The organism is SAR324 cluster bacterium, from assembly GCA_029245725.1.
In the GTDB taxonomy this organism is placed as follows: domain Bacteria; phylum SAR324; class SAR324; order SAR324; family NAC60-12; genus JCVI-SCAAA005.
Map to the genome: position 1 here is coordinate 57,672 of JAQWOT010000148.1, position 57,671 is coordinate 115,342.

Here is a 57,671-nt window from a genome sequence, read left to right on the forward strand (position 1 = left end):
GCAGCTTGATGAGTTTAATTTTTTGATTTCTCAAGCAATCAAGGTTTGGTCACCACGTTAGTTGACTGCCTTAGCAGGCTGTTGGATTGTCGCTCACTTGGCTTTATTACAGAAGCAGAATTTCGAAGGGTTTTGGGGAATCGTTTGGTCTACTATATAGACCACAAAAATGGCTTGGTGAGTGTCCAAAGATGTAAAAGAACTGCAATAAAATTGGGTAACATACTTATTGATTTACAAGAACAAAATCCTCAAAAGCCTATTCCATAAAATTACAGTTGACTTGAGCAGAATTCGGGACCCAATTACAACTCTCAGAGATGACATTAATTGGATTGCACGCTGTAAGCTGAAGGCTAACGCTGCCAAAGTAGTCCCAGTTATCAACATTGAGGATAGTTTCCACGTAACCACTTTGATTAACCGTTGCATTGATCAAAACTGGTTTGATGGATTCTTGAAGTTCTTGTGGGGGATTGATGGCCCAGTATGTACTCAACGAGGCAATATCATCATCAGAGACCGTACCCCTCACAGCAATCGTATTTTCACTGGTTGGTACCAGTGAAATAGACAGGATAATCGGATCGAATTGCACTGAGACACCATCAGAAAACTCACACAAAATATTTTGGACAGCGTTAAAGGCTTGTTGGTTTAATTCGTCGAATTCAGAAAGCAGGGCTTCTTCAACAACCTGATCATTATTTGGAAGTAATTCCACAAGACCGGCTGTTAAACCAGTTAGCTGTAAATTCAGAGCAAGCTTGCTTTCCTCAGTCAAAATTCTAGAGATTTCGGGATTACTGAGAGTTTCATCCACAGCTTGACCGACCAGTGAAGGGAGATCTTCCGAGATAGATCTTTCCCCACCTTGAGCTAATTTATTTGCAAGGATTGACAATGCGCTGAATTGTTGTTGAGTGCTCTGTATGATTGGGTTTGAGCCACCTACCAACAACATCCAATAGGCCTCTGTCACCTTGGCAAGTTTCAAAAGTGCTCCTGGAATTCCTTGCGGAGAAGCAATATCTGCACGCCAGTCTCCACTCTGCGCAAAGATGCTTTCTAGAGCAGGATCTGCTGTAACCAGAGTAGTCAGTGGAGTGATATGCACTTCTATTTGTCTATCCTCAGGTAGCGTGGCCAACATGGGGGCAGCTGGAATATAAACACCTGAAGCTCCGAGTCTGACCCCCCCTACTGTAGTAAGGACATAGTCAAGATAGTCTGGTGCTAAATCGTATTCGCCAACTGGACCAGAAATAGTAAAATTTTCATCTTCATCCAACTTCTGATTTATGCTTCCATCTGGCTCAATCCGATCTGCCCAGACATTTGCTCCCATCACATAGTTTTGGGCTAGCCTTCCAGACAATTGACGGGCCAATTGAATAGAAAGTATTGAGGATCTCTCGCCATTGATTATCAAGGTGCTTTCCGTATTAGAAACAGAGAAAACCTCACTTTTACCGAAATCAATTGGATTTAAGAGTGGTGATTGCCCAAGCAGCCACTGCTCCAGTTCAAAGGACGTGTGATTTTCCTGGAAACGGTAGATGAATAGGTAGAGTTTTTCATTGGTTGGGAGGAGCAGTGAAACCGTGTTGTCAAGAGTCTTGACCCTATTCCAATCTAGGACATCACTCAAGTCAGGGCCGTGTTCAGAAAATTCTGTCCTGGTCCGCACAACGACTGCCAATTCCGAACCTCTGGTTTCCGTTCCACTTCGGCTTAATTTTGAAGGGGCACTGGATTGAAGACTCAGGTGAAGTTTCACCCAACTATTTTCTATTTCTTTTGGAAGTTCACCACAGGAGTATAGGAGGAATGCAAGTGTCCAAGTTAGCAAATACAAGATCACTCTGTCGAGTGATCTTAAGACTTGAGGGACCATGAAGGTGGGTCATTTAGCAAGTGACAGAAATTCAAACAAATTCCATGGATCCATTATTGAAATCATTCGCTGAGAAATTTACAAATTGTCAGATTTATTCATGTTATTACAAGTGCAGTATTCTTGATATACTCTCATCTGCTAAGATAATCACAAATCGTCGGATTACTCCCGTTATCCCAGGTGCAGTATTCAGTGACACTAGTCTCTCTGTCATCTGTAACTCGCCAAATGACTGTGAGACTGGAGTTATCGAAGTTTCCCAAGCGGGAGTTTGCTGAAAAGCGATCAACCAAATTTAACGCAGGACTTGTATCCCAACGATATGAAAGTGTGCTGGGTCGTTCATCTGAAGCTTCTCCTGAGATATATAAAGTACCGTCTGTCAATTGAAGAGTAATTTTGGAAATTATTGGATCAAATTCAAGGCCGAATCCACCAATTGAAATTGTTACCTGCTGATCAAGTTCATTCTCAATCGCTGCCTTGATCTCCGTTCGTTTTTTTTCAATCTCACTCACCACTTCACTTTCAACCACTTGTCCTGATTCAGGAATTGCATTTGTGATTGAAGTCACCAGGGAATTCATTGAATCTCTAATTTCATTTTTTACATTTCCGCCCAAAGGGTTCACCAGAGTTTGATCTTCCAGAATTAGATCAAGAGCGGTTGTGCTTGCCTGGACCAGCGAGTCTGTGGATGTCAGCTCTTCTGAAGGCAAAGTGGACAATTGACTTGCGAAAATCTCTATGGAACGAAGCTGAGCTGATTGATTCAATGCAATCGAACCCTCCCCTTGCCCCAGCATTCCCGCAAGCCCCTCTACAGTCTTTGCAATGCGGAGAAGAGGTGCTGATGTCCCTGTAGATGCCGCTATGTCACTGTTCCAGTCTCCTAAAGACTGCAGAGTCTCCTTCAACTCAGGTTCATAAGCCACTAGAGTGGTTAGAGGTGTGATGTTGGTCACTGCTTGTCCTTCGCTTGGTAGAGGAGCGAGCATCGGCGCTGCCTCTACCTTTTGGCCTGCTGCGTCCAAATAAGTACCTCCAATAGACATCAGGACTCCTTCACCGGCACCGACCGTTAAGGTATAAGATCCATCATTCCCTGATGTTGTATCTGGCTCACCAGGGTCACGCTGAAAATTTCCAGTACCGTCTGCTGAGAAACGGTCAAACCAGACTTGGGCGCCTCCCACATAGCCTTGTGCCAACTTACCTTGGACTTTAACAGAGGTAGCTGAGTTTGACTCATTTTCCTCTGCTTTACTGCTTGAACCACCACCACCTCCGCCACCACATCCAAGGGAACTCAGCAGACAAATTAGAGAGGCTCCAAGTATTATGTTATTGAGCTGCCGTTTCATCATAGTAACTGAATATGTAGAATACTCCTACACCACCAGTGACATAGGCGAAATAATAATCATTAGGTTCAGTGAGTGCTGGAAGCCCAGTGTAGTACTTGACGGTTGTGTTGTAATTCTCATCTTCACGCGCAGTGGTTTTGACACCACTATTAGTGGGATGAATTATTGTATTGATGTCAGAAGATTTCCTCAGCGTAAAATTGATATTAGGATCAGTCGAAGTGGTTTCAACTGTAATTGAATCAGGAGCTGTGACATTCAATCTAAACGAGTCAGCATCTTCCTCATAGAGATAGGACGCTCTACTCTTTCCACTAGGTAAGGGGAGAACAAATTCTCTATTATCATCAGCAACAAATGCTAATCCTGTTGTTAGGTCACAAATTATATTGCCGTAGGTTGGAAGTATTGTGTTTAAATCACAGGCAACATTGGAAAAGGTTGTTCCACTCGCTTTATCAAACCAAGTAGTACTGAGATCTGCACCAGTCATTGAAATATTGGCTAAACTTGTTGAAACAAAACTCGTCCCAATCAAATTTGTATCAGCAAAAGAGCCCCCTGAAATAGTGCTTTCGACAACATCATTATTTTGAAACTGACCTGTAGCAGTCATTCCATTAAAAGTTGAGTGATAAATTAGGTTTTCGTTCATCTGAAGGTTTATGAACATGGAGTTTTGTATATCAAGCTTGGCCGTTAAACCTGTCAGGGTCAAATTTGAACCTTCTGTCCCTAAAAAAGCTAAATTTGTGTATGGTAAGTTCTGGGTAGTGGGCGAGTAATCCTCAGGTGAAAATACTGCATCATTGACTGTTGAATCTCTGAAAGTTGTGTTGTAGATCAAAGAATTGATGAATTGTGATCCATCAAAAACAGAGTTACTAATTTCAACATTTCTCAGGTTAGCACCCTGAAAATTTACATTTGTGAAACTGACATCATCCAAAAAGCTATTTTCAAGCGTAGCATATTTTAAGTAGCCTCCTTGAAGAATTGCTTTTGTGCCAGGATCTCCAATGCTCCAAGTACCACGATCAAAATATTTTGATTGGAATCCAAGAGCACCGTCTCCATCATAGTCACTCCAAGTATGATAATGGCGCCAAACAACTGGTTCGTTTGGATTAGCTATGTTTTGCAAGTCACAATGGTTACAAATACCATCCACTAACAATGTTCGCCAATTATCCCACGGCAGACTGTTTTTTGGCTTACCGTAAGCTGGCAAAGGATATTCTGAAGCATAAACAAATCCAGTGGATCTATGTACAAAATTTAATCTCAGATTAGCCGAATAGAGGTCATTCTTATCTATTAGCCCAGAAACTGTTTTCTCAGTTCTTCCATCATCAGTATTTGTAATTTTCAGATAAGGAGCAGGGAACCCAAGTGGTGTAACTTCCTGGTAATCTAAGTTTGCATAAATCTCTATTTCACTAGACAAGCCCTGAATCTCAAAATCGTAGTATAAATCTGCGCTATCTGGTGTCATTTCGTATATTAAAGAGATATTATTCAAAGTTGGCATAAAAACTATTTGACTACTTTGGTCAATTGTATCGCCGAAGATATCAAAGGTGATTTGATTACTTAAACCCAGAGCTTCTGATTTTGTCGAATCTCTTTGGCTAAGTGTGATACTTACACTGAGCTGTACGGGTGGATTTGCAGGTAGTTGAAATGTCCCTGCAGTGTAATTTTGGACAATCTTACCAGTATTAGAGACACACCAATTTGGATCAGCATCTTTTTCTGCTTGCGAAAGAACAGGGCAAACTCTTATCAGATCATTTTCGCCTTTTTCTGCAAATGTAATCGTACCAAATACGTCTTCACACATCCCTTGGTCTCTCGCCTCTGTTGTACAAGTTCCTGTGACTGTTCCATTGAGTTCGATCAGGTACCCTTGGGGTCCTTTAAACTCAACAATGAAGTTTAGGTTTTGACTTGCTGAATACCTATCGGGTCGATCAATTTTGGAGATATATGGTATGGCACCAAATCTTGCTTCAGGCTTTAGAATCGGCATCATACGTAGCTGCAAGGGATTCGTGCCGGCTTGAATTTGAAAAGTATCAACAGATCCCTCAAAAAGATTTACTGTGAAGTATGTGTTGTCTCCATCGTTATAAGGGGCACTTCCCTCAGCTTTGGGTTCATAGTCGTAGTATGACCGCCAGCAGCTCCAGAATAGAGTTTCTTGAAATGGAGCTGTAACATCAATTTGCTCCCGACAATCTGATATTTCTGCTTCAGTTGGTGCATCATACGCGACAGCAGCAAAATCGTAATTTGCTCCAGGAATCACTTTCTCCAACGTACCCACCCAAGCTGAAGTAGGAGTTAAGTCTGCACCAAAGCCGGTAGTCACCAACTGTAGTTCAATTGTGTCAGTCACCCCCAGTCCATCACTTCTACCATAGGTTAAACTGACCCCAGTCACCTCAAGATAAGTGCCAATATAGCGGCCAGTTTTGGTCGGCAGTTCCCCAAGAATCACAGTCACGGCTTGTGACTCAGGTTGTTGCTCAACAGATCCTTCCTGCTGGTTGCCATGATCCACACAACTACTCAACAGGAGCGTCAGCAGAAAAACGATCGGCCCGATCAGTGTGCGGTGCTTCTTGTTAACTGATTGCATCTCACATCTCTTTTCAAGGGGTTTTTTCTCATTTATAAGAAACAATAAAATTCAACTAGATGATTGGTTTGCTTACAACAATATCCTTGCCAAAGCAATTTATTTCACTCCTTATTGAAAAATATTGGGATTTGATCTGTTACTCCACCAACCTGCGTTCAATTCGGCTCTTGGATACCAGACAAAGCATGTAGAGGATGATTCCGTAAAAAAGCGTGATGAGTGAAATTGCGACAGCTGGGAAGAGGGTGTCCTGGCTGAGAACACTCTCCATCTCACGGAGTATCAGGATTGCTCCCAAAAAGGTTCCCAGAATTCCCCAGATCAAGGAAAGGTTCCAAAGATCTCGCAGACACAACCTCGTGGGCTCCAATTGGCTTTTATCGATGTTCTTGACACTGCCCAGCAGAGCTTTCTAGCTATTGCCGTAGCTCTTCCAGCCATGCACAGAGATCGTGTAGTAGATGGTGGGCAAGACAACAATGATCAGTGAAGGAATATCGAGGACATACTGGATTTTTTCTGGCATCAGCGCCAAACGCATGAAATCAAACGTACAGGCAATGAAGATCAGCGCGAACCCAAGCAAATGAGCGATTACCATCATCTTTCCCCCTTGATTAAATAGTTTTGGGGGCTGCTTATTGCTCCTGCACTACTGGACCCGAGATGGGGTCCGTTACTCCAAGTTCAGGGCTGATCTCCTCCAGCATGTGCCGGACACTATCCAGAAAGCCGACCATCGCAGGACGTGCATTGATCAGGGACTCCTGGTTGTCCCACTCGCCGACAGAACAATAGGTGAGCTCTCCTGTTTGGATCAGCCTACCCATCTGGTATCCAGACGGTCTTTCGAATTCAGCAAATTTACTGACGATCACGTCTTTAAATTCTGGTTTCACACGAAACCGGACGACGTTCATATATTTCGACAACGTTGTCTCCTAAATGCAGGGACGTCAAAGCCCATTGACATATTCTGTAAATCCAGCTCCCATCGCACCAAACATTTCCTTATCCCACCCGAAAAAGCTTAATATTTGATTAAACGATAAAATCATTTAGTGGGCGCCTGATATCCACTAGACACATCACGCGCCATCGTACAGGCCTTAACCCAGTCTTCAACCGAGAGCAACTGGATCGTATTGATTCTTGAGCATCCACCAGATGACGCAACTTGAGCCGCAATTGCTGCAGCTGCAACATCATCTGGAAGTTCACAAATTACAATCGCGTCATCTTCCCCAAAAGCCATCAGGAAGTGAAGCATCTTTCCACCAAAGGTTTCACAGGCCTTGGCGATCATTCCAGATCGGTCAGTTGGATTCTCAACCATCGCTTTGATAGAAGCCGACGTGTACGTCGCTTTGTACATGTAGAGTGACATCATTCTCCCTGTTTATGTTGATAGACGGAAACCAATCGACACTACAGTCGATTGGTTTATCCATTATTTATTCGGTGCCTGGTACGCAGAAACCACTTTATTAGCAGTTTCCATCGCGGAAGTCATCGATTTGGAATCAATGACTTCAATCCCTTCAAATCTGGTAAAAGTTCCTGTAGACATCGTTACCATTTCCTCAGCTGTCATACTTTCTGTGTTGCTTTCTGCAATCACTACAATCTCTGCAGTACTCACACTAAAATAGACACTTTGCATATCGACTCCAACTGCGGCAAAGAGTTTACGAGCAGCAGCTTCTCGGTCTTGTGGGCTATCCACCATTCCTTTAAATGCTACATTGCTGTACTTTCCTCTGACAAGATATAAAGATATCTTTTACTCCAAATTAGTAATGATTAGTTATCTATTTTATAGCAATCGTAAGAAACCTTTCCTGGAGACAACTTACCTTTTGCTACACAAAACAGATTATTTAAGTACTTATACTTTTCTGAAGAAGTTTGCATTCTTGGATTAGTGAATGCGTAATGATCACCATATTCTGTAGAAATCTCTCCGGCAAGTGCTTTTTGGGTTTTTTCATTAATTACCCAACGACCTGTATACTCTAAATAGATAAGAGCCCCATCATCAGTTTCTAATGTTAGTCTGACATCTAAAACTAGGCATCCAGAATCATTAATTGTGCCCCACTCTCCACCCATAGAATTTCGCACTATACCTTGAATACTCGGACCTTTGAATGTTCCACCTGCAGTTTCAATAAACATTCTGTGACCAGTAGGTAAATCTCCCATATCATATGAATGCGGTAGATTAACTGTCATCTCAAAAAGTTTTTCAAAATTCATCTTAAGATACTCCTTTTTATACCAATTTAGGACTCTTTGCCGGGGGCTTTATAAACTCCAGAAAACTTGTTCATTGTGCCAATAATTGTGTCCAAATCCACAACTGGATAGAACATGATCTCTTCGAACACACCAGACATCTGAATCACCTGCTTCAGTCCCAGAGCTGTTGACCAATCAGGCACTTCCATCGTCACACAGACATCCAAGTCTCCTCCCAGAAAATCACAATCAATCAGCTTGGAATCAATTTGAGAGGCCATCCCCTCAATTTGCTTTACACGGGCTACGTAGCTTGAATCTTTCATTCCTTTGACAGCATCTTCTGAATAGACTCCCAAAATCTTTATTTTCATATTTCTCCTTTGCGGATGATGAAGCTCTCACTAGCAAGAAAATTAGTGAGAGCTGGTTAATCTGTTATTGTGAGGACTTCTTTATTAGTCTTAAGCCCAGTGCCAAATCTCCCACTTGGCATTTCCGCTTGGATCTACATCCCACTCGTAAATCATTGCTTTGCCATTGAGGCTCATGAGTGAAGGAGCAGTGGTTTCGAAGTAGCAGGCACCGCGGAATTTAGAGCCACCATCTTCCGTCATTCCACCTGATCCAGTCGCTCGGAAAGTAGCCACTCCGTCAGCAGCCATCACAATACCTGAATTTGGCAATTCTCCGTACATACTGCCATCTGCCCGCATTTCCGCATAGTAGGTCGACATTGTTTGAACCTGGACACCTGCCAATGTTCCGCTCCCTTGAACAGCCACCTCAAACTTGGGTAAGGTGCCCTGGGTGGGGAGGACTTTGTTTGCTGCAGTACAGGTCATCGATCCCATCTTTTCACCTAACATAAGAATCTCCTTGGTTTGTATGAATCAATCGTTTTCAAGCACATATTAGATAGTGCTCTCAGGCAATCTAGTCTGCCATACTCCCAACCACTTCTCCATGCATGATCATTCCCACGGAATAGTTTGCAATCACCTTTTCCAACATGACTCCAATGTCTTGCCAACCTGCTGAACTTTCCATGTGTGCCTGGCTTCCTTCTAGACCACGGTAGACCTCAGTCAATGCCATCATTGTATGACCAGTTGTACCTTCAGAAGGGTCCAAAGGATTTTTCAATTCCGAGGCTTTTGAGATCGTGTAGACCAAAGGGCTAGGCTCAGCCGGCCCCTGGTGGGTTGCCCGCATCCACTTCTCATGACTGGTAGCCAGAATGGCTTCCACTTCTGGCACTTCGGCGTCGGGTACACGAAACATGAAATTAAAGGTCCGACAACTTTTATTGATCATTTGTTTCTCCAGTTTGAGATGAAAATAGGAGTGATTATGGCTTCAAAGTCTCTGAGAGCGTTGCAGCTGCATCGGCATCCGTACCGACAGGAGTCACTTCCAGGTGACAGGTGCGGTTCCATTGTTGGCAATATTTCATGACTGCCTGGTAATCATCCGTCTCCACTACCATGAAGCCTGTGCTGGATGGCTCATGCCAGCGACCGATCAGCTTCATGCCGTACCATTTTTCCTCTCCACCGGCGAACTGAGTCTGAGTGACATGAATCAGTTCTTCCTTGATGGAATAAGAGATCTTGAACAACATTTTTCATCCTTTGCATTGAGAGTGTGAATGAGGTCAACATTCCCAATTGAGGGAATGCACTGAAAATCGACGCTTCGTTTTAGCCTTTGGCGTAAGTGGCTGCCGTAGAACCCTCGAATTCGTAGGCGATCACTTCCTCATCCCCAACAACCCAACCATCGTGACCAGGACCAAAAACATAGAAATCACCTGCCTTCACATCCAACTCGGAACCATCATCTGAAATTACATGGAGTTGACCTTGTTGAATGAAACCAACATGTGATTTCTGACAAGACTCAGTTCCAGCCAGTGGTTTGATACACTCAGACCACTTCCAACCTGGTTGCAGGCGGAGCTGAGAGGCCATTTGGCCATTCAACTCAACCACTGCCATCCGAGTCTTGTCTGGAGTACGAACGTCTTGAGAGTCCGCAAAATTGGCTTTCATCAAACTACTCATTTGTTTCTCCTGTAATGAGGAAGGGGAGGGCCCCTGGCATAGAAGGGGGAGGACTATGCCAAGGGCGGAGTGCCTGCAACCACAAAGAGCAGCAGGCAGACACAGCCAAAAGATTGATGTGAAATCAACTTCCTGGTTTAGAATAGGTAGAAGCTTCCTGCAACGCCTTTGCTCGTTCGAAGAGCGGCACTGCATCTGCAGCTCGCAATGCTGGAAGAGTGGTGATTGATTCAATAGCGCCTGATCCTCGAACCAACAAAGCATCAATCAAACTGAGTTCGTTGACATTTTGATCATCAGGAAACTCACTGACGATAATGAAATCGATCCCACCATTGAGCAAAAAATAGTAGTCAATCAACTTACCACCCAAAGCATCTACCATTTTTCCGAGCGCTTCTGCACGGTTTTCTGGTTTTGCAGTCAGCCCATTGAGGCCCTCTTTGCTCATCTTGCCATAGGTCACATAGATCATTGTACTCTCCGCAGTTGGTTGGTTTTGTATCAATCTGCTAGGGGAACCATTACGGTCGATTCAACAATGTGTCCTGCTTTTTCAATAGTGGCGGCGTTCTCTGGACTCTGCATGAAGGCCTGCATTGTGGCCATGTCTGCCACTTCAAACATCAAATGGACTTTCTGCAGATTAGCAGCCTCGACACCTACGAAAACGTCTTTGATATTGGCAGCGTCTCTGGCGGCTTTGTGTTCATCAAAGACTGCTTTCCACTCAGCATAACTTTTGGAGATTTCAAAATTGATCAAGAGTCTCATCACTCACTCAGTAGAAAAGTTTGGTTTATAGAAAATTAAGATTTGGTTAGGAATAAGGTGCAATGAGTTCAACAAATATCTTTGAAAGAAATAGAACTTGGCTAGAAAAAATGAAAATATCTGTTTTTATTCAATTTCTGCCTCTTGATATTTCATGTCTATACGGTGTGAAAAATTGCGATACGTTTTTTTATCAGGCTTTTTGTACCGACTGAGAGATAGACAGTCAATCAAAAATCTAGAAGTATTTCAAAAGAACCAATCGGGAAGCTTTTCTGTGGAATGTGGAATGGGCATCATGAGAGGATCGTCCGATTGGTTGAACCAATCGGACTGCAAAATAAGCTTTTTGGCGGAGCCAAAAGTTCTGGGGGTTTCAGGCGCTAGGAGAACCCTGAAGATTTGCGACAACTTGGTTCATTGTGCGCTGGTAGAAATCCAACCCCTGTCCCTGTGCGTAGAGAATCGCACCCTTCATGGAGGACAGGACAAGGTTTGCTTGATCCTTGGTTTCACCTACAAAGAACAATTCCTCGCTGGATCGGCCATCTTCGAGAATCGAGGTCAGCATAGATATCTCAGTCTCTTCAATCTTGGTCAGCACTCCCTTCATTTCTTCGTTAATGTTCCAACGATCTGCTTGGAATGAACTCACAGGACAGATTTTTTTCTCTTCAATCGATTTGACTCCCAGATCCAAAAAAGCCTGAAGCTTCTGGAGGGAATTCATTCTGGAATTCCTTAATTGATTTTCAATATCTTTAGCGAGCTCGAATCGATACTTCAAGTAAGCCAAACCCAGTTCCTGCTTTTTCGGGAAATGGTGGTGGATACTGGCCTTACGGATCCCCAGCCGCAAGGATAAATCATTATAGCTGAAGCTGTCATAGCCTTTGGTCTGAATCATTTCCCCAGCTAGCATGAGAATTTCTGACTGCCTCTCTCTCATATTTCTCCGTTTACTTCCAATGTGTGTTGAATGATATTGATTAGTTTGAAATCAATTATCCTAACTACTAAGTAGTAGTTTTCTCTCATACTAACAGAAAAATTGTGATATTTGAATATGTTTTTATATCTCTCCCTTAATTTATTATAATAAATATTAAGCTCTCTTTCATTATACTCATAATATCAAGTAACATTAAAAACACCTCCCATTCCTGAGATATGGTGCTCCAACATATGGCAGTGGAAGAGCCAAAGCCCAGGATTGTCTGCCACGAAAAAGAGGTGGGCCTGCTCTCCCGGATCCATCAAATAAGTGTCTCTTTTTTGTGGCAAAATGGTTCCTTTTCCCTCAATCCAAAAGTGATGTCCATGTAAGTGTATCGCATGTGGCCAAGCCGTATCATTCCAGAGTTCCAAAGCCACCCATTCTCCCAGCTCAAGGTCCGCAATGCGGCTGGTCGCCTGCATCATTTGACCGTTGAAAGCCCAAACTTTCTGGTGTTGTCGCACGGCTTCCTGAAGCGGAATGGTTTCTCCCTGGTATGTTACCTCACGCAAATTGCCCATTGCTCCCCCCTGCATATGAATGGGAATACGCCGGGCCTGCTGCAACTCCAACTTCGGTAGTGGCACCGATGGCAAGCGCAGTGCCGGCCTTGGGAAGGAAAATCGAGTGGTTACATCCGGAACAAAAGAGGCAGCAGTCAGAGTTTGGCTCGTGCTGACTTCCTGTAACTTAAATACATCAGGTCCTGCATCCACCAAAACATCCATCCGTTGAGCGGTCGCCAACTCTAACCCACGCTCATCAAGGGGAAAGGGCTCACAGGGGTAACCATCCAGCGCAATCACTGTTCCCTGAGAACCTTCCAGCTTTAGCCGAAGAACTCGAGCATTGGCAGCGTTGATCAGGCGCAAGCGTAAGCGGCTCCCACCAGAGATAGGAAATTGAGGTTGTAGCCGCCCGTTGATCGTGAACCAACTTCCCAATCTGCCGTTGTGAGACCAGTCGTGCATATTGCGGAAGGACGCTTCATCAATCTGCGCATTCTCATCTAGCCGCCAATCGTCCATGATCAGCACCAACTCCTGGTCAACTTCGATATCATCGTTACCCTGGACAATCAACGGACCATACAACCCACGAGCAACCTGCTCCCAGGCCATCGTATGAGCGTGATACCAGTAGGTCCCGGCATCTTTCAACGGTACGGTGTAAGTGAATTCACCACCGGGCGGCACTGGATCCTGTGTCAAACCGGCGACTCCGTCCATCGCGTTGACATTCCGGATCCCATGCCAGTGAATGGTGCTGGGAACAGATAGCTGGTTCCGAAAGCGTACTTGCAACAGGTCACCCTGGTGGGCTTTCAGGAAAGGGCCACCCAGCCGATCATTGTAGAGCCAGAGACGAGTATCCGGATTATCTGGGCCAGCCAAGTTCTGCACACTCTCCTTGGCGGTGAGATCAAATTCTACGATTCGTTGTGATGCCTCAGCTCGAACAGAAGTGTGTTTTAGGAAGGGAGTCGTGGCGAGTAGACCAGACCACTTTAAAAGATCTCTGCGTTTCAATGGCTTTCTCAATTGTCCTGTTGTGTTTCAGATGAAAATTGAACTTGAAATTAGAATAGCAGTTCATCATTGTAAGACGCAACAATATACCCTATACGGGTATAGGGTTCATGAATGATGATCTAGAAGCTTTGCACTAAAAAAGTATTTTCAATTCGAATACACAAACCCCACAACGAAATAGCTCATGGCAAGCCTCACTAAAAAATGGTCCAATTTTCAGCTCCTAGTCACAAGTATCCTAGTGCTTTTTTGGGCTGGGTTGGGCTGGGCTCACTCCAAGCAGGAATCCACAGTTCCAGCTAACAATGCGGTTCTAATGGAAGCTCCAGCAGAGTTGGTTCTGAATTTCGACAAACCCATGCGGATCACCAAGCTAGCGTTATCTGATCAATCTGGCAAAGACTACGAAGTTCAACGCACCGATCAGATGAAGCATGTTCTGAAGCTAGTTGCTCAATTGGATCCTGTGCCCAATGGTGAATACAAGGTAGATTGGAGGGGACTTTCAGAAGATGGGCATCCAATGAAAGGAACCTTCTCTTTCACCCTGAAGTGATTCTGCAAGAGATCTGGTTGGCCTTGGAGGCTCTCGATGAATTTTCTCTCAGTACTATCGCTGCTAAGACGCTGGCCTACTGGACCACTCTAGTGGCTGCTGGCTCAGCGCTGAATTTGCTCTGGCTCCATGAAACGGCTCCTCAAGTGATCCCGCTGCTTCGTTGGTTTGGCCTAATCTGCGCTGTCCTTGCGTTGCTTCTCAACTTCTCACTGATACCCTTACAAGCAAGCTACTTGATGGGAGAATGGTACGCCTTTCAAGACCCGATGATGCTCCAGGTTGCCTGGGAAAGTCCCCTTGGTGACAGCCTCCTTTTACGGGGGATTGGGCTCCTATTACTGCTTTTCATCATTCGTCCAAGCACGTTGACTCGGGGTATCTCTGTTCTTGGATGTGGTCTGATTGCCCTCTCCTTTGCCTTTCAAGGACACTCTCTCTCTGAACCACGCTGGCTACTAGTGAGCTTGATCACTCTTCATCTGCTTGGTTTGAGTTTCTGGATTGGGGGATTTGCTCCCTTGGCAAAACTGGCCAAACTACAAGAATCCGTGACAGGAGCAGCTGCTCAACAATTTGGAAAGATTTCCGTTTGGAATGTACTTTTGCTAGCGCTGGCAGGATCTGCATTACTCTGGTTTTTGACGGAGGGCAATTGGAATGTCCTGTGGACCGCTTACGGTCAACTTTTTGTTCTCAAGCTTCTTGGATTTCTGGGGTTGCTTGGACTGGCTGCATTGAACAAACTGGCTCTGACTCCAGCTTTGCTGCGAAATGATCCAAAAGCCTACGGTAGACTTCGTCTGTCCATCTCCATTGAGATGTTTTTTGCTCTATTAATTCTGGTGATTACGGCAACGCTAACCACCGTAGGAATAGAATAAAATAAATAGTTACAATCAAAACAACTGCTTTGTTGAAGAGATCTTTGTCGAATTTTAACAATACAGTGGTGCGGGATTATTATTTTTCACTGCCTTTAATTCATTTTCCATATTCATCGTGAATATCACTTCTACTACTTATTTTCGCCTGTTAGTGGTGCTGCTAGTTTTCAATGCAAACTGCATTGCACCGCCCATCTCAAAAGGATCTTTCTCGGCATATCAGGATCTGACTGTGGCAGCTAGCAGCATGCATCACAATTCAGAGAGCGAACACGATTCTAGTCCTAACAGTCACTCAGCTCAGCAACACAATCATTCTGTATCTTGCGCAGATTGCCCACTGATTGAAGCCATTCAACCAGTCCAAATTATCTTCCAGAAGATTCTAATAATTTGGGGGATCAAGCCATCCCTAATTTCCATACCTTACGAAAACATCACACCTCCCCCTGAAAGACTCCGTTTCTAATTGTGTGCGGCACTTGCCGTTAATCCTATTCTGAACACGGAGCTATCTATGTCGATTCTGGATTTTCGTGTGGGTCCACGAGGCCTGCGCATGACTGCAGTACTGTGTGTACTGTTGCTCTTCAAAGTCCAAACTGTTTCTGCACAATCTACCTGGCAAGATGCCAACCGCCTTGTAGATGCCCTGGGCGGTTGGCGCACTTACCTCCAGGAGCGTGCAACTGCACCTGAAAATTATCCTAAAATTCCAAGCACTGAGGAGATGATACGTCTCAAAGAGGTGCTTGAATTCCCTAACTCTACTGTTGAGCGAGTTGCCCAGCGTCGGCTGGAAAGTGAGCGGGCAAGAATTCGTTCTGCTCCCCTCTCTCCACCAACATTGAGTTATGCAGTCACTGAAAGTGAGGATGAACGCAGTCAGGAGTGGGGCATTCATCTTCCTATTGGGGCGTGGTTTGAACGCTCCAGCAGCCTAGCTTCTGATGATCGTAGCTGGGGAACTGCATTATCAGAAGCATTGCGGTTGGAAAGTCTTCACAGTCGTTCGCTGTCCTACGCTGAGGCTGTAGCTGCCAAAGCAGAACTGATTCAGACACTCGACCGACTGGAAATCAGCAGAATTTTGGAAGAATTCCTGAAACGTCAACGCTCAATTCAAGCAATTCCTGAAGGTGAGCTCCTAGCGATCCGAATGGAACTGGTTGATGCAGAAGCCCAGGCAGATCTAGCGAACGCTCGACTGCTACGAACGCTCGAAGAACTTGCTTATCAGCTTGGACTCTCTGTCGAAGAGACAGACTCCCTTGTAGACAGACTCCCCCTTGAACCCGAAGTGATCCCCGAGTTGCACACTGTTCCAAAGGTAAGACTGGATCTTCAACAAAGCAGAGATCTGATTGCCTTGCGTGAATCGGAACAGGGGCGAGCAACCGTTAGTCAATGGATGGGAGGTTTGGAACTCGGCTGGATGCAGGAACAAAGTGACGCAGGTCATGAATCACGGACGGTTGAAATTAGCTGGCGGCTGCCCTTTGGTGGAGAAGGGAGCAAGCGCTCCCAGATCAGTCAGTTTCAATTGGAAGAGGCTCAGGCCGAACTAGAATTGCGACATTTGCAGATCAAGCAAGAGCAGCGGGAAGTTGAGCGCCAAAAAGAGATTGCAAACAACCATCTGATTCGCGCCAAAGCAGGCCAGGAAGATGCCGAACTTTGGATGGAGGAACAACTCTACCGCTACAACGGAATGCTGATTGGTCCTCATGAACTGCTCCAAGCCGCCAGTCGACTGCGTAGTGCACGGAGTCGACTGATTCAAGCACAGCAAGGCCAATTTATCGCCCAGATCCAGGCTCATTTTAGCCAAGCCATTGCAATCAATCTACAACCTAATGCCACTGCTGCTCCAATGGAGTCTGCAGCCAGCGGTGGCCACTAATTCAGGAAATCAAATGAACACACGAAGACAATTCTTGGGAGGCCTAGCTTTGACCGGTGGCCTCGCTGCATTGAGTCACAAGGCTTTGGCAAACATTCCTGAAATTCAGACACGCAATGAACCAACGACTGCCCAACCTGTGGTAGATGAAAGTTGTGAGGTAAATTACTTACCTGTAACTACCTTAAACGGTTGGACTCTGGAGCCACGATGCCGTGATGGATTTAAGGAGTACCACTTGGTCGCCGAACCAGTTTTGCGGGAATTGGCGCCAGGAACTGTGGCTCACCTATGGGGATATAATGGTTCTAGCCCTGGCCCTACAATCGAGGTGATCGAAGGGGACCGAGTTCGGATCTATGTGACTAATCGTCTACCGGAACACACCAGTATTCATTGGCATGGTCAACGACTACCCAATGGAATGGATGGTGTGGTTGGTCTGAACCAAGAAGGTATTCCACCAGGAAAAACTTTTCTCTATGAGTTCGAAGCCAAACGACCTGGCACCTTCATGTACCACCCTCATGCCGATGAAATGACGCAGATGGCAATGGGTATGATGGGATTTTGGGTGACTCATCCTCGACAACCACATCCTTGGATTGAAGAGGTAGATCGAGATTATTGTTTCCTCCTCGGTGCATACGACATTGAACCAGGAGCTGCCGTGCCCAAGGTAAACACGATGCTCGAGTTCAATCTCTGGACCTGGAACAGTCGGATATTCCCCGGCCTTGATCCATTGGTGGCTGGACTGAACGAACGTGTCAGGATTCGCATCGGCAATCTGACAATGACAAACCATCCAATCCATCTTCACGGACATGAATTTGAGGTGACCGGAACAGATGGAGGACCAACAAGACCCGAATCACGCTGGCAAGAGGTGACCACTGACATTGCAGTCGGTCAGATGCGGCAGCTTGAATTCATTGCTTCTGAGGAAGGTGACTGGGCCTTTCATTGCCACAAGAGCCATCACACGATGAATGCCATGGGGCATGCTGTTCCTACACTCATTGGTGTGGACCATCGAGGTATAGCCGGCCGGATTGCCAGAATGGTTCCGGGCTACATGGCCATGGGAGAACGTGGTATGGCGGATATGACAGAAATGGAGATGGCAATCCCTGAAAACACGGCGCCAATGATGACTGGAGAAGGTCCATTCGGCAGCGTCGAAATGGGAGGCATGTTCAATGTGGTCAAGGTTCGCAGTGACTTGCCCAAAGGAGTCTATAGCGACCCAGGTTGGTATGCTCAGGGACCGAGGGCAGATTTGGTATCTGTTAGTCCAAAGATTGAACGGTCAAGCCAAAGAAACCAATCCAGTGTTGTTAATGAGTATTTTGCAAGAAAACCAATGTTTAATTCGAAAGGATGATCATGAAAAAAAGAAGTTTGCTTCTCGGGCTTAGTCTACTGACGGCTGTCTCCCCTGTTTCACTTATTGCCGGACCAGGGCATGGAAATGAAGAGCATTCCGAAGGGTTTTTTACCCGACTCAAAAATGCAGTTTTTGAAAGTTATGGTGAACAACTTCCCTTCGGTAGGGTTGGAAAGAGCAGTGAAGTCAGTAAGAAAGTCGCAATTGAGTTGAACGATCAGTTTCGATTTTCCCCTGAGGTGATCCCGGTGGCTGTTGGAGAAACGCTTCAACTGGATTTTAAGAATACTGGCCAAATACGACACGAATGGGTCATTGGAACTCCATTTGAAATTTCGGAACATCTAGAATTGATGCGCCGTTTCCCGGATATGGAGCATGATGAACCGCACAATGTTCACGTCGATCCTGGCCAGTCACACACACTGGTCTGGCAGTTTAATCGTCAGGGTCGTTTTGAATATGCTTGCTTGCTGTCAGGCCATTATGAAGCAGGCATGCGTGGATTTGCGGAGGTAAAATGAAGGCAGTTAAATCACTATTGCTACTAGGAATTTTCCTGCTTCCACAATTATTGTGGGCTCAGGAATGGGTGGATGGGACCATCCGCAGAATTGACACTTCTGGTCAAAAAATGACCATTAAACATGAGGAAATCAAGGAATTATTGATGCCTCCCATGACAATGGTCTTTCGGCTCAAAGACCCAATGTGGACTGTTCAGTTCAAGGTAGGAGATCCTATTCGATTCCGAGTGATAGACTTGGGGAATGGACGGCTACAGGTCATCGAACTAGAGAGAAAACAATGACCATTTAATTTTTCTATGAATGAGGCTGGTGCAGTTTAGCTTCGAAATCAGCCTCATTCGAATGAACTGCTTATGTGTCACAGTGACTTAGATAATTTACTTATCAATCGGGCGGATTACAGCAATTCTGTCCACCAAAGGACTAGAACAAGTGCTCCCGTTTCATCGCCCTGGCCATTGAGGATGTAAATCGTCAATCACATAGGGATGAACATGCACTTTTTTACCCGACAGATGTGGATGGTTGCTACTCAGGTCATCATGGCGATGCTCCAGATCCATGGGGTCGATTTTGGGCCAGGCTCTCCAGGCTAGCAAGCAGCCCAATAGACATCCCAAAGCGAGAATTCCAAAAGTCAGGGACAACTCCAAGTTTTCACACAGCCAACCTACGGTCGGATAAGCAATCAACCAACAAGCATGTGATAACGAGAAATGGGCAGCAAATAGTGCTGGGCGATCCTTTGTGTGAGCGGAACGTGTCAACAAACGCCCCATTGGAACATGAATCATTGAGTACCCAAAGCCCATTATCATCCAGATGGGCAAAAGCTCGCTCCATTTCTCAATGCTTGTTGCCATCCCAAGGCTGATCACCAGCATCAAAGAGCCAAGCAACATCACATTTCGCTCTGAATACCTCTCCAGTAACTTGGGAGACACCAGCGCAACAAGCATCGAACCAATCCCAAAGACTGTGAGGGTCAGTGCCGTGTCTTGCTCATTCAGTCCAAAATGCCCCTGTACTAGCACAACCGTGTTGACAAAGACCATTGCTCCAGCGGCAGCCACTACACCGTGAAGGATCAGTCCCCCCTGCAGACGAGGTGTTGCAAGATAGATTTGCATTCCACGGGTCACCCGTTTCAGGAAGGGTAACTGAGTTTTTTTGGAAAAAGGTAGACTGACCGTGCAGACCAGGGCAGCTGAAGCCAGGAATCCGCAGAATGTGCCTGCATATAGTCCCTGCCAAGTGACTACTGCTAGGAGTAACGATGCGAGGACAGGACTCAGTAAGGTTTCCAAATCGTAGGCCAGCCGAGATAGGGAGAGAGCCTTGGTATAGTCCTCCTCATTCTTCAGCAGATCAGGAATCGTAGCTTGGAACAGAGGGGTGAAGCCTGCAGAAGCAGCCTGTAGCAGAAAGATCAGTAAATAGATCTGCCAGATTTCAGTAACCCAGGGAAGTACCAACACAAAACCAGCTCGGACTAGGTCCAGCAGAACCAGCACTGTACGCCGAGGAAGATTCCCCAACAGCGCTTCGGCCACTGGCGCAATGGTCACATAGGCGATGATCTTGATGGCTAAAACAGTGCCCAAGATCACCCCAGCATTAGCTCCTCCCAATTCAAAGACGAGTAGTCCCAAGGCGACAGAAGCGAGACCCGTTCCCAACAGACTAACAGCCTGTGCAGCAAATAAACGTCGATATGCTGGGTGCTGGAGAACTCCTAACAAGGAAGCGTTGCCAAGCATGACCAAACTAGATCAATGGGTTGGGGTCCTTAAATTAGGCTTGATGAAAATAGACATCAGTCGAAGAGTTTTGAGTACAATCAACAATGACAATCAGAAGGGCAATTGTTCAGAGGAGAAAGGGCAGCGCCCTCTCAAATCAAAAAGTTTCAAGGTTTAGACCTGACTTGCTGAGGATGTCAAATCAAACGGATTGAATAAAGAATCGAATTGGTATTGTAGTCAAATTCTCATCTGAGCCTTAGCCCAAGAGGCCATTTGCCAATACCTTCCCGTCCTTATCGAACAGGTGAAGACTCGAGCGCTCGAGGTTCAGATGCAAGGGTTCTCCCCGTTTGACAGGGATCTGTCCAGCTTGGTGGACATTGAATGCACCAAGATCCTCAGAACGACAATAGATATAGGTCTCGCCACCGAGTTGCTCAGTCAATTCCACAACGACAGAAGCATCTGCTTCCTCTGCATTCGCTAATTTGATGTGCTCTGGTCGAATTCCAAAAGAGCAGCTTTCTCCCTCAACCAAGTTTGGTAGGGACTTGATCCGGATTTCAGTTTGCCCAGATTTCAAAATCCACTGCTCTCCTTCGCATGCGAGCTGGGCCTGAACAATATTCATTCTTGGGGAGCCAATAAATCCAGCAACAAATAGATTTTGTGGAGTGTTATAAAGTTCCAGCGGGGGTCCAGCTTGTTCTACTCGTCCTTGATTCAGGACCACGATTTGATCGGCAAGCGTCATTGCCTCGGTTTGATCATGTGTCACATAGATCATAGTGCCACCAATATTGGCATGAAGCGCAGCAAGTTCCTTGCGCATGGTGACACGCAACTCGGCATCCAAATTGGAGAGGGGTTCGTCAAACAGAAAAGCTTTTGGTTCCCGAACAATAGCACGACCGATCGCAACTCGCTGCCGCTGACCACCTGATAGTGCCTTGGGGCGACGCTTCAAATAATCTGTGATTTGGAGCATCTCTGCGGCCTTGGAAACCCGTTGGTTGATCTCATCTCTGGGCATCCGAGAGTTCTCCAAGCCAAAGGCCATGTTTTGATAAACCGTCATGTGTGGGTACAGAGCGTAGGACTGAAAGACCATGGCCAATCCGCGCTCAGAGGCGGCAACGTTGTTGACAACCTCGCCATTGATTTCCACGGCACCAGATGTCACATCCTCCAATCCAGCAACAATTCGCAGCAGTGTGCTTTTTCCACAACCCGAAGGACCAACAAAAACAACAAACTGACCGCTTTGCACCTGAAGATCAATACCATGCAACACTTCCACAGAGTCAAAGGCTTTGTAGACGTTTTTCAGCGCAATTTCTGTCATTTCATTCTCTTAGATTCAGCGACTACGCATTTTTGCAGCCAGGGTTGGTTCTGCACGCTGCATTCGCAAAGGTGGCAACCCTTTGAGGATCTGTGCAATGTCATCCAGCATCATCTCTTGAATCCGAGCGTAGGAAGCTCGTATACCCCCTGCTAAGTGCGAGGAAAACAAAATGTGAGGTGTTTTTCGAACAGGATCATCCTTGGAGACTGGCTCTTCTGGGAATACATCAATCGCTGCCCTGAATCGTCCCTGACCCGCCAACTCAACAAATGCTTCAAAATCCACAATCTCTGCACGACTCGCCAAGACTACTGTCGCGTCTGCCGGAATGGATTCCAGCAGTGCTCTTCCCAGAAAACCTTCATTCTCTTTAGTGACCCCAGCCAGCAAGAAGAGAAACTTTGATTTCGCCAGGATCTCGTCCAATGAAACAGGGATTAGCCCTTCTTTGCTGAGATATCCGCTAGAAAGCCACGGGTCATGCACGAGAATTTCAGGTTGGAACGGTCTCAACAGCGGCACCAGAGACTTGCCTAGATTACCGTAACCCACCATCCCCACCGTTGAATCGTAAAGACTGTAGGCTTTGGCATTGCCCCCGATTCCATAAGCTTCCTGAGTCTCTCGAAAAAGAGGATCTGCATGCCGAAGTCCTCTTGCCAGAGTGATCACCTGACCTAGGCAAAACTCCGCTACAGCAGGGGCCATCGCAGGTGCTGCAGAAAGGACGTGAATGCCCCGAGCATGTGCTTCCACGTAATCGATATTGGGTTCCCAGTTTGCCTTCACGTTGAGAATGGCACGCAGCTTTGGGGCTTGGTCCAATCTTTCTCTGGGCATTGCTGTTTGACCAATAATCACTTGAACTTCAGGAAGGATTTTCTCGACCAACTCATCTGGTGCCCGAGATCCAAAGTGGATCACCAGGTGTCCCAGATCCCTCAATATCTTCTCTGTTGCTTCAGAAAAAACCATTTCCTGATTCCGTGGGTAAGGATCCAGAAACAATAGCGGTTTCTCACTCATTTCATACCTGAACTGGCAATGCCTGTTGTGATGAACTTTTGTAGAAAGGCAAAGACCACCACCACCGGAATCAGGGTGACAACGGTCATCGCCAAAATGTAGTGCCACTGCACGTCCAGCTCACCTTGAAAGGCATTCAAGCCAACCTGAAGAGTATAGACCTCGGATCGATTAAGTACGATCAGCGGCCAAAGGAATTCATTCCAGCGCCACATGATTGAAAAGATTGCAAGGACAGCTACCGCTGGCATCGCTAAGGGCAGAACAACTCTCCAGTAGACCTGCCACTCCGTGGCTTTATCCATCCGCGAGGCCTCAATCAGGTCCTTGGGAATCGTCAGCATGTATTGTCGTAACAGGAAAACCCCAGTTGGAGTTGCCGCTCCTGGCAAAATCACAGCCCAGAGTGAATTGACCATTCCCAGTTCGGTCACCACCAGATATACCGGAACCAGAATCACTGTGATCGGAATCATTAGGGTGCCAATAACCAGCAGCATTACTGCATTGCGACCTTTGAACTCATAGATCGAGAGCCCGAAAGCAGCCATGGAATTAATCAGCAAAGTGATCAGGGTAGCCAGCGTCGTGACAATGACCGAATTTGTGAGGTAACTCAAAAAGTTGAAGCGCTCCAAAGGATCGAGGTAATTCTCCCAAGCCATGCGGAATTCACGAATGGGCTCTCGCTGCTTGATGGGAATCTTGTACTTGGTACTTGGCTCTGCCGGATCAACCATCTGGCTAATGATCCCAATCCGGCGAATTTGAGCCAGATCCTTGGTAGAACCATCTTCCATTGTCACACGATACATGGGGAGTGGTTTTTCATATCCTTCAACTGCTACCACAACTTGGCCCAATGGAGCCCAGGTTGGCGGAAATTCGAGCAATCCAGCTGAAGTCTTGAACGAAGACAAAACCAACCAGACAACTGGACCGAACATCAAGAAAATTCCCAAGCCCAGGTAACCATATGTGAAAAGATCGGTCCAATGCCAGCGCTTGCCACCTCGTCGGAGGGTAAGGAACTGCCAGATGCGGGCAGGAAGAGAAGCAGGCTCAACCATTGTCTTTCCATCTAGTGGCTGCTAACTGCAACATGGTGAGACCAAACAAAACTACTCCCAAAATGACGGAGGCTGCTGCAGCCAAACCAAAGTTTTGGATCTGATTCGTAAAGCCAGTATTGTAGATGTATTGAACAATGAATTGAGTGGCTGTGCCCGGACCACCTCCGGTTAGAACGTAGACCTCATCAAACGTCTGCACTCCCTTGATCAAGGCTAGCACAATCACCACCAGTAGATTGGGCCAAAGTAGGGGAAGAGTAATCCGCCAAAAAATCCGCTCTTGCTTTGTTCCGTCCATCTCCGCTGCTTCGTAAAGATCCGGAGGGATTGCCTGAAGCCCTGCAAGGATGATTAAAGTGTAGAAGCCCATGTGAGCCCAGATGGAAATGAAGATCGCCCAAAACATTGCCCATGCTGGACTAACAAAGAAAAGGATCTTGTCAAAACCCAACTCTACAAGCCAGGCGTTGAGAATGCCATCACGGAGTAAGATCCACTTCCAAATCAGCGCAACTACGACCGGGGAGAGTAAAACTGGGAAAAAATAAACTGATCGAAAGAATCCACGTGCCTGGATTTTTTTATTCAACACCAGAGCCGTGATCAACGAGAATAGAACCAGAAAGGTAAGCTGAAGGGTAATGAAGGTTGCCGTGTTGAAGAGACCTTTCCAGAAACGATCTTCACGGCAACTCAATGGGTCGGCGTAATTTCCACAGTCCAACAAAAAAGCATACTGTTCTGTACCTGTGAAAGTGCGGTCATCTAGATAAAGGTTTGTTCCCCCTGTCAGTGAAAAGGCGAAGTTCACAAACAAAGGCAGAACAACAAAAAGCCCAAAGAAACATAGATTGGGTAACAGAAAAACGTAAGGCATTGGGCCAAGCCCAAGCAAACTCTGGAGACGTTTCATCGGCCACTCAATGAAACGAAACAATAGGAAAAGCGGCCAAGTGATCAGAATTTTGAGGTGGAGCTGACCCGTCTCCGCATCCTTGAACTGAGAATGTTGAGCAAGTTCTGAATTCATTTTGAAGCTGGGAGACTCTTTAGAGGGAAGGATCCGCCAAACCATAGGAGCAGTTGGCGGAATCAACGATAAAAAATGGAGAGTGCACGAATCCACACGGTCTGCAAATTCGTGTTTTGGTCAGCAGAATCAGCTGCCTCGCTTCTTCTCAGCGATTTGTTGCTGAATATCCTGCTCCATCCGCTCATAGGCCTGGTCCAGAGTCAGTTCACCCATGATAGCTTCATTCAGACGCGAGATCAGTGCGTTGAACATCACGCGGTTGTAAACATATCCCTGCAGGTCAAAAGCGGTTGGAGAAATGCCAGGTACTGCTCCAGCGAAGGTCTCCAAAGCATGCTTCGCACGGGGATCGTCTGTATCAAAATCAACACCCTTCTCTGCCAACCCAAGATGTCCTGGAATAAACAGTGTTCGACCGTAGAACTCTGCTAGATTTTCTTCCTGAGCCAACCAGTCCATTAGTTTAGCCACCTCTTCAGGATGCTTAGTATCTTTAATGGCTACCAAGGCTGCTCCACCGGGCATGCCGGTACAAGCTGCTGGACCACAAGGGGCAGGAACCGCCCACCAATCAAAAGCATCACCAATGTTCTTGGCAAACTGGGGAATTTGCCAAGAGCCACTCATATACATCACAACCTGGGCGTTGGTAAAATCCTCATTTGCACCTAAATATGCTGATCCAGAAACAGAGCCCCAGAGTTCCTTGGCCATGATTCCCTGCTGATGCCAGTCATAGAGGCGCTGTGTCATACGCTTCAAACCCTCATCAACCAGAGCTGGTTCGCCACTGCCATCAAACATTTTGGCACCCATGGCGATTGCAGGTCCTGAAACACGGTGACCAGAGCGGTCCCAGGCCATTGGAATAGGAATTTCCAATTTATCGGCAACCTGCTTGGAGGCCTTAGCCCAATCATCCCAGGTAGCTCCTTTGCCAGGCATTGGCACTTCTGCTTGCTCAAACAAGGTCTTATTGACATAGGGCCCTGTGACCGTCAACTGAGTCATGAATCCAGAAATGGCTGAGGTGTCTCCTGGTTGGCGTAACCACTTGAGAAAGGGACCAAAGCTCTTCTCCCAATAACCCGCATCATTCAGATACGGTCGGAGATCCATGTAGTATTTTGAGAGACCACCAAGATCAGTGACACGGGCGAGGTCAGGTCCATCTCCAGCAGCAAGCTGTACTGGCAAACTTTCCATGATTGATTTATATGGCACCACGTCCAAGTTGACTTTTATATCTGAGTTCTGGGCTTCAAAACGATCTAATAATGATCGCATGACTTCCCCTTCGATCCCGTCGTTATACCAAGTCATTCTCAGTTCGGTCTCGGCAAACAGGGGGGTAGCCCAAACCGCCATTGCGACTGAACCCACCGTCAAGATTCTTCTGAGTTTGTTTAGCATTCTCACTTCCTACCTTAGGGTTGGAGATAACAGGTTGCTTTACCTTTGATAGGTTATTCAGCCACCTGATGAAATCGCAAATGATCAACACCTAGCAAATCCACAAACATGTTGATCATTTTACGAAATATTTGTTGGAAAGTTTTAATTTAACTCACCAATTTTTTTCAAAAATAAATCTTTAAATCAATGCTTTGTATGAATACATTACCTTCTAAATTCAAAAAATGTGACTCTTTATTTGCATTTGCTACTGGCTTGAATTGCAATCATCTTAAATCAGGAAATGTTGCCGATTTAAATAAAGATTAGAAAGATTGTCAAACAAAAACGCTCTTATGTCCTGTTTCCTTACTCTTCGGTAGGTAGTTCTTGAAATTCACTAAAGTTGACTCTTAGGAAGCCGTAATTGTCAATCTCTCACTAGCCCAGTTGAACAGCCTTTTCCTGTGCTTCCAGCGCTAGCCAGCAGACTGTGAAGCAGTGCTCATGGGTCATCGTGAATTCTGTACGGTTCTGAACATCTTTTAGGAATTGTTCAAAGTAAGTGATCGGAACATCACTACAGTCGATCCGTTCATAGCGGTCTTGATTGACCAGCATCAGGTGGTTTTGCCCCTCTTCACCCAGAATATCGATGTACTTCCGTAACTCCAGGTAGCCCTCTGTTCCCTGGATAAAGAGCCGACCATCTCCCCAGGTGGGCAGAGCATCCGGTGTGTGCCAGTCCACTCGAATAAAGCCATTGGCGGTTGGGCTACGGAGGACAATTTCGCCATAGTCTTCAAACTCAGGCCAGGTCGGATTGGCGTAGTTTCCTACAGAGCTTGCGGCTATTTCTGCGTCCCTGGACCCCGTTAACCAAAGAAACTGATCAATTTGGTGGGAAGCAATGTCAATCAGGATACCCCCATACTGAGCCTTTTCATAGAACCAAGGTCGACGCAGATGGGAATTATGACGATGGGGTCCGAGTCCTACTGTTTGAACTACCTTCCCAATTGCACCTTGCTCAATCAACTCCTTGGCCTTCAGTGTTGCTGGGACTTCAAAGTGTTCAGAAAAATCTATGCTGTAACGAGCGCCAGTCTCTTCCCGAACCTGAATGACGGCCCTTAGTTGCTCCTTAGTAATCACACCTGGTTTATCGACCATCACATCCTTGCCGTAGCACATAGCCTGGATACAGATTTCCGCACGCTCTGCAGGAATACCTGCGCACACTATCAGCTGAATGTCCTCACGCTGATAGAGAAGTTCCGGTGACTCAAAACGAGGTACATCAGGAAATCGGTGAATGAAGCCTTCCAAGGGCTGTGCTGCATCTCGAGTGTAGTAACCAGCGCACTTAGCACCAGCAGCCAGCAGGCCCTCAGTCATTCCATAGATGTGGCGATGGTCCAAGCCCACGCAGGCAAACTGAATCATAAGGTCAACCTTTCAATAAGATTTGTTCATATCAGCAGCATCAACAGCAACGGTGGTTGTTTCTTTCCGATAGCTGCTGTTGGCGATTCTCTGTTCCAGATGGACCCAGTACTGATCACCATCTAGAGGCATCGGGACGCTCTGATTTTCGAAGGTGGAGAGCAGCATCGCATTGGCCAATTCTACGCTATGAATACCCTCAATTGCGGGAGCTAGTAGAGGAGTTTGATCCAATACGTTATCCACAAAATTCTGCAAAATCTCACGATGTTGACCACCTTTCCCATCGAGCGGGATCTTCACTTCTTCGACGTCTGGCTTGCCAAAGGGTTGGTCTGTGTTGTGGCAAAATTCTGAGATTGGAACGCTATTCTTGAGTAGGCGTAATCCGCTTTCATCCACAATGACAGTTCCGTTTTCTGCAACAATTTCCAAGCGATTGGTCCCCGGAGTTTCACCGGTGGTCGTGATGAAGCTACACGTGGCTCCATTTTCATAAGTCAGCAAGGCATTCACATCATCTTCGACTTCAATGTCGTGCCATTGACCGAATCGACACTGAGCCCAAACTTGAGTTGGAGTCCCAAAAAGCCACCAGAGCAGATCCAGTTGGTGTGGGCACTGGTTTAACAGCACTCCTCCTCCTTCTCCTCGCCAAGTCGCTCGCCACCCACCACTACGATAGTAGATGTCCGGCCGGAACCAGTCAGTAATGATCCAACTCATTCGCCGCAACTCTCCCAGTTCTCCATCTCGGATCATCTGACGAACACGTTGGTAGCGAGGGTCCGTCCGTTGATTGAACATGGCACAGAAGACCTGTTCTTTTACGGGACGCTGCTCATAGGCATTGATCAACTGCTGGCAGGCGCTCTTGTGCACAGCAATCGGTTTCTCCACCAACAGGTGTAGGCCACTCTTCAGTGCTGCTTCGCCAATCGTGGAATGATCATAATGAGGGGTAGCAATGACCAGGGCCTCAATCAATCCAGATTCGATCATCTCCAAGCTGTCAGAGAAGCGAGGTATCTCTGGAGAAACTTTGCTGAGCCGATCTGGATCCAAATCACAAACCGCAGCAACTTCCGCCCTTTGAACAAATTGCTGAGTGATGGATTGATAGTGTTGGGTCCCCATATTGCCGAGACCGACTATCCCAAGTTTGAGTGGATTCATTGGTGTCTTTTATCAGGAGAGATTTTGGGGATCAGGACTGATGTGTACGGTGAATTCTTCAAGTCGTGAACAACTGTGGGTAGCTGATTTCTGGCTCAGCGATGTTTTTTGTATATCCGTTCATATAGCAGACACTGAGTGCTCTGCGAGGTGAGGAGGTTCGGTTCTTGTCGGAGGCATGCAGCAGGTGGTTGTGCAACACGACCAAATCTCCAGGTTTCACAAGAATCGGGACAATATCCTTCGCTGGTGCATGTTCGATGGCCTGGACCTCTGTTAAGAATCCTGAGGAATGCTCTGGATTGATCAAGCCCTTGCGGTGGGATCTACGAATGATCTGAACACACCCATTTTCAAGGGTCGCCTCATCCAATGGAATCCAAACGGTCAGCAGTGGATCTTGATCCAGAAAATTCCAGCGGTCTTGGTGCCAGGGTAACCACGTCCCTTTGCCAGCAGCCTTGTTCATGAACATTGTCCGAAAGGAAGTAATCGGTAGGTTTAATCCATAAACTCGCTCACAGAGTTGAACAAAAAAAGAGGACGTTATGAAATCAAGGAAGCGTTGATCCGCTTCCAAACCCTGAATCTTACGATAATCCAGAGTAGCTCCCTGAAAGCCGTTGCCTCCCCAACTCAGATCTTCGTACTTCCCGGAATCAGTATCGAGTTGCATCCAGATCTGCTCGTAGTCAACATCCACATTGCCTAGCATGATTTGATCGATACGTTCCTGCAGGCCTGCGATTTCTGCTCTCTGAAAAAACTGCGGAAGAATGAAATAGCCTTCTTCTTCGAAGAGTTGAAAACATTGGTCCAGATCGCTTGGGTGAATCATCATTCAATGAGCATATCAAGTGGGTTAGTAAATTGTTCGGGCTTTAAAAAGTTAAACCAAAGCCTGACCAATCAAGCTTGCTGTAATCCTGACAGAAACGAAAGCACCTGCTGGTGCGAATACTCAGTTTCAAAGTGTCCGGTTTCAGTAATCAAAAGCTGCCAACTCTCAGGATGACCAGCAGCGTCCACCTGAGAACGCATACTTTGATCAAGGCTTTGTACACCTTCAATCGGGGTGAGGCCATCATGACGCCCTACCACGCATAGTCGAGGCCGAGGAAGCGTCAAGTGATTCACTTCCTCCGCAGAGAAGTGCTTTAACAGGGCTGGTACATAGTAATAGATCCCATGCCTATCCAAGTTCTGTTGGGCTATCAAAGACTCATACTCAGCGAGACTATAGAGATCAATACAAGCACGAATTCTTGGTTCCAGAGCAGTACTCCAAAGAGCCATCGTACCCCCCATTGAAATTCCCATGCTGACGATCGAGTCAGCCAGTACATCTTCCCTGACAGCCAGGTAATCAAAAGCTTTGAGGGTGTCAAAAACCATCATTCCCCAGAGAACTTTTCCCCTCCAGAGCAACTCTTTAAACACTGCTGACTCGGTACGTCCCTGCCGCTCCCCAAAACACCAGGCATCAATCGAGAGCACGGCGTAACCACGTTTTGTCAACTCTGCACCATAGGCATGACGCAAAGCATCTCGACCTTCCAATAACTCTGTCTTGCCCAAGGTATAATCACCACCATGTGCGTGATTATAGAGTACAGCCGGAAAGGGGCCTTTTGCCTGAAGAGGCTTGAGGAAAACTCCAGGAATCGGCTCCATCTCATTCCACTCAAACAACCAGTCTTCCTGAATAAAGGCATCCTGTTCCGTCTCACGAACTAGGGTCACTTTCGATGGAGCCTCTCTGTCCGGAAGGTCTCCTAGCAAAGCCCACAGCTTGCTCCGCTGCGCTTGCTGATGTTCTGGTGTGATAGATTTTGGGAAGTTGGACATCCAACCTTGGTAAGCAAAACTTTAATGGTACTCACAAATCTGATAGGAGTGAATTTGCGTATCGAAGACTTGCATCAGACTAGCAAGTTTTCAAGTTGTTCGATTGATTTAGATGCAATTTTGAAATCTTACGACGAAAACAGCAAATTGGTTGGGCGTTTCGCTCCCTAAGAGCAAAACTTGGCAGGGGAAGGCTCAAGCACGTTTTAAGAACCTCCAACAATCTTGGATGAAACTGGCTGAGGATGTCAGTTGAGGCGTTTGCCTGATTGGCTACTGAAAAGGTGCAGTTTTTCTGAAATCACAGAAACCGTAATGTTCTCACCGACCTTGTGACCACTGCCCCCTGGACGGCGTATCCGGTAATCCAATCCAGCTGAACTGACACAGTAGAGTAATTCATCTGAACCCAACTCCTCGACAAGGTCGATCTGCAAACCCATCTTGGAGGTTGACTCGAGAACAAAGTCTTCTGGACGGATGCCTACCTTTACGGGCTGGTCTGAAATCTGTGAGAAACCGGGAAGTTCAAAGCCATCCACATGGAGTGATCCCGCTTTAACTTCTCCAGAAACGATGTTGATCCTGGGGGATCCAATGAAGGACGCGACGAATTCAGAGGCTGGTTTGCTATAAACCTCCATCGGTGTGCCGATTTGCTCCAATTCTCCATTATTCAGAACCGCCAGACGGTCTCCGACTGTCATCGCTTCAATCTGATCGTGCGTAACAAAGATCGAAGTCACTCTGAGCTGCCTTTGTAATTTGCGGATATCCACCCGCATCTGTGCCCGTAATTGAGCATCCAGGTTGGAGAGGGGTTCATCAAAAAGGAATAATTTTGGTTCCCGAACAATCGCTCTTCCCATTGCGACACGCTGGCGCTGTCCGCCAGACAGTTGTGCCGGTTTGCGCTCCAACAATTCATCCAACTGAAGCATCTGAGCCGCTTCAACCACACGCCGGTCAATCTCTGCCTTGGGGACCTTTCGGTTTTGGAGAGCGTAGGACATATTGCGACGAACAGTCATGTGCGGATAGAGCGCGTAGTTCTGGAAAACCATCGCAACATCTCGATGAGCAGGCTCTACGTCATTGATCCGAGATCCATCCAACATTAGGTCTCCAGAAGTAATTTCTTCCAGGCCCGCAATCATTCTCAGCAACGTAGACTTTCCACATCCAGATGGCCCAACAAAAACAGTCAATTCTCCATCAAGAATCTCCAGATCGATTCCCCGCACCGCATGAGTGCCGTTAGCATAGGTTTTTTGCAAACTATTGAGTTTGAGGGTCGTCATTTATCGCTCTCGAGAAGGCCCTTGATGAACCAGCGTTGGAAGAGAATTACAATCAGTACAGGGGGAACCAGAGCGAGGATTGCCAGAGCAAAACCGCGGTTGTATTCAGGTAGTCGATTGCCATCAATCGTCTGCATCACAGACTTGATGCCCAGCACGATTGTGCTGTAGCTCTCATCAGTAGTCATCAACAAAGGCCACAGATATTGGTTCCAGCCGACCACAAACATGATGATGAAGAGGGCCGCCATCATCGTTCGAGATAAGGGCAACAGAATGTCAATGAAAAATTTCCAAGCTCCGGCACCATCCAACTTTGCAGCTTCCAGTAGTTCATCAGGAACTGAACGGAAGAACTGGCGGAAATAGAACGTCCCTGTGGCTGAGGCTATTAGTGGGATGATTAGGCCTGAGTAGGAATTGAGCATTCCCAGATCTGCTACGACTTTGTAAGAAGGAATGATCCTGACTTCTAGCGGAAGCAGTAGAGTGGTGAAGATGATCCAGAAAAGGAGAGTTCCTATTGGAAATCGAAAGTAGACAATAGCGTAGGCCGCAGTCATCGAGACGATAATCTTGCCAACCGCAAATCCTACCCCAAGGATCATGCTGTTGATCATCATCATCGAAGCAGTCACCTGCTCTGTGAAACCTTTTTTTTCTGTTAACACCCCCAGATAGGTTTCAAAAAACTGATCACTCAAATTCAACTGCATTCCATCACGAATAATCGTAGCCGGGTCATGAGTTGAAGAAGCAAAAACCATCCAGAGTGGTAGGGCTAAAAACGCAACACCCAAGATAAGCAGCAGATGGTTTAATAATTGGTAGCGAACCCAAAGTACCTTCATAATTAGTAATGAATCTTCTTTTCAAGGTAACGAAACTGGACCACTGTAAGTGCGAGTACGAAAAGCATTAAAACTACCGACTGAGCTGATGAGCCACCAAGATCAGCACCTTTGAATCCGTCTACATAAACCTTGTAGACCAAACTAGCTGCGCCAGCTGGTGGACCAAAGGGAAAGACCGTATCAATAATGGCGAAAGTCTCAAAGAAGGCGTAACTGAAATTAATCACCATCAGGAAGAACAGCGTTGGAGCAAGCAAGGGGAACGTCACGCTCCAGAACCGACTGAATCCACTTGGATTGTCAATTCGTGAGGCTTCTAACACGGATCGAGGAATAGACTGCAAGCCTGCCAACAGGAAGATGAAGTTTACGCTTACCTGCCGCCACACAGCACCTGAGGTGATGACAACCCAAGCATCGATTGAATCTAAAGCTGGCTCAAACCAGGGTGGTTCACCATCTGGGTTCAGCAAGTCATAGATTGGTCCAATTTGAGGGCTGAAGAGGAAGCGGGCAACCAAGCCTGCAACAGCTGGAGCAATAGCGTAAGCCCAAGTGATCAGTGGACGGTAGGTTCCTCCACCACGCAATAACCCATCCACCTGCACCGCCAGCAACATCGCCAATCCAAGGGATAGGAAGGTCACACTGATCGAGAAAATCAATGTAGCGATCAGCGTTCCCACATATTCAGGATCCTCAAAGATGGTCTGATAATTTTCAAACCAGACAAACTCATTGGATAGTCCCCAGGGATCCTCAAGATAGAATGAGAGTTTGATCGCCTCAAAGGAAGGCCAAAGGAAAAAGACTGCAATGATCGCAATCTGTGGCAAGACAAACAGGTAGGGGATCGGGGAGTGAGAGAAGGTAACGCGTTTCAAATTATTGTCTTTTCAGAACCGGACCCAGAATGGGTCCGGTATGATAGAAAGGGTTATTTGTAGGTACGTGCAAATTTGACGAGCAATTTGTTCGCACCATCTTCAATGTTGGCTAAGGCAGTCTTTGCATCCTGCTTGCCAGCGAAGAGCTTGTCGTATTCCGCATACATCACCTCACGCACCTGGACGTAGAAGCCCAACTGATAACCCTTGGAATGGTCACCACCAGGGAGGTTCAGTTGAAGGATTCCGATCTCTGCATCGGGATTGTCCTTGTAATACCCCTCACTTTTAGCCAAGTCATATGCAGCGTTGGTGATCGCCACATAACCAGTTTCCCGGTGCCACATGAACTGCACTTCTGGCTCGGTCAGGTACTCAAAGAAGTTTGCAACACCCTTGTATTCAGCATCACTATGACCAGACATTACGAACAGTGCAGCACCACCGATGAAGGTGTTGGTCGGCTTGTTCGTAACCGCATGCCAGTAGGGCAGGTAGGTTGTTCCAAATGGGAACTTCGCAGTGTTCTTCAGTCCACCGAAGGAACCAGATGAACCCAGCCAGATGCCAACTTCCTGATTCACGAAACCGTTCTGGTTATCACCCCAGGCTCGTCCATAGTACTTGTAGAAGCCCTTGTCTTGCCATTCCTTCAACTTTGACCAGTGGGTCACCATTCCTGGATTGTTGTAAAGAATTTTGGTCTCCAAACCACCGAAGCCATTATTGTTGGTAGCCATCGGCAGGTTGTGACGAGAATGGAAATTCTCTGAGAAAATCCAAGGACTGTGTGATTGGGCCAACGGCACGTAACCAGCGTCTTTGAGCGCCGGGGCCACTCGCATTTCAAAATCTTCCCAAGTCGCTGGAGGAAGGGTCAAACCAGCTTTCTGGAAAGCATTTTTATTGTAATACATCACTGGTGTGGAACTATTGAACGGCATTCCAACCATCTTGCCGCTGCTGTCCGCGTAAAAAGAGCGAACACCGCTGATGTAGTTGTTGGCATCAAAGCCAACACCGTGCTTGGAGAGCAGATCCTGTACGGGGAAGACAGCTCCCTTTGCATTGATAATCGTAGCCGCACCAGCATCAAAGATCTGGATGATGTGTGGCTGCTGCTTCGCACGGAAAGCTGCGATTCCAGCGGTCATGGTGTCTTCATAACCACCTTTGTACACCGGGGTGAGCTTGTAGGTCGACTGAGATGCATTGTAGTCTCTGGCAATTCGATTCACGGTCTCGCCAAGAGCACCTTCCATCGCATGCCACCACTGAATTTCAGTTTGAGCCCATGCAGATGGGGTGAACACAACGAAGGTAGCCAGCAACACACTGGCTATCAAGTTACGGAATTTCATGGTCATCCTTATCTTCAAGCGGTTAAAAGCACTGACCAAGGTCAGGCACATCAAGAATGTCTGCTCCATTTCCTCAATTCTTTCAGGCTGCATCCAACTTAATTTCAATTATTCTGATCAATTCAACCTGCTGATCAAAGAATTTTTTTTCGAAAAATTCGATGACCTGGCTTCCTCCCATTGATCAAATTGATGCGATAGCCTCCCAAACATGAACCAATTGTATTAGAGTCTACAAACGTGATCAAAGCCGACCGATTCCAACAAATGATAATCAATTTTGCAAATGATTTTTTCCCAAGAGACATTCTTCTGATTTTCCATTTTGAAAAATGGAGAGATTTTTTAAGAAAGTTCAGCGGAAACGTCGACAAGATGATTACCAAATATTCGCTTTAATTTGGTTTGGTTAGCAAATGATGAAGAGTTGTCTGCAAATTAGTTAGAGCATGGATAATCATGTTCTGTGTGAACATTATTTGAATGATTTTTGGACGAAATGTAGGGCCTGATTGATGAACCTACCTAGCGCGTTAACCCCCTAAAGATTTCATCTCATAAACTTGACTACCCTTGCCGGATCAGTAAGTTTGCAAAGAAAGAATTTTTTGGACTGACCAAGAGGGTTGGCAGCATCCCCGTCTCATCACAGTCCCCCTTCTCAAAAATCAAGAAATCCAAGGAAGAATATGCTCGAACAGGGACAACTCGAAAGCTGGGATCGGGAGAGTTTTTTTCACCCGAACACCCATCTTGGTCAATTTGTGCGCAAGGAAGCCCCCCAGGTTGTGATGAAGGGTGGAGAGGGGGTTTATGTCTACGACAGCAACAGTAATAAATTGCTGGATGGCTTTGCTGGACTGTACTGTGTCAACATCGGCTACGGACGCCAACCCGTGATTGATGCGATCAGCAAGCAGGCCCAGGAACTGGCCTATTACCACGCCTACTTTGGTCATGGTACCGAGGCGAGCATCACCCTCTCCAAGATGGTCCTGGAACGAGCTCCAGAGCACATGAGCAAGATCTACTTCGGGGTCTCGGGTTCTGACGCAAACGACACCAACATCAAGCTCACGTGGCACTACCAGAACATCCTCGGACGTCCTCAGAAGAAGAAGATCATCTCACGCTGGCGAGCCTATCACGGTTCCGGCCTGATGAGCGGATCCCTAACTGGCCTGGATGCCTTCCACAAGAAGTTCGACCTGCCCCTACCGATGGTCAAACACACTGTGGCCCCCTACTACTATCGGCGGCCTACCGAGTTGGAGAATTTCAGCGAGGAGGAATTCAGCGTCCACTGTGCCAAGGAATTGGAAGCCCTGATTGCCCAAGAAGGAGCCGACACAATCGCTGCGATGGTCGCTGAACCTGCTTTGGGCACCGGAGGGCTTGTGCCCCCACCCAAGGGCTACTGGGAAGCCATCACGCCCATTCTCAAGCAACACGATATCCTACTGATAGCCGATGAAGTTGTCACCGGCTTCGGGCGGCTTGGGTCGATGTTCGCCAGTCCTTTCTATGGCTTGGAGCCTGACTTCATGACGATTGCCAAGGGCGTGACCAGCGCCTACCTGCCCCTTTCAGGTTCTCTCATCTCCGGGAAAGTCTACGATGTCCTGATGCAGGGTACCGATGAAAGTGGACCGATTGGGCACGGCTGGACCTACTCCGCACATCCGATTTGTGCTGCTGCTGGAGTAGCCAACCTGAAGCTGATTGACGAGATGAACATCGTTGCTAATACCGTTGAAGTTGGACCCTATTTATTGAAGGAGCTGCAATCAGCGCTGGGGGATCATCCAAATGTGGGGGAAATTCGTGGAGAAGGCTTGCTCGCAGCTGTTGAACTGGTTGAAGAAAGAGCCGGACGGAGGTTCTTTGATCCTTTGAAAAAAGTCGGACCCACGCTGGCCACCAAGATCCGTGAAAATGGTGTGATCGTCCGTGCGATGGCTCAGGGAGACATCCTCGGTATGGCCCCACCACTTTGCCTCAGCCGAGAAGAAGCTGACGTAATCGTCAAAGCTATCCATCAAGCGGTAACCAGTTACTTCTGAACTTTTATTTCCTTCTAATAAGCTACAGACGTGCTCCCAATCATTCCATGGGAGCCCTGTTTTGCCATTAATTGAAATATTCTGAACTAGTGAGCACCTCAAGCTTGATTCCTCTGCAAGTGCAGATTTAATTATTGTTATCCGCTTGCTTATAAGCAAATGATGAGTTGCTCATCCTATCCAACCTTTTCTTTCTCAACGAGCGAATCAATGGCTGAGATTTCATGGCGAGGACTGATCGTCAACACAGAGGGCGAAATGCCCCAGATAGGCAGTAAAGCTCCAGATTTCATGCTGGCAGCAAAAGATCTAAGTGATCTGCAACTAATTGACTTTGCTGGGAAAAATCTGATCCTGAACATCTTCCCCAGTATCGACACACCAACTTGTGCCACCTCTGTGCGAACTTTCAACGTTAGGGTTGCTGACCAGAGCAATACCGTGGTGCTCTGCGTGTCTGTTGATTTGCCCCAAGCACAAGCTCGCTTCTGCGGTGCAGAAAATATTGAGAATGTACAAACAGGCTCAGCCTTCCGTTCCCCAGATTTTGGGAAGGACTATGGGGTCATCATCAAAGACAGCTTCCGACGAGGTCTGATGGCTCGAGCCATCGTAGTGATCAATGGCAATGGTATCGTCAAGCACACCGAGTTGGTTCCCGAAGTTGCCCAACAACCTGACTACGATGCGGCTTTGGCTGCTGCCTCTTAAGTTAGAAGAGTCACTGCCGACATTTTAAAAAAATCAGAGAACTATGATCGAAATTATCGATCATAGTTAAAGTAAATTCTTTACTTGCTGTACTAGAAATTACTAGGACGATCGAGTTATGTTGCAATCAGTTGAACTGGCCTTCACACTCTGACTAATTTGCTTGCCAAGACTGATAGTATGACTAAAACTTATTCTGTTGTCTTTAACGAGATTGACAAAGAGCTATTCAGCAAAATGAAGATAAACTTTGTCCGAAGTCTCTGCCTAGAACCTATAAAAAAGAGGATTTATGAAAACCGCTGAATCTGCTTTGAGTGCTGCAAACGCAGTGGTACCAAAAATCAGTGTTGCTGATGGAATCCAAAAGCATGCCGACGGAAATAGTGTTTTTATCGATGTGCGAGACGGTCTTGAAATCCAAGAAACAGGTACAATTCAAGGTGCCTTGAAAATACCAAGAGGATTTATTGAATTTGCTGCTGATTCAAGTACCCCCTACCATGCCGAGAAGCTTCAAAAAGATGCCCAGATCGTCTTAGTGTGTGGTGCTGGTGGCATGGCCGCTTTAACAGGACACACTCTTGTGGAAATGGGCTTCAAGAATGTTTGTAATGTTGGTGGGTTTGCTGATTGGAAAGAGAACGGCGGGCCTGTTGGAGCATAATTCTAATTAAATAGTCTACGCTAAAATATGATTCAGAAAGATTGCCCAACCTCATTTATGGCGAGGGATTTTCTGTATGATATTGATATGGTTGATTTGTGAGCTCAATAACTTTTCAACCAAAGGGGTGGTCGCCTTCATAAGGCTCTGCTGAGCAAATATGGTTCAGCGAGCCTATATGTCGCAGCCTGCCATGAAAAGTGGCCGATATTTAGCACCCAGTAACTTATCCAGCGGTTCAACTCTCCCATTTGCAATAGGATCTTTTCTATTCGAATCAAAGATCTATTTTCTATTTTCCTCCCAGTAACAATAATCTTCATCCCAAAAGACATTTTGGGATTTATAAGTTGTAGCCATAGGGCTTGAGTCCAAGGATAAGCCTGCCACAAACAAATCAAATCACTTTATCAGCAAGCAACAACTCGTCTTAATTATATTTGAAATTCTTAAAATCAGGCAGACATATCGGTAGGAAGGACATTCAGCAGCACAGCAAAGAAATGAGCCGTGCTACCTCCGAGGACAAAGAGGTGCCAGATAGCATGATGGTAGGGAAGCCGGTGCCAAGAATAGAAAATCACACCCACACTGTAAGAAATTCCACCCACAAAGAGCAAAACTAGGCCAGAGGGCTCAATGGTCTCCCACATTTGTGGAAAGACAATCAGGCAGAGCCAGCCCATTACCAGATATGTCACAGTCGAGGCTTTGGGGAGTTTGCCCACAAAAAAGACCTTGAAGACAATTCCCAGCAGCGCCATGCCCCAGATCACCCCAAAGAGGCTCCAGCCCCAAGTGCCACGGAGGTTATCAAGGAGAAAGGGCGTGTAGGTTCCTGCAATCAGCAAGAAAATCGCAGAGTGATCAAGGATTTTGAAGATGCGTTTGGCTCGCTGATTTTGCAGGCCATGATAGAGGGTAGATGCGAGATATAGCAGAATCAGCGAACTGCCATAAACAGTAACGCTGACAATTTGCAAGGTATCCCCTTGCTGGGAAGCCAACGTGACCAGCAGTGTGAGAGCCGCAACACTTAAAGCTGTTCCAATCCCGTGGGTAATGCTGTTGGCAATCTCTTCGCCGAGGCTCTGGGTTTTGCTTTTTGAAGTCAATCTTGGATGTCAGAGATAATGTTCCAGGATTTCTAAACGCTGGCAATTGGCACTTTCACCTAGTTGTACACGATCTCTTTCCAGAGCACAAACTTATCAGGTCAGCTTACATGCCCCAGCGTAGCCCTGCTGTGTGAACAGGTGCATCCCAGAGTCCCAGTAATTCGTCATCAACCAGATTCAGCGTGATCGAGCATCCGGCCATTTCCAAAGAAGTCACATAATTACCAACCAGTGAGCGGGCAATCGTTATTCCACTTCCAGCCAACTCCTTTTCAACACAGTGGTGCATTAGGTAAAGTTCCATCAAAGGAGTTCCCCCAAATCCATTTACCAACAAGATGGCATTGCCCTTGGCCTGATCTCCAAAATCCTTGCGGATAGCTCCAATCATTTCTGCAGCAATATCCTTGGCTTCAGCAAGTGCAACTCGTTTTCTTCCTGGTTCACCGTGAATCCCGACCCCCATCTCCATTTCATTTTCACCAATCTGGAAGGTCGGACTGCCGGCGGCTGGAACCGTACAGCTTGTTAGGGCGACCCCCATTGATCGCATCTGCTGATTGACACGATCCCCCAGAGTCTTCAAGGCTGCCAAGTCTCCACCTTGCTCTGCTGCAGCACCAACGATCTTCTCGACGATCATGGTTCCTGCGACACCCCGTCGGCCTGTTGAATAAGTTGAAGTCTCCACTGCCACATCGTCGTCAGTCAATACCGTGGTGACCTCACACTCTGCCATCTCGGCAGCCATCTCGAAGTTCATCACGTCACCTTCGTAGTTCTTGACGATCAGTAGCACCCCACCACCACTTTCGGTAGCTTGCATTGCTTCCAGCATTTGATCTGGAGTCGGTGAGGTAAAGACCTGTCCAGGACAGGCAGCATCCAGCATTCCATGCCCAACAAAACCACCATGCAGGGGTTCATGACCGCAACCTCCCCCAGAGATCAATACTGGCTTACCAGGCTTGAGTTGCTTGCGGCGTACAAATTTCCCCTCAGCCCCGAGTTCCAGCAAATCGGCATGTACGGAGACAAAACCACTTAAGCTTTCGGTAAGTACTTGATCGGGGTTATTAATTAATTTTTTCATGGTCTCTCCCACTGAAGAAATGAGGATGGGGAACAGATCAGCACGCTTTCAGGAGCGCTCAGAAATCTGTAGCAGGTGACTTAACCGACGAGCAGTTTCCAGGATCAGGTCATCGAGTTCTTTGTTGGCTTCATCGCTTCCCAGATCTGGCAAGTACAACATCATCCGACGAAAGCGCAGCCCCTCTTGATGCGCCTCATGGTGCTGGTAATGTGGACCGTGACGTCTACCAGGGTGTGCCTGGTCGTAGTAGTACAAGAAGTCTCGACGAGCTTTTTCAGAGAAATGGCAAACCTCAAAGATGATATCCAGATGACGAGCCGGGATGGGTGTGGCGTAGCTGGGATTGGAAATCTGGGAGATAAAACTACGATTCTTGCGCAGCATTGTCGCCAGTCGCTGTCGGGTTCCAGAAGGGCGATTGCTCAGCATCTCTGCGAGGATCTGCTTATACTGGGCAACCAACTTGGCTTTTAAATCCGTTGTCATACCCCCTCCAGATTGGTTTCCCGAATGGTCCACTTGGTCTTCCCCAAGCGAGCTGGTGCCACTGACAAATTACGCAAGCCTGCTTCCAGTAACTGTGCGATGAAATTCGGATCGCTACCCATATCTCCGCAAAGGCTCAGCTCTTGGCCGGAACAATCGCAATGCTCCACCAATTCTCTAATAACTCGCAAGACTGCTGGATGGCCAGGATCTGCCAGATATGCAACATGATGAAGGTCACGGGAACTTGCTGTCAAATATTGAACCAGATCATTACTACCAATCGAAAAAAATGCTGCATCAGTAAACAACTCAGGAGCCAAGGCTGCGGCGGGGACTTCTACCATCATTCCGAGAACTGGCTTGTGGAATTCGATACCTTCTGTCGTGAGTTCTGCACAAACATCTTCCAACAATTCTCTGGTTGAATGTAGTTCGTCAGGAACAGTGACCATCGGCACCATTACCTTCAGATTTCCATGAACAGCAGCCCTGCATAGTGCACGGAGTTGAGTGCGGAAGACCTCTGGTTGTCGTAGAGAAAGTCGGAGTCCTCGTAAACCAAGAAACGGGTTACTTTCAGCTGGTTGCGCCAGCCCGGGCAGAGGCTTGTCACCACCCGCATCAAGAGTGCGAATCGTTACTGGCTTTTCTCCAGCCCATTCCAAGAGTTTTCGATAGGATCGGTACTGTGATTCTTCGCTGGGTAGCCCATGATGAAACAGAAACTCTGAACGCATCAGGCCGATTCCATCACAATGCGCTGAATTGAGTTTTGCCAATTCTTCTGGCAGCGCCACATTGATCAGCACCTGAACTGCTGTTCCGTTCACAGTTTTTGCGGGTTGATCCAATACAGTGGCTAGTCGTTCTGCTTCCTCTTTAGCTATTTGAAGCTTATGCTCAAAGGCTTGAGTTTCCTCTGCGGAAGGATCTACGTGCAGCACACCTTCATACGCATCCAGCAACAATCTGGTTTGATCTGGGAAAGCTCCAAGTGGTAGGTCTTCGATTCCAACTAGCATCGGCACCCCACGGGAACGTGCTAGCATGGCTACATGACTCGAAGGGCTACCTTCCCGCAAGACCACTCCTCCACCTTTATTCCAATCTAGGCCCAGAAATCGACTGGGAGTTAAATCCGTTGCGAGCAGGATCGCTCCCTCAGGAATCCCGGCTTCTGTTTCTCCACGTAGGATCCTGAGGACTCGGTCACGAATATCGCGTAGGTCACTGGCTCGTGCCTGAAAGTACTCGTCTTCGCTTTGCTCGTAGTCCGTTACATGTTCGTCCAACGTTTGTTGCCAGGCTTCGATCAATGTCGTACCTGCTGTAAAAGCCTGACATACTGGATCACTGAGTGCTTCATCTTCGAGCATCACAAGCTGGAACTCGAGAATTTCTACCTCTTCTCCCTCGACTCGCTCCATCAACTCCACCAACTGGCTACTGGCTAACGCCAGGGCTTCTGATAGATCAATCGTGGGTTTCAAGGAGTCAGCAGAACGTCCTACGGCAGACGCCTCCACCCAGAATGCGGCACCCTGAGCAAGACCAGGAGCTGCACTGATTCCTCTAAGCTGAGGCTGACTGGGCATCCTGAGATTCCTCAAAATCCTGATTGACCAAATCAATCAAAGCCTCCACTGCAGGCTGAGCATCTGTTCCAGTGGCTCTCAATTGCAGAATGGTTCCCTGCGGCATCTTGGCTCCCATCACCTTGACAATACTTTTGGCATCGATCCACGGCCCCTCAGAGTCAGCAGCGATTTCAATCTGTGCCGAGAAGCGCTTGGCGAGCTTGGTCAACTTGACAGAGGGCCGAGCATGTAGACCTACATCATGAGTAATTTCTACCGCACCCTCAGAAGTCCAGGTATTTTCTTCAGTCATGCCCCCTCACATTTCTTCTGCTGAGCTTTTGACTTCTTCCAGGCTTGCACCGCCAGATGCTTCCGAAGCTGCTATGACACTCCCTTCGACAATCGGCGCATTGCAGATCACTACCTTCTTTTGTCTTTCGGCAGGTAGCATTTCAATCGCCATTTCGCTATTCGTTTCAGCACCACCAAGATCAACCATTACGGCTACTCCAGAATCTGACCATGCTTTAGAGATGGCTTCCATGATTGCTTCCACACTTGTCCCCAAACCACCGTCAGGGTTGCCACCACACCAGGCAAGAGGAACTTCATCTCCCACCATCTGTAGCACCATTTCAGCCGTACCCGCAGCGACCCACTGAGAATGCGAAACGATCACAATGCCCACGTTACTCATGATTTCTCTTCCAGAAGTTGACAGATAGTTTGAATTATCAATGTAGAGGAACAGGCCCCAGGGTCCATGTGTCCAATCGAGCGATCACCCAGGAAAGAAGCCCGTCCACGAGTTGCTTTCATTGGAATTGTGGCTTCTGCGGCTTGCTGGGCAATGGCAGAGATCTCTGCCATTGATTTATTTGCTTCCAAGGCTTGCTGAACTGGAGCCAACACATCTAACATGGTCTTGGCTCCAAGATCTGCTTTTCCTCGTTTCTTCAAAGCTTCGATGGATGCCACAAGCATCTGACTCAATTTCGCAGAATCCAACTCATCGTCAGTGGGCCATTCCTTACCCAGCGTCATCGCTAGAGTGCCGTAGAGTGGACCAGAGGCCCCCCCAACTTTCATCACCATGGTCATTCCCACTGCTTTAAGGGTCTCAGCTGGTGGTTTGGCTGTGATATTGTCCAAATCAGCGAGCACGTTCTCCAGGCCTCTCTTCATATTGATGCCATGATCGCCATCACCAATAGCTTGATCCAAAACCGTGAGGTGTTCAGCCTGGGCAATCACTGCTTCTGCAGTTCCTTGAAGTAACGATCTAAGTAAGTCTGGAGTCATCTGTAGCTTCTCCATCAAGTTGCCTTGCCTTCAGGCAGACAAACGATTTCCAGATTGGTCAAAGAAAAGAGGTTGCACCAATTCAAGGGCTACCCCGTCACCTTCCTTCAGCAAAGTTGCTGGATCTGCCAGCAAGGTGAGATCTTGTCCTGCACAGAGCAGATGCAGGTAAGTCTGGTCGCCAAGATATTCAACACGTTGCACTTGGGCTGGTACAGTGGCCTTGGTCTGCTTATCTACAGAATGCAACTGAACATGGTCTGTCCGCAATCCAAGCTGTGTGGTGTTGGCAGGAGCATGTACGGGCCATTCACTGCTCAATGGAACGAGATTGATCGAGGGTTGACCCAATCGCTCAGCCACATAGGTGTTGTTTGGCTGTTCAAAAATTTCCTTGGGCGTGCCCAGTTGTACCAGTTCCCCCTCTCGGAGCACTCCAATGCGATCAGCCAGAGTCATTGCTTCCACCTGGTCGTGGGTCACATAAAGGATCGTTGCCCCAAGATTCTGTTGAATGTGCTTCAGCTCCACTCGCAGTTCAGTTCGCAGCTTCGCATCCAGGGAAGAGAGCGGTTCATCCATCAGATAGATGGTTGGCTTTCGTACCAGTGCCCGTCCTATCGCGACGCGTTGCATCTCTCCACCGGACAAGGCCGTTGCTTTATTTTCAAGCTTGTGGTTAATCTGCACCATCTTCGCTATTTCCTCAACCCGACTGGCAACAGCGTCTTCAGAAAGGCCGGATACTGGCGAGCGAAGCGGGAAGCTCAAATTGTCTCGAACCGTCAAGTGTGGGTACAAAGAGTATTGCTGGAAAACAAACGCAACATCTCTTTCAGCAGGTTGAGACTTCGTCATGTCCAGACCATTGATCCGAATACTCCCAGAATCTGCCTCCTCCAATCCAGCAATCAAACGGAGAGTGGTTGTTTTGCCAGCTCCCGAAGGGCCCAACAAAACAACCAGTTCTCCATCTCCAATGGTCAACTCGAAGTTGTTGATTGCAAGCGTGTCCCCGAAGCGCTTCTGTATTCCCTGGAGAGCTATCTCAGCCATGAGCAACCTCCATGGACAGTGCTTTTCCATCACTCTTATCAAATAGAGAGGCCCTCTGAGCAGCAAAATTCAATCGCACTGATTGCCCTTCTCCAAATGAATGAGTGCTACGAACGCGAGAAAGTGCTTGTCCATAAGGAGTCTGGATCATCAGGATCTGGGTAGTTCCCATGTATTCCACGGCACTGATTTCTCCCGGCAGGGGGCCTTTCTGCTCTGGAAGTATGTGTTCCGGGCGAACACCCAAGACAAGATTGCCAGCTTGAACACCCTGTATTGACGCAGGACAACGAAGTGTTCCACAGCTGTTACCTGGCAAAGTGATCTCCGTTTGTCCAGGCTCCAGAGCATTGGGCAACGTGAGCAAATTCATCGGTGGTGATCCGATAAAACCAGCAACATACATGGTTGATGGTGTATTGTAGATCTCGCTTGGTGTCCCCAACTGCTCAATCACACCATGATTCATCACCGCAATCCGGTCAGCCATGGCCATCGCCTCCAGTTGGTCATGCGTGACGTAAGCCGTCGTTGCCTCAATTCGGTCATGCAATCCCTTCAGTTCCTGGCACATCAAATTACGAAATTCAGCATCAAGAGCACCAAGAGGTTCATCCATCAGGAAGGCTTTAGGGCGACGAATGATAGCTCTTCCGAGAGCTACGCGTTGACGATCACCACCAGATAGCCCTGAGACAGAACGATTCAGCAGATGATCGATTCTCAGTAGACGAGCCGCTTCTTCAACTCGCAGCTTGATTTCTGAAGAAGGAGTCCCAATGCACTTTAATGGGAAAGCCAGATTCTTCCGCACATTCATGTGGGGATAGAGCGCAAACAACTGGAAGACAAAAGCAATGTCTCTTTGAGACGCTGGCAGGAAGGTGACTTCTTCCTGATCAAGCCGAATCTCACCAGAAGTGGGCAACTCCAGTCCAGCAATCATCCGCAACGTCGTTGTTTTCCCACACCCAGAGGGCCCCAACATCACGAAGAATTCACCGTTTTGAATCGTGAAGCTGGAGTCTTGGACCGCAACGAAATCCCCGAAGGATTTTTTCAGGCGACTGACTTGAATCTCGGCCATTTGCTATTCCGGGAAGTGGCTCACGATAATGAACAAAACGGTGCCTGTGAGGATCACCACGAAGGAGTAGGTGTAAAGCACTAGCAAAAAGGGCTGCATCAACATCACCACCCCAAGCAGGATGATCACTGTAGCAATCCACTCCCAAAAATTTCTTCGAAAGTAGCGCTGAAGGCTCGATGTTGTGTTCTCTGACATCAGGCTCCTCTTTATTTGCGGACGGCGCCGAAAGTGATTCCACGTAGCAGATGCTTGCGGAGCATGATCGTGAAGAACACGATGGGTACCAGAAAGAGTGTTGCGCCAGCTGCTACTGCAGGCCAGTCTAGCCCTCCTTCCCCAATGATAGTTGGAATAAAAGGTGGTGCCGTCTGAGCGGTGCCTGAAGTTAGTAAGAGGGCAAAGGCATATTCATTCCAACTGAAGATCAAACAGAAGATCGCAGTTGCGGCTATACCTGTAGTTGCCTGGGGCAAGACCACTTTACGGAAAGACTGGAAACGAGAGTAGCCATCGATCATCGCAGCTTCCTCATATTCCCGTGGAATCTCATCAATAAAGCCCTTCAGAAGCCAGACTGCCAAGGAGATGTTGACAGCCGTATAGAGCAGGATCATTCCTAGGTGCGTGTCTGCCAAACCCAACTTGCGATACATCAGGAAGATGGGAATCGCCACAGCGATTGGCGGCATCATCCGGGTAGAGAGGATGAAAAACATCAGGTCATCTTTGAGCGGGATCTTAAAGCGTGAGAATGCATAGGCCGCCAGGGTTCCCAAGAAGACCGAAAGAAACGTAGAACCGAAGCCAATGATGATAGAATTGAGGAATCGCTGACCAAATTTGGAAGGGCCTGCGATCACCATGCTTCGTGAACGAACCAACTCATCGTACCAGGTTTCTGGAGGCGGCAATGTTTCCATGTACTCTGGAGTTTGCCGAGTTCGGGTAGTGAAGACGTTTACATAGCCTTCCATGGTTGGGGAGAACACCATCTTTGGAGGATAGCTGATCGAATCCGGGGGAGACTTGAAGCCAGTTAGGAAGATCCAAATCAGTGGGATGATGCTGACCAATGCATACACAATGACTAATCCAGCAGCTAATCGCTTGCCCCAGAGCTTTTCGTGTGGAGGTGTGGAACTCATCGTTGCTTCACTGCATTGAGAGCTTTGACGTAGATGTTCGCCACGCCAAAGACCGTCACAAAAAGGATAATGGCAAAAGCTGAAGAGTAGCCAGTCCGCCACTTCTCAAAGGCCTCTCGCTTCAAGTTGATTGAAGCCAGTTCGGTCACTGATCCTGGACCACCGTTGGTCAATTCCACCACGAGGTCAAACATCTTGAAGTTCTCAATTGCTCGAAACAACACGGCCAACATCAAGAAAGGTAGAACCATCGGGACTGTAATCGACCAGAATTGACGCCACTTTGAGGCCCGATCGACTTCTGCTGCCTCATAGATATAATCAGGAATCGAACGCAGCCCAGCCAAGCAAATCAGCATGATGTATGGTGTCCACATCCAGGTATCAACGATCACAATAGACCAGGGTGCCAAATTGACATCCCCCAGCATCTGAAAAGACGAAGGATCTGCACCTGTGAAGAAAGCAATGATGTAATTGAAAAGCCCAATCTGGGGTTGATAGAGAAAGCGCCAGAAATTTCCCACTACTGCCGGCGAAAGCATCATCGGCAGCAAGATCAGCGTGGTCCAGAAAGAGTGTCCTTTGAATTGCTTGTTCAGTAGCCAAGCTAGGCCAAAGCCAAGTAGTACCTGCAGCAGCATCGTCCAAATCAGAAAATGTGCGGTCGTCTGCAAGGTGATCCAGATATCTGCATCACCCAGCACACGCTCGTAGTTCCTGAGCCCAATGAACTTTTCACCGCGGGCAGCACGGTTAGCTTTGTAATTGGTAAAGGACAGTTGGATGGTCCAGATCAACGGGAAAATGTTGATCGCCAACAACAGTAGAATGGTTGGAGTCACAAAGAGCCAGGCAATGGCTCGATCTGATAGTCCTCTTACCTGTCTGACAACGGGCGCAGGTGTAGCAACAGCTGCAGAGGTGACAATTTTTTGGAGTATAGAAGGACGAGACATCGGGCTCCTTTTAAACACAACTGGTCACAGGAATTCACTGTTATTTACAGTTGAATTCCTGTGAATTCATCCTAGAGCTTGCCTTCGTCTTCAAAGGTCTCTGTCCAGTCTTCAATCAGCTTGTCGAGTGCTTCCTGAGCGGTTCCTTGATCAGCCACCACAAAGTCATGCACACGCTTCTGCATCGCCAACAGCAGCTCTGCGTAAGCAGGCTCCTGCCAGAAATCCTGAACTCCGTCCATCGCCTTCAGGAAGTCTGCAGCAAACGGCTGGGTGTTGGCAAAGCCCGGATCCAAAAGAACAGACTTATGGCAGGAGTATCCACCCAATGACCACCACTTCTTCTGAACTTCAGGAGAAGCGAACCACTTGATGTACTCCAAGGCCTGATCTTTGTTCTCGGAGTAGGAAACCACAGAGATTCCCTGCCCACCCAATGTAGAAGCTTCCACTTTTTGACCTGGATTCACGAAGAAACCGATCTTGTCACCGCCAACCACAGGATCTTTGTGGAGCCCGGGGAAGAAGGCGAACCAGTTCATCATCATGGCAACTTGCCCGGACTTGAAAGCATCTAGTCCTTCTTCCATGTAGCTATCGGTGTAGCCTGGAGGAGTACAGCACTTGTAGAGATCCTTGTAGAATTCCAACGCTGCTACAGCGTCTGGTGAATTAACAAAGCCTTCCATGTCATAAGGCTTGTTTGGATTCTGGTACTGGAAACCCCAGGAGTAGAGAGCACCAGTCGCACCCATGGTGATTCCCTCAGATCCACGTTCGGTGAAAATCGCAGCGCCATAGACACGCTTCCCATCGATATCTCGCCCCTGGAAGAACTCACCAATGTCTTTCATCTCTGTCCAGGTCTTTGGCGGCTCCAGATCACGTCCGTACTTAGACTTGAATTCTGAACGTAGTGCTGGCCGTGAGAACCAGTCCTCTCGGTAGACCCAGCCATTGGCATCACCCATCGCTGGCAGAGCCCAGTAGTTGGGGCTTCCTTTTGGCCAGGTGGAGTAGGCGTAAACGGTTGCCGGCAGGAAGTCATCCATTGAAATGCCTTCCTTATCAAAGAAGCTGTTTAGCTTAACATAGTGTCCGTTCTCAGCAGAACCACCAATCCACTGACTGTCTCCAATAAGTAGGTCACAGAGTTTACCGCCGGAGTTCAGTTCGTTTAGCATTCGGTCAGCATAATTGGGCCAGGGCACGAACTCAAAATTCATTTCGATTCCGCTCTGGGCTGTGAAGTCCTTGGACATCTCAACCAAAGCGTTTGCAGGGTCCCACGCTGCCCAGCAAAGAGTGAGGCTTTGGGCTTGAGCCTTCTGGCTTGGCGCTGCCATGACCGTCAGCGCCAGTGTAGCGCCAGCTGCGGTCTGCAGCATTGACTTGATCCATCCCTTTTTCATGATTCCTCTCTTGTTAAGGAGATCCCATCACCCGATCTGAAATGATTCAGGGTGAACAGTTGTCGCTTGTTCCAGGCTCCGGAATCGACTCCGGTCTGTTGCGCAAGGCGCTAAATTAGTAAACTTAAAACTAAACAAAAGAAAGAAAAAAATACGCCGAACACAAATTTCGCACTTGCACAATCAGATATAATGAGGATTGGAAAGGAATAATGTCAGCTGTTTAATGAAGTCCACACTCCACCATTTTTGTGGGAACGCAACACGGCATCAACAAAACGCATCCCTTGTAGACCTTCTTCCAGATCGGGGAAAATTACCTCGTTCAGCTGATTTTTTCCGTTGCGCTTGGCTTCAATTGCATCAGCCACTTCACGATAGATGGTAGCAAATCCTTCGAGGTAGCCCTCTGGATGCCCTGGTGGAATTCTGGTGACCCTTGCAGCAGCACCTGTAAGGCCAGGACCGCCTCGTCCAAGCAAGCGAGAAGGCTCCCCAAGAGGGGAGAACGTTAAATAATTCGGGTTTTCCTGAGACCAACTCAGGCCAGCTTTGTCTCCATAAATCCGCAGACGTAGCCCATTTTCATTACCAGGGGCCACTTGACTAGCCCAAAGCATACCTTTGGCGCCCCCTTCAAAGCGCAGCAACACGTGGACGTTATCATCAAGTTGCCTTCCTTCAACAAAAGAATTCAGGTCTGCCAACACACTCGCCGGTGTTAGTCCCGAGACGAAACAGGCTAGATGGAAGGCATGGGTTCCAATATCTCCAAGACATCCACCTCCTCCGGCCTGATTTGGATCTGTTCGCCAGGAAGCTTGCTTTTGCCCGGTGTCTTCCAACTTTTCGCTCAACCAATCCTGGGGATATTCCGCTTGAACCACCCGAATCTTTCCAAGCTCTCCACTAGCGATGATTTCACGAGCATGTCGAATCAACGGATAACCGCTGTAGTTGTAAGTTACAGCAAAAAGACAACCCTTCTCCTTGACCAGTTCAGATAGTCCCTCCGTATCCGCAAGGTGAGCAGCCAACGGTTTATCACAAATCACATAGATTCCAGCTTCCAGAAAGGCCTTGGCAATCGGGACATGCAGATGGTTTGGAGTAACAATCACGACTGCCTCAATTCCATCAGGACGAGCCGCTTCCTGCTGAGCCATTTCGTGGTAGCTTCCGTAACAACGATCCGCAGCAATTCCAATCGCTTGACCGGAACGCTTTGAACGCTCGGCTTCTGAACTCAAAGCTCCTGCAACCAGCTCAAAACGGTCATCAATGCGAGCTGCAATGCGATGCACTGCTCCAATAAAGGCACCTTCACCACCACCCACCATTCCATAGGGAATGCGGCGGAAGTTCGAATTGGTTTCATATGCTTCAATCGTCATGTAATCCTCTAAAAATTTGTTGTAGTGATGAATAGATTCTTTGATCAGTGGTAGGTTGTCGGAGCCAACAGGCAGTTTGATTCTTCGAGCGAGGATTCAAGCTGGATGGTTGCATGCTCAATCTCAAATTGATCATGCAGATGCTGCTGGATCTGGTGGAGCAAGGAGTTATCCAGTGATTGCTGATGTACCACCAAATGAACGGTCAGTGCGACCTCACTGGTACTCAACGGCCAAACATGAAGATCATGCAGACGGTCTACCTGATCCAAGTTAGCCAGATACTGTCGAATGCCCTGTACATCAATGTTTCGAGGTACTGCATCCAATGCGTAATTCAGGGAATCTTTGAGTAAACCCCAACTGCTGAAAATGATGAAACTAGCCACCAGCAGACAAGGGGCTGGATCAACCCAGGGCAATTCCTGCCAAAGCATTAGCAGGCCACCAAGCATTACCGCCAGTGAGATCCCTGCATCAGCCACCATGTGCAGAGATGCAGCCCGCAAATTGCGGTCATGGTGTTGACCACTCACGAACAGGAGGGCCGTCACTGTATTGACCAGCACTCCAACTCCAGCTACCACAATGATGGTCAAGCTTGTCACCGATTGTGGTGCAAAGAGTCGCTGAAAGGCTTCCCAGCCAAGGGCATCTGTGGCAACCAGAAGCATCAACGAACTCAACAAGGAGGCCATCACAGGGACCTTACGCCACCCGTAAGTTCGATTTGCTGTGGCAGGAGCTTTTGCCAGATAACTTGCTCCCCAGGCAAGCAGTAGTCCTGCAACATCACTCAGGTTATGACCAGCATCTGCCAGTAAAACGAGCGAATCTGAGAGTAACCCGAAAAAGAATTCCACGAACACGAATCCCAAGTTCAGGGTTACCCCAAGCGCAAAAGCTCAGTTGTAATTACCAACATGGTGATCGTGTGCCATTGTGTTTTCAGTAGCCAGACAGCCTTTCAGGTCAATCCCAGCATCCGCTGATTCGCTGCTTCATCAGTTCCACCATCTGCGAAGTCATCAAATGCCTTTTCAGTGACCTCGATGATATGACGTTGAATGAAGGGGGCACCTTCTGCAGCACCATGTTCGGGATGCTTCAGACAGCATTCCCACTCCAGCACTGCCCAGCCTGGAAAGTCGTACTGGGCCATCTTGGAGAAGATCCCTGGGAAATCAACCTGTCCATCCCCGAGAGAACGGAAACGGCCTGCACGGTTGACCCAGGACTGATAACCGCCATAAACTCCTTGTCGACCAGTCGGGTTGAATTCTGCATCCTTGACATGGAAAATCTTGATCATGTCGTGATAGATGTCGATGTGCTCCAAATAGTCTAAGGCTTGCAGGACATAGTGACTGGGATCATAAAGCATTCGACAGCGTGGGTGATTGCCAGTTCGCTCTAGCAGCATTTCAAAGGTCACTCCGTCATGGAGATCTTCACCTGGATGAATTTCGTAGCAAACATCAACTCCGGCATTCTCAAATACATTTAGGATGGGGGTCCAACGCTTGGCCAACTCGTCAAAGGCTGTCTCGACAAGCCCAGAAGGTCGCTGTGGCCAGGGATACATGTAGGGCCACGCCAATGCTCCTGAGAAGGTAGCATGCGCAGTCAGTCCAAGGTGTTGGGAAGCCTGAGCTGCCATAAACAACTGATTGACGGCCCACTCTTGTCTCGCTTGTGGGTTACCACGAACTTCAGGGGCTGCAAACCCGTCGAATGCGTCATCATAAGCTGGATGAACGGCCACGAGTTGGCCTTGTAAGTGCGTGGAGAGTTCAGTGATTTTCAGTCCATAAGAAGCCGCAACACCTGCGACTTCATCACAGTAGGTCTTGGAAGCTGCTGCTTTTTCCAGATCGAAGAGACGCTTGTCCCAACTCGGCACCTGAACTCCTTTGTAGCCGAGACCGGAAACCCACTGACAGATACTGTCAAAGCTGTTGAATGGTGCCTGATCACCCGCAAATTGGGCTAGGAAAATAGCGGGACCTTTGATGGTTTTCATGAGAAACCCCACAGTTGGCGTGATGCAATTTCTTCCCGAAGGATTAAGTCCCCGGGATAGGTTGAGAGGAGAAGCTCACAAGGGAGCAAACGGCCGAATCGTAGCGCTCTGGACGAAGGAAGGCAACGCCCAAATCAGAGCAAACGCTACGATTTGCAATTTTTCCTCAGAAAGAGTTAAAAAATGGATCCGTTAGCCAAGTTGCTGCGCCCCAAAAAACTAGAGGAGGTCTTTGGTCAGGAGCAGATCTTGGCCCATCAACAGGCACTTTTGCAAAAAGGATCCTTCATCCTTTGGGGTCCACCCGGCTGTGGCAAGACCACCATCGCACGGATCATCGGGGAGCAGCCAGGTATTCAATTTTTTGCCATCTCTGCAGTCTATGACGGTGTCGCAGAGTTACGAAAGGTTTTTCATCAGGCCGAGGAAGTATCTCTACTTACTGCAAAATCAATCCTCTTCGTTGATGAAATTCATCGTTTCAATCGAGGTCAGCAAGATGCGCTACTCTCAGTGATTGAGGAAGGACTACTCCGGTTGATCGGGGCCACCACAGAGAATCCCTCATTCTCATTGAATGCCGCCTTGCTCTCGCGCACTCAGGTACTCACTCTCAAGCCACTGGAGGAGGATGCACTTGAATCCCTGCTGAAGCGTGCGGCAGATTACATCAAGCGACCACTTCCGCTCGAGGCAACTGCTCGTGAAAAGTTACTGCAGCTGGCTGATGGAGATGGACGTTACCTACTAAATCTGGCAGAAATTCTCTATGATCAACCAGAAGCCACAACGCTGAACACAGAACAAATGTTGGAGTTAGTGCGCCATCGGGCACCACAGTATGATCGAGCTGGTGATCAGCACTACAATTTGATCTCGGCACTACACAAATCCTTGCGAGCCTCTGATTGTGACTCTGCCCTGTATTGGTTGGCGAGAATGATGATTGGTGGTGAAGACAAGGCCTATATTCTGCGAAGATTGACCAGGATAGCGGTTGAAGATGTTGGGTTGGCGGCCCCTGAAGCAATGGGCCGAGCCTTGGAAGCTTGGAATTGTTATGAGCGATTGGGTAGCCCTGAGGGAGATCTAGCTTTGGTGCAACTTACAATTTTCCTGGCCACTGCCCCTAAATCTAACGCTGCCTATCTGGCTTGGAAACAGGCCCAGCAACTAGCTCAGCAGTATGGTTCGCTCATGCCACCCAAGCACATTTTGAATGCTCCGACGAAGTTGATGCGTGAGGAAGGATACGGTCTGGGCTACCAGTATGATCACGATGATCCAGATGGGTTTTCGGGACAGAATTGCTTTCCGGATGAAATTCCTCGTAAACAATTCTATGCGCCTGTGGAGAGAGGATATGAAAGAGAAATTGCCAAACGCCTAGCTTACTGGCAAAGGCTGCGTGAACGTAAAGCAAATCAGGGCTGAACAATATTGGTGTATGAAACCTATTACAAATACGATTTTTATCCTTGGTTGAATAAACATTGAAACAGTATGGAGAATTCGTCATGACGGTCGAGGTTGGAGTCATCATGGGTAGCAAATCGGACTGGGAAACCATGCGGCACGCCTGTGAGGCTCTCACACAGTTTGATGTGCAATTTGAAAAACGCATTGTTTCAGCTCATCGCACACCTCAATTGATGACAGAATACGCGAATCAGGCTGACAAAAGGGGCCTAAGGATTATCATCGCTGGGGCTGGGGGAGCCGCACATTTGCCAGGAATGGTTGCAGCCCAAACTCTGGTTCCCGTGATCGGGGTTCCTGTCAAATCTTCATCATTGAGCGGATTGGACTCACTTCTTTCCATTGTGCAAATGCCACGTGGAGTTCCTGTCGCCACTGTTGCGATCGGTGAGGCTGGCGCTTTCAATGCTGGTTTGCTCGCTGTCCAGATGCTTGCTGTCTATAAGCAGGATCTGCGCGCTCGCTTGGAGGACTGGCGGAACCAAACCCGTGACACTGTTATAGCGACAGAATTACCATGATAGGCCCAACCATCGGACTACTGGGAGGTGGTCAACTTGGACAAATGCTGATTCTGGCGGGTCTCCCTCTCGGGCTACGCTTTGTCGTTTGGGATCCAGATCCTGAAAGTCCTGCTGGTAAGCTTTCTACCAGACATTTTTGTGAACCTTACGATTCAAGAGAAACCCATAAGGAATTCGCTAGGCTTTCCGACTTGGTCACCTATGAATTCGAGAATATTCCTTATCCACTAGTTGCGGAATTAGAGCAGAAGGTTTCTTTGCCACAGGGCAGCTCCTTGCTATCGACCTGCCAGCATCGCATTCGTGAGAAGCAAACTTTGAAACAGCTTTCAATTGCGACAGCCCCTTTTCAGAGTGTGGCTTCTACTCGAGCATTAGAAGAATGCTTCCAGCAATGGCAGACCCCCATTCTGCTCAAGACCTGTATGGGCGGCTATGACGGCAAAGGCCAAAGGAAGGTGGATAAAGTAGCTGATGCAGAGGCTGCTTTTCAGGACTTACAAGGTGACCAACGAGAGTTGATTGCTGAAGGTTGGCTACCTTTTGAGCGAGAGATCTCATCGCTAGTTGCTCGATCGACCACGGGTGAAATTCATTGTTTTCCAGTTGTGGAAAATGTTCACGAGGCAGGGATTCTGGCAAGTTCACTGGTGCCTGCCCGGATTAGTGAAGACTTGAATCGAAAAGCACAGGACATTACAACTCAAATCGCTCAGGGCTTGCAACTACACGGCATGCTTGCCATCGAGATGTTCGTGATGCCAGATGGCCAATTATTGGTCAATGAACTCGCTCCAAGACCACATAATTCCGGACATTACACTCAGGATGGCACTAATGTTTGCCAATTTGAGCAGCACCTCAGAGCTATCTGTGGCTGGCCTCTCAGAGAACCAAAGTTACACTCTCCAACGGTTATGTTGAACCTGCTTGGTGAGCACATCTCAGCTCTTCAAGCCTGGCATCTTGGTCTGCCAGCTGAAGCACATCTACACTGGTATGGAAAAGCCGAAGCACGACCCGGACGTAAAATGGCTCACCTCAATCTTTGTGCGGCGTCCTTGGACGAAGCGTTGGAAGAGTTAGAAAAGTGGAAGCTCCGCTCTCCTCCCAAGGGAATTTACACCTGATAAAGACCTTGACTTGCCATGCAAACTTCAACGGAATGAATGAAATAGCATTCTACCCGGACACCCCAAATTTTCCGGTTCTTCCGCACTCTTACTCAGCGTATTGAGGTTCCATGTCCGCTTCTGGCTCTTTTCCCTCCAATCCCAGCAACAGCATCATTGTACGGCTTAAAATCACTAACAAGATCGGCATGTTGGCCAAGATCACTAACATCATTTCCGAAATGGGTGGCAATCTGGATGCGATCGATATCGTCAGACCGACCTCCGATGCTCTAGTGCGGGACATCAGCATCTTTACCCATAGTGAAGATCATGGATCAAAAATTGTGGAAGCGCTCAAGCAATTGGAGAACGTAGAGTTCATTCGATTCTACGATCGAACGTTTCTCGTTCATGAAGGTGGAAAACTATCCGTTGAGAGTCGATTACCCCTGAAGTCACGCAACGATTTGTCTCTCGCTTACACTCCGGGAGTCGCACGTGTCTGCATGGCCTTACATCGCAATCCCGAGGACACTTATCGCTACACCATCAAGGGGAATTGTGTGGCAGTCGTAACGGATGGGACCGCAGTGCTTGGACTCGGAAACATCGGCCCAAAAGCTGCGATGCCCGTGATGGAAGGTAAGGCGATGCTGTTTAAGGAATTTGCAGGAATTGACGCATGGCCCATCTGCCTGGACACACAAGATACCGAGGAGATCATCCGGATCGTCAAAGCGTTGGCTCCTGGTCTTGGCGGTGTTAACTTGGAAGACATCGCGGCTCCTCGCTGCTTCGAAATCGAAAAGCGGCTCAAGGAAGAGTTGGATATCCCTGTCTTTCACGATGATCAGCATGGGACTGCCGTCGTCACCACAGCAGCCTTGATCAATGCTCTGAAGTTAGTCAGCAAAAAAGCGGAAAGCCTCAAGGTGGTTGTTTCAGGCGCAGGGGCTGCTGGTACGGCCTGCACCAAGATGATGATGCTGATGGGAATTACCAATATTGTTTGTTGTGACAGCAAAGGGGCCTTACACAATGGACGCACTAACCTCAATGCTGACAAACAGTGGCTTGTTGATCATACCAACCCCGATGGGGAGGCTGGATCTTTGAAAGATGTAATTCGTGGAGCAGACGTATTTGTCGGAGTATCGCAACCCAA

60 protein-coding genes and 1 pseudogene (1 of these 61 only partly in view) are annotated in these 57,671 nt (G+C 47.6%); 13 read left to right on the forward strand and 48 right to left on the reverse strand.

The genetic code is table 11. The annotated features are described in order from the left end of the window. Positions 1-259: 259 nt before the first annotated feature. The 18 genes from P8O70_07005 to P8O70_07090 all read right to left on the reverse strand — a co-directional run bounded on the left by P8O70_07005 (position 260) and on the right by P8O70_07090 (position 13,521). A complete protein-coding gene (locus P8O70_07005; protein ID MDG2196625.1) occupies positions 260-1,780 on the reverse strand; it encodes a hypothetical protein in 1,521 nt (506 codons plus the stop codon). Between the two features lie 251 nt (positions 1,781-2,031). Beyond that, complete coding sequence (locus tag P8O70_07010) at positions 2,032-3,267, reverse strand: hypothetical protein (protein ID MDG2196626.1); 1,236 nt, start codon at positions 3,265-3,267, stop codon at positions 2,032-2,034. Further along, a complete protein-coding gene (locus P8O70_07015) occupies positions 3,245-5,911 on the reverse strand; it encodes a pentapeptide repeat-containing protein (GenBank protein MDG2196627.1) in 2,667 nt (888 codons plus the stop codon). The genes P8O70_07010 and P8O70_07015 overlap by 23 nt, the downstream gene beginning before the upstream one ends. Positions 5,912-6,050: 139 nt before the next feature. Further along, positions 6,051-6,269, reverse strand: a complete 219-nt coding sequence (locus P8O70_07020) for a MotA/TolQ/ExbB proton channel family protein (protein MDG2196628.1) — start codon at positions 6,267-6,269, stop codon at positions 6,051-6,053. A 57-nt stretch (positions 6,270-6,326) separates the two neighbouring features. Further along, entirely contained in the window at positions 6,327-6,518 is a 192-nt protein-coding gene (locus P8O70_07025) for a hypothetical protein (protein MDG2196629.1), read from the reverse strand. 34 nt (positions 6,519-6,552) lie between these two features. Further along, positions 6,553-6,846, reverse strand: coding sequence for a DUF718 domain-containing protein (locus tag P8O70_07030; protein MDG2196630.1), 294 nt, complete (start codon positions 6,844-6,846; stop codon positions 6,553-6,555). A 122-nt stretch (positions 6,847-6,968) separates the two neighbouring features. Further along, entirely contained in the window at positions 6,969-7,304 is a 336-nt protein-coding gene (locus P8O70_07035; protein ID MDG2196631.1) for a GYD domain-containing protein, read from the reverse strand. Between the two features lie 60 nt (positions 7,305-7,364). Further along, the gene (locus tag P8O70_07040) at positions 7,365-7,694 is read right to left on the reverse strand and encodes a GYD domain-containing protein (protein ID MDG2196632.1); all 330 of its coding nucleotides are present in this window, start codon (positions 7,692-7,694) and stop codon (positions 7,365-7,367) included. Between the two features lie 23 nt (positions 7,695-7,717). Further along, positions 7,718-8,173, reverse strand: coding sequence for a DUF3237 domain-containing protein (locus P8O70_07045; protein ID MDG2196633.1), 456 nt, complete (start codon positions 8,171-8,173; stop codon positions 7,718-7,720). Positions 8,174-8,199: 26 nt separating this feature from the next. Next, positions 8,200-8,529: a hypothetical protein gene (locus P8O70_07050; protein MDG2196634.1), complete on the reverse strand. Its 330-nt coding sequence runs from the start codon at positions 8,527-8,529 to the stop codon at positions 8,200-8,202. Positions 8,530-8,619: 90 nt separating this feature from the next. Then, the gene (locus P8O70_07055; protein ID MDG2196635.1) at positions 8,620-9,024 is read right to left on the reverse strand and encodes a hypothetical protein; all 405 of its coding nucleotides are present in this window, start codon (positions 9,022-9,024) and stop codon (positions 8,620-8,622) included. Between the two features lie 67 nt (positions 9,025-9,091). Beyond that, entirely contained in the window at positions 9,092-9,472 is a 381-nt protein-coding gene (locus tag P8O70_07060; protein MDG2196636.1) for a hypothetical protein, read from the reverse strand. Between the two features lie 34 nt (positions 9,473-9,506). Continuing rightward, the gene (locus P8O70_07065; protein MDG2196637.1) at positions 9,507-9,779 is read right to left on the reverse strand and encodes a DUF3303 family protein; all 273 of its coding nucleotides are present in this window, start codon (positions 9,777-9,779) and stop codon (positions 9,507-9,509) included. Positions 9,780-9,858: 79 nt separating this feature from the next. Beyond that, on the reverse strand, positions 9,859-10,221 hold the full coding sequence (locus P8O70_07070) for a cupin domain-containing protein (GenBank protein MDG2196638.1): 363 nt from the start codon (positions 10,219-10,221) through the stop codon (positions 9,859-9,861). A 124-nt stretch (positions 10,222-10,345) separates the two neighbouring features. Then, the gene (locus P8O70_07075) at positions 10,346-10,696 is read right to left on the reverse strand and encodes a GYD domain-containing protein (protein MDG2196639.1); all 351 of its coding nucleotides are present in this window, start codon (positions 10,694-10,696) and stop codon (positions 10,346-10,348) included. A gap of 29 nt (positions 10,697-10,725) precedes the next feature. Beyond that, on the reverse strand, positions 10,726-10,995 hold the full coding sequence (locus tag P8O70_07080) for a DUF3764 family protein (protein MDG2196640.1): 270 nt from the start codon (positions 10,993-10,995) through the stop codon (positions 10,726-10,728). 376 nt (positions 10,996-11,371) lie between these two features. Further along, on the reverse strand, positions 11,372-11,944 hold the full coding sequence (locus tag P8O70_07085; protein ID MDG2196641.1) for a TetR/AcrR family transcriptional regulator: 573 nt from the start codon (positions 11,942-11,944) through the stop codon (positions 11,372-11,374). Between the two features lie 185 nt (positions 11,945-12,129). After that, entirely contained in the window at positions 12,130-13,521 is a 1,392-nt protein-coding gene (locus P8O70_07090) for a multicopper oxidase family protein (protein MDG2196642.1), read from the reverse strand. 187 nt (positions 13,522-13,708) lie between these two features. Between P8O70_07090 and P8O70_07095 the strand changes: the two genes are divergently transcribed. The 6 genes from P8O70_07095 (at position 13,709) to P8O70_07120 (ending at position 19,071) form a co-directional block, all read left to right on the forward strand. Then, positions 13,709-14,080, forward strand: coding sequence for a copper resistance protein CopC (locus tag P8O70_07095; protein MDG2196643.1), 372 nt, complete (start codon positions 13,709-13,711; stop codon positions 14,078-14,080). Further along, complete coding sequence (locus P8O70_07100) at positions 14,077-14,964, forward strand: CopD family protein (protein ID MDG2196644.1); 888 nt, start codon at positions 14,077-14,079, stop codon at positions 14,962-14,964. Before P8O70_07095 ends, P8O70_07100 begins: the two co-directional genes overlap by 4 nt. Before the next feature lie 520 nt (positions 14,965-15,484). Further along, a complete protein-coding gene (locus P8O70_07105) occupies positions 15,485-16,870 on the forward strand; it encodes a TolC family protein (protein MDG2196645.1) in 1,386 nt (461 codons plus the stop codon). A gap of 13 nt (positions 16,871-16,883) precedes the next feature. Then, positions 16,884-18,257 (forward strand): copper oxidase, encoded by a 1,374-nt coding sequence (locus P8O70_07110; GenBank protein ID MDG2196646.1) that lies wholly within the window; start codon positions 16,884-16,886, stop codon positions 18,255-18,257. A gap of 2 nt (positions 18,258-18,259) precedes the next feature. Continuing rightward, the gene (locus P8O70_07115; protein MDG2196647.1) at positions 18,260-18,784 is read left to right on the forward strand and encodes a plastocyanin/azurin family copper-binding protein; all 525 of its coding nucleotides are present in this window, start codon (positions 18,260-18,262) and stop codon (positions 18,782-18,784) included. Continuing rightward, a complete protein-coding gene (locus tag P8O70_07120) occupies positions 18,781-19,071 on the forward strand; it encodes a copper-binding protein (GenBank protein ID MDG2196648.1) in 291 nt (96 codons plus the stop codon). Before P8O70_07115 ends, P8O70_07120 begins: the two co-directional genes overlap by 4 nt. A 162-nt stretch (positions 19,072-19,233) precedes the next feature. Here P8O70_07120 and P8O70_07125 read toward each other — a convergent pair whose 3' ends face one another. The 14 genes from P8O70_07125 to ugpB all read right to left on the reverse strand — a co-directional run bounded on the left by P8O70_07125 (position 19,234) and on the right by ugpB (position 35,283). Next, positions 19,234-20,532, reverse strand: coding sequence for an MFS transporter (locus tag P8O70_07125; protein MDG2196649.1), 1,299 nt, complete (start codon positions 20,530-20,532; stop codon positions 19,234-19,236). Between the two features lie 259 nt (positions 20,533-20,791). Then, positions 20,792-21,880, reverse strand: a complete 1,089-nt coding sequence (gene ugpC, locus P8O70_07130; GenBank protein ID MDG2196650.1) for a sn-glycerol-3-phosphate ABC transporter ATP-binding protein UgpC — start codon at positions 21,878-21,880, stop codon at positions 20,792-20,794. Positions 21,881-21,895: 15 nt separating this feature from the next. Continuing rightward, the gene (locus P8O70_07135; GenBank protein ID MDG2196651.1) at positions 21,896-22,909 is read right to left on the reverse strand and encodes an NAD(P)-dependent oxidoreductase; all 1,014 of its coding nucleotides are present in this window, start codon (positions 22,907-22,909) and stop codon (positions 21,896-21,898) included. Then, positions 22,906-23,979, reverse strand: coding sequence for a carbohydrate ABC transporter permease (locus tag P8O70_07140; GenBank protein MDG2196652.1), 1,074 nt, complete (start codon positions 23,977-23,979; stop codon positions 22,906-22,908). The genes P8O70_07135 and P8O70_07140 overlap by 4 nt, the downstream gene beginning before the upstream one ends. Continuing rightward, positions 23,972-25,012: a sugar ABC transporter permease gene (locus P8O70_07145; protein MDG2196653.1), complete on the reverse strand. Its 1,041-nt coding sequence runs from the start codon at positions 25,010-25,012 to the stop codon at positions 23,972-23,974. Before P8O70_07145 ends, P8O70_07140 begins: the two co-directional genes overlap by 8 nt. A 129-nt stretch (positions 25,013-25,141) precedes the next feature. Next, entirely contained in the window at positions 25,142-26,428 is a 1,287-nt protein-coding gene (locus P8O70_07150; protein ID MDG2196654.1) for an ABC transporter substrate-binding protein, read from the reverse strand. 423 nt (positions 26,429-26,851) lie between these two features. Then, on the reverse strand, positions 26,852-27,856 hold the full coding sequence (locus P8O70_07155) for a Gfo/Idh/MocA family oxidoreductase (protein MDG2196655.1): 1,005 nt from the start codon (positions 27,854-27,856) through the stop codon (positions 26,852-26,854). Between the two features lie 12 nt (positions 27,857-27,868). Beyond that, the gene (locus P8O70_07160) at positions 27,869-29,032 is read right to left on the reverse strand and encodes a Gfo/Idh/MocA family oxidoreductase (protein ID MDG2196656.1); all 1,164 of its coding nucleotides are present in this window, start codon (positions 29,030-29,032) and stop codon (positions 27,869-27,871) included. Positions 29,033-29,090: 58 nt separating this feature from the next. Then, the gene (locus P8O70_07165) at positions 29,091-29,873 is read right to left on the reverse strand and encodes a phytanoyl-CoA dioxygenase family protein (protein MDG2196657.1); all 783 of its coding nucleotides are present in this window, start codon (positions 29,871-29,873) and stop codon (positions 29,091-29,093) included. A 68-nt stretch (positions 29,874-29,941) separates the two neighbouring features. Then, positions 29,942-30,880, reverse strand: a complete 939-nt coding sequence (locus P8O70_07170; GenBank protein ID MDG2196658.1) for an acetylxylan esterase — start codon at positions 30,878-30,880, stop codon at positions 29,942-29,944. A gap of 248 nt (positions 30,881-31,128) precedes the next feature. Next, a complete protein-coding gene (gene ugpC, locus P8O70_07175) occupies positions 31,129-32,181 on the reverse strand; it encodes a sn-glycerol-3-phosphate ABC transporter ATP-binding protein UgpC (GenBank protein MDG2196659.1) in 1,053 nt (350 codons plus the stop codon). Further along, entirely contained in the window at positions 32,178-33,032 is an 855-nt protein-coding gene (ugpE, locus tag P8O70_07180) for a sn-glycerol-3-phosphate ABC transporter permease UgpE (protein ID MDG2196660.1), read from the reverse strand. Before ugpE ends, ugpC (P8O70_07175) begins: the two co-directional genes overlap by 4 nt. 2 nt (positions 33,033-33,034) lie before the next feature. Further along, positions 33,035-33,919 carry an ABC transporter permease subunit gene (locus tag P8O70_07185; GenBank protein ID MDG2196661.1) on the reverse strand — a complete coding sequence of 295 codons (885 nt, stop codon included), beginning with the start codon at positions 33,917-33,919 and terminating at the stop codon, positions 33,035-33,037. Between the two features lie 53 nt (positions 33,920-33,972). After that, the gene (gene ugpB / locus P8O70_07190; protein MDG2196662.1) at positions 33,973-35,283 is read right to left on the reverse strand and encodes a sn-glycerol-3-phosphate ABC transporter substrate-binding protein UgpB; all 1,311 of its coding nucleotides are present in this window, start codon (positions 35,281-35,283) and stop codon (positions 33,973-33,975) included. 689 nt (positions 35,284-35,972) lie between these two features. Here ugpB and P8O70_07195 point away from each other — a divergent pair. The 3 genes from P8O70_07195 to P8O70_07205 all read left to right on the forward strand — a co-directional run bounded on the left by P8O70_07195 (position 35,973) and on the right by P8O70_07205 (position 38,724). Further along, positions 35,973-37,346, forward strand: a complete 1,374-nt coding sequence (locus P8O70_07195; protein ID MDG2196663.1) for an aminotransferase class III-fold pyridoxal phosphate-dependent enzyme — start codon at positions 35,973-35,975, stop codon at positions 37,344-37,346. A 210-nt stretch (positions 37,347-37,556) separates the two neighbouring features. After that, on the forward strand, positions 37,557-38,057 hold the full coding sequence (gene tpx, locus P8O70_07200; GenBank protein ID MDG2196664.1) for a thiol peroxidase: 501 nt from the start codon (positions 37,557-37,559) through the stop codon (positions 38,055-38,057). A 292-nt stretch (positions 38,058-38,349) separates the two neighbouring features. Then, complete coding sequence (locus tag P8O70_07205) at positions 38,350-38,724, forward strand: rhodanese-like domain-containing protein (protein ID MDG2196665.1); 375 nt, start codon at positions 38,350-38,352, stop codon at positions 38,722-38,724. Between the two features lie 455 nt (positions 38,725-39,179). On the opposite strand, the gene P8O70_07210 is transcribed toward P8O70_07205, so the two are convergent. From P8O70_07210 to P8O70_07285, 16 genes and pseudogenes are all read right to left on the reverse strand, one after another. Then, entirely contained in the window at positions 39,180-39,839 is a 660-nt protein-coding gene (locus P8O70_07210; protein MDG2196666.1) for a hemolysin III family protein, read from the reverse strand. A 106-nt stretch (positions 39,840-39,945) separates the two neighbouring features. Continuing rightward, the gene (gene dhaK / locus P8O70_07215; GenBank protein MDG2196667.1) at positions 39,946-40,935 is read right to left on the reverse strand and encodes a dihydroxyacetone kinase subunit DhaK; all 990 of its coding nucleotides are present in this window, start codon (positions 40,933-40,935) and stop codon (positions 39,946-39,948) included. Between the two features lie 48 nt (positions 40,936-40,983). Further along, positions 40,984-41,424 (reverse strand): hypothetical protein, encoded by a 441-nt coding sequence (locus P8O70_07220; GenBank protein MDG2196668.1) that lies wholly within the window; start codon positions 41,422-41,424, stop codon positions 40,984-40,986. Beyond that, the gene (ptsP, locus tag P8O70_07225) at positions 41,421-43,022 is read right to left on the reverse strand and encodes a phosphoenolpyruvate--protein phosphotransferase (GenBank protein MDG2196669.1); all 1,602 of its coding nucleotides are present in this window, start codon (positions 43,020-43,022) and stop codon (positions 41,421-41,423) included. The genes P8O70_07220 and ptsP overlap by 4 nt, the downstream gene beginning before the upstream one ends. Beyond that, on the reverse strand, positions 43,000-43,317 hold the full coding sequence (locus tag P8O70_07230) for an HPr family phosphocarrier protein (protein ID MDG2196670.1): 318 nt from the start codon (positions 43,315-43,317) through the stop codon (positions 43,000-43,002). The genes ptsP and P8O70_07230 overlap by 23 nt, the downstream gene beginning before the upstream one ends. A gap of 6 nt (positions 43,318-43,323) precedes the next feature. Further along, the gene (gene dhaM, locus P8O70_07235) at positions 43,324-43,704 is read right to left on the reverse strand and encodes a dihydroxyacetone kinase phosphoryl donor subunit DhaM (protein ID MDG2196671.1); all 381 of its coding nucleotides are present in this window, start codon (positions 43,702-43,704) and stop codon (positions 43,324-43,326) included. Continuing rightward, entirely contained in the window at positions 43,701-44,324 is a 624-nt protein-coding gene (gene dhaL, locus P8O70_07240) for a dihydroxyacetone kinase subunit DhaL (protein ID MDG2196672.1), read from the reverse strand. The genes dhaM and dhaL overlap by 4 nt, the downstream gene beginning before the upstream one ends. 15 nt (positions 44,325-44,339) lie before the next feature. Next, on the reverse strand, positions 44,340-45,365 hold the full coding sequence (locus tag P8O70_07245; GenBank protein MDG2196673.1) for an ABC transporter ATP-binding protein: 1,026 nt from the start codon (positions 45,363-45,365) through the stop codon (positions 44,340-44,342). Beyond that, positions 45,358-46,452, reverse strand: coding sequence for an ABC transporter ATP-binding protein (locus P8O70_07250; protein MDG2196674.1), 1,095 nt, complete (start codon positions 46,450-46,452; stop codon positions 45,358-45,360). The genes P8O70_07245 and P8O70_07250 overlap by 8 nt, the downstream gene beginning before the upstream one ends. A gap of 3 nt (positions 46,453-46,455) precedes the next feature. Then, a complete protein-coding gene (locus tag P8O70_07255; protein MDG2196675.1) occupies positions 46,456-46,650 on the reverse strand; it encodes a hypothetical protein in 195 nt (64 codons plus the stop codon). Positions 46,651-46,661: 11 nt separating this feature from the next. Then, a complete protein-coding gene (locus tag P8O70_07260; protein ID MDG2196676.1) occupies positions 46,662-47,600 on the reverse strand; it encodes a carbohydrate ABC transporter permease in 939 nt (312 codons plus the stop codon). Further along, positions 47,597-48,559, reverse strand: a complete 963-nt coding sequence (locus tag P8O70_07265) for a sugar ABC transporter permease (GenBank protein MDG2196677.1) — start codon at positions 48,557-48,559, stop codon at positions 47,597-47,599. Before P8O70_07265 ends, P8O70_07260 begins: the two co-directional genes overlap by 4 nt. Before the next feature lie 71 nt (positions 48,560-48,630). After that, positions 48,631-49,905: an extracellular solute-binding protein gene (locus P8O70_07270; protein ID MDG2196678.1), complete on the reverse strand. Its 1,275-nt coding sequence runs from the start codon at positions 49,903-49,905 to the stop codon at positions 48,631-48,633. A gap of 281 nt (positions 49,906-50,186) precedes the next feature. After that, entirely contained in the window at positions 50,187-51,365 is a 1,179-nt protein-coding gene (locus P8O70_07275; protein MDG2196679.1) for a Gfo/Idh/MocA family oxidoreductase, read from the reverse strand. 44 nt (positions 51,366-51,409) lie between these two features. Further along, positions 51,410-52,306, reverse strand: a pseudogene (locus P8O70_07280) (cation diffusion facilitator family transporter). A 26-nt stretch (positions 52,307-52,332) separates the two neighbouring features. Continuing rightward, positions 52,333-53,388 carry a sugar phosphate isomerase/epimerase gene (locus P8O70_07285; protein MDG2196680.1) on the reverse strand — a complete coding sequence of 352 codons (1,056 nt, stop codon included), beginning with the start codon at positions 53,386-53,388 and terminating at the stop codon, positions 52,333-52,335. Between the two features lie 183 nt (positions 53,389-53,571). Between P8O70_07285 and P8O70_07290 the strand changes: the two genes are divergently transcribed. The 4 genes from P8O70_07290 to P8O70_07305 form a co-directional block, all read left to right on the forward strand. Beyond that, a complete protein-coding gene (locus tag P8O70_07290; GenBank protein MDG2196681.1) occupies positions 53,572-54,822 on the forward strand; it encodes a replication-associated recombination protein A in 1,251 nt (416 codons plus the stop codon). 83 nt (positions 54,823-54,905) lie between these two features. Next, a complete protein-coding gene (gene purE / locus P8O70_07295) occupies positions 54,906-55,388 on the forward strand; it encodes a 5-(carboxyamino)imidazole ribonucleotide mutase (GenBank protein MDG2196682.1) in 483 nt (160 codons plus the stop codon). Further along, a complete protein-coding gene (gene purK, locus P8O70_07300) occupies positions 55,385-56,521 on the forward strand; it encodes a 5-(carboxyamino)imidazole ribonucleotide synthase (GenBank protein ID MDG2196683.1) in 1,137 nt (378 codons plus the stop codon). Before purE ends, purK begins: the two co-directional genes overlap by 4 nt. A 113-nt stretch (positions 56,522-56,634) precedes the next feature. Further along, positions 56,635-57,671: the 5' portion of a malic enzyme-like NAD(P)-binding protein gene (locus tag P8O70_07305; protein MDG2196684.1), read on the forward strand. It continues 427 nt past the right edge of the window; the window shows 1,037 of its 1,464 coding nt (coding positions 1-1,037); it begins with the start codon at positions 56,635-56,637; its stop codon lies off the right edge, out of view.

Excerpts from the sequence above, each read along its gene's own strand:
- P8O70_07050 (MDG2196634.1), bottom strand. The coding sequence starts at position 8,529 with ATGAAAATAAAGATTTTGGGAGTCTATTCAGAAGATGCTGTCAAAGGA.
- P8O70_07205 (MDG2196665.1), top strand. The coding sequence starts at position 38,350 with ATGAAAACCGCTGAATCTGCTTTGAGTGCTGCAAACGCAGTGGTACCA.
- P8O70_07155 (MDG2196655.1), bottom strand. The coding sequence starts at position 27,856 with ATGATTCAGTTTGCCTGCGTGGGCTTGGACCATCGCCACATCTATGGA.
- purE (MDG2196682.1), top strand. The coding sequence starts at position 54,906 with ATGACGGTCGAGGTTGGAGTCATCATGGGTAGCAAATCGGACTGGGAA.
- P8O70_07080 (MDG2196640.1), bottom strand. The coding sequence starts at position 10,995 with ATGAGACTCTTGATCAATTTTGAAATCTCCAAAAGTTATGCTGAGTGG.
- P8O70_07145 (MDG2196653.1), bottom strand. The coding sequence starts at position 25,012 with ATGAATTCAGAACTTGCTCAACATTCTCAGTTCAAGGATGCGGAGACG.
- P8O70_07065 (MDG2196637.1), bottom strand. The coding sequence starts at position 9,779 with ATGTTGTTCAAGATCTCTTATTCCATCAAGGAAGAACTGATTCATGTC.
- P8O70_07245 (MDG2196673.1), bottom strand. The coding sequence starts at position 45,365 with ATGGCTGAGATAGCTCTCCAGGGAATACAGAAGCGCTTCGGGGACACG.
- P8O70_07220 (MDG2196668.1), bottom strand. The coding sequence starts at position 41,424 with ATGACAACGGATTTAAAAGCCAAGTTGGTTGCCCAGTATAAGCAGATC.
- P8O70_07095 (MDG2196643.1), top strand. The coding sequence starts at position 13,709 with ATGGCAAGCCTCACTAAAAAATGGTCCAATTTTCAGCTCCTAGTCACA.
- P8O70_07195 (MDG2196663.1), top strand. The coding sequence starts at position 35,973 with ATGCTCGAACAGGGACAACTCGAAAGCTGGGATCGGGAGAGTTTTTTT.
- P8O70_07265 (MDG2196677.1), bottom strand. The coding sequence starts at position 48,559 with ATGTCTCGTCCTTCTATACTCCAAAAAATTGTCACCTCTGCAGCTGTT.
- P8O70_07120 (MDG2196648.1), top strand. The coding sequence starts at position 18,781 with ATGAAGGCAGTTAAATCACTATTGCTACTAGGAATTTTCCTGCTTCCA.
- ugpE (MDG2196660.1), bottom strand. The coding sequence starts at position 33,032 with ATGAAGGTACTTTGGGTTCGCTACCAATTATTAAACCATCTGCTGCTT.
- P8O70_07025 (MDG2196629.1), bottom strand. The coding sequence starts at position 6,518 with ATGATGGTAATCGCTCATTTGCTTGGGTTCGCGCTGATCTTCATTGCC.
- P8O70_07070 (MDG2196638.1), bottom strand. The coding sequence starts at position 10,221 with ATGAGTAGTTTGATGAAAGCCAATTTTGCGGACTCTCAAGACGTTCGT.
- purK (MDG2196683.1), top strand. The coding sequence starts at position 55,385 with ATGATAGGCCCAACCATCGGACTACTGGGAGGTGGTCAACTTGGACAA.
- P8O70_07110 (MDG2196646.1), top strand. The coding sequence starts at position 16,884 with ATGAACACACGAAGACAATTCTTGGGAGGCCTAGCTTTGACCGGTGGC.
- P8O70_07170 (MDG2196658.1), bottom strand. The coding sequence starts at position 30,880 with ATGTCCAACTTCCCAAAATCTATCACACCAGAACATCAGCAAGCGCAG.
- P8O70_07290 (MDG2196681.1), top strand. The coding sequence starts at position 53,572 with ATGGATCCGTTAGCCAAGTTGCTGCGCCCCAAAAAACTAGAGGAGGTC.
- dhaK (MDG2196667.1), bottom strand. The coding sequence starts at position 40,935 with ATGAAAAAATTAATTAATAACCCCGATCAAGTACTTACCGAAAGCTTA.
- ptsP (MDG2196669.1), bottom strand. The coding sequence starts at position 43,022 with ATGCCCAGTCAGCCTCAGCTTAGAGGAATCAGTGCAGCTCCTGGTCTT.
- P8O70_07010 (MDG2196626.1), bottom strand. The coding sequence starts at position 3,267 with ATGATGAAACGGCAGCTCAATAACATAATACTTGGAGCCTCTCTAATT.
- ugpC (MDG2196659.1), bottom strand. The coding sequence starts at position 32,181 with ATGACGACCCTCAAACTCAATAGTTTGCAAAAAACCTATGCTAACGGC.
- P8O70_07255 (MDG2196675.1), bottom strand. The coding sequence starts at position 46,650 with ATGTCAGAGAACACAACATCGAGCCTTCAGCGCTACTTTCGAAGAAAT.
- ugpB (MDG2196662.1), bottom strand. The coding sequence starts at position 35,283 with ATGAAATTCCGTAACTTGATAGCCAGTGTGTTGCTGGCTACCTTCGTT.
- P8O70_07035 (MDG2196631.1), bottom strand. The coding sequence starts at position 7,304 with ATGATGTCACTCTACATGTACAAAGCGACGTACACGTCGGCTTCTATC.
- dhaL (MDG2196672.1), bottom strand. The coding sequence starts at position 44,324 with ATGGAGAAGCTACAGATGACTCCAGACTTACTTAGATCGTTACTTCAA.
- P8O70_07230 (MDG2196670.1), bottom strand. The coding sequence starts at position 43,317 with ATGACTGAAGAAAATACCTGGACTTCTGAGGGTGCGGTAGAAATTACT.
- dhaM (MDG2196671.1), bottom strand. The coding sequence starts at position 43,704 with ATGAGTAACGTGGGCATTGTGATCGTTTCGCATTCTCAGTGGGTCGCT.
- P8O70_07045 (MDG2196633.1), bottom strand. The coding sequence starts at position 8,173 with ATGAATTTTGAAAAACTTTTTGAGATGACAGTTAATCTACCGCATTCA.
- tpx (MDG2196664.1), top strand. The coding sequence starts at position 37,557 with ATGGCTGAGATTTCATGGCGAGGACTGATCGTCAACACAGAGGGCGAA.
- ugpC (MDG2196650.1), bottom strand. The coding sequence starts at position 21,880 with ATGACAGAAATTGCGCTGAAAAACGTCTACAAAGCCTTTGACTCTGTG.
- P8O70_07015 (MDG2196627.1), bottom strand. The coding sequence starts at position 5,911 with ATGCAATCAGTTAACAAGAAGCACCGCACACTGATCGGGCCGATCGTT.
- P8O70_07260 (MDG2196676.1), bottom strand. The coding sequence starts at position 47,600 with ATGAGTTCCACACCTCCACACGAAAAGCTCTGGGGCAAGCGATTAGCT.
- P8O70_07115 (MDG2196647.1), top strand. The coding sequence starts at position 18,260 with ATGAAAAAAAGAAGTTTGCTTCTCGGGCTTAGTCTACTGACGGCTGTC.
- P8O70_07075 (MDG2196639.1), bottom strand. The coding sequence starts at position 10,696 with ATGATCTATGTGACCTATGGCAAGATGAGCAAAGAGGGCCTCAATGGG.
- P8O70_07250 (MDG2196674.1), bottom strand. The coding sequence starts at position 46,452 with ATGGCCGAGATTCAAGTCAGTCGCCTGAAAAAATCCTTCGGGGATTTC.
- P8O70_07275 (MDG2196679.1), bottom strand. The coding sequence starts at position 51,365 with ATGACGATTGAAGCATATGAAACCAATTCGAACTTCCGCCGCATTCCC.
- P8O70_07270 (MDG2196678.1), bottom strand. The coding sequence starts at position 49,905 with ATGGCAGCGCCAAGCCAGAAGGCTCAAGCCCAAAGCCTCACTCTTTGC.
- P8O70_07105 (MDG2196645.1), top strand. The coding sequence starts at position 15,485 with ATGTCGATTCTGGATTTTCGTGTGGGTCCACGAGGCCTGCGCATGACT.
- P8O70_07165 (MDG2196657.1), bottom strand. The coding sequence starts at position 29,873 with ATGATGATTCACCCAAGCGATCTGGACCAATGTTTTCAACTCTTCGAA.
- P8O70_07160 (MDG2196656.1), bottom strand. The coding sequence starts at position 29,032 with ATGAATCCACTCAAACTTGGGATAGTCGGTCTCGGCAATATGGGGACC.
- P8O70_07055 (MDG2196635.1), bottom strand. The coding sequence starts at position 9,024 with ATGTTAGGTGAAAAGATGGGATCGATGACCTGTACTGCAGCAAACAAA.
- P8O70_07150 (MDG2196654.1), bottom strand. The coding sequence starts at position 26,428 with ATGCTAAACAAACTCAGAAGAATCTTGACGGTGGGTTCAGTCGCAATG.
- P8O70_07060 (MDG2196636.1), bottom strand. The coding sequence starts at position 9,472 with ATGATCAATAAAAGTTGTCGGACCTTTAATTTCATGTTTCGTGTACCC.
- P8O70_07085 (MDG2196641.1), bottom strand. The coding sequence starts at position 11,944 with ATGAGAGAGAGGCAGTCAGAAATTCTCATGCTAGCTGGGGAAATGATT.
- P8O70_07285 (MDG2196680.1), bottom strand. The coding sequence starts at position 53,388 with ATGAAAACCATCAAAGGTCCCGCTATTTTCCTAGCCCAATTTGCGGGT.
- P8O70_07140 (MDG2196652.1), bottom strand. The coding sequence starts at position 23,979 with ATGGTTGAGCCTGCTTCTCTTCCTGCCCGCATCTGGCAGTTCCTTACC.
- P8O70_07135 (MDG2196651.1), bottom strand. The coding sequence starts at position 22,909 with ATGAGTGAGAAACCGCTATTGTTTCTGGATCCTTACCCACGGAATCAG.